We start from the raw sequence: 57,671 nt of genomic DNA, 5'->3' as shown, positions 1-57,671 counted from the left end.
AGAGACGATCTGGAAAGACGATTGTTAAGCCTACAAGACGTCATTGAACGCTCTGAAACGCTTGTGAGTCAGATCACAGTTGTTCTCAACTATCTCAATCAGGACTTACGTCAAGTTGGCGTGTTACTTGAAGATGCTCAAGCAAAACAAGATTTTGGACTTAGAATTATTGAAGCCCAAGAAGAAGAACGCAAAAGGGTATCCCGTGAAATTCACGACGGTCCGGCCCAAATGCTGGCAAACGTAATGATGCGTTCCGAATTAATTGAACGTATTTTCAGAGACCGTGGGACAGAAGAAGGCTTTAAAGAAATTAGAAGTCTCAGACAGAATGTGCGAAATGCTCTGTACGAAGTGAGAAGAATCATTTATGATTTAAGACCAATGGCTTTAGATGATTTGGGTCTCATTCCGACGCTAAGAAAATATTTAAACACAATCGAAGAGTATGATGGAAAAACCAAGATCACGTTCCAATGCCTAGGGGATACAGAAAGCGAAAGAATTGCTTCTCAATTTGAAGTGGCACTGTTTAGACTAGCCCAAGAAGCTGTCACAAATTCACTAAAGCATTCCGAAGCTGAAGAAATCTCTGTAAAAGTAGAAGTCACGAAAGACTTTGTTACGTTAATTATCAAAGACGATGGAAAAGGCTTTGATATGAAAGATGTGAAAACAAACAAAAACAAATCCTTCGGTTTACTTGGCATGAAAGAACGCGTAGACTTACTGGAAGGTAAAATGACCATAGACTCAAAAATAGGTCTAGGGACATTCATCATGATTCGCGTGCCATTAACATTGCAAAATAAAATTGTAAAATAGAGACAAAAGACATATTGACCATAAAGTTCAGGTGTAGAACAATAAACATGGGGAGGCGTAGCTTGTGACTAAAGTAAATATTGTAATTATTGATGATCACCAATTATTCCGTGAAGGTGTCAAACGGATTTTAGATTTTGAACCTACTTTTGAAGTAGTTGCAGAAGGAGACGACGGAGACGAAGCTGCACGTATCGTAGAACACTATCATCCGGATGTTGTCATTATGGACATTAATATGCCGAATGTAAATGGTGTAGAGGCTACAAAGCAGCTAGTTGAGCTTTATCCCGAATCAAAAGTCATTATTCTATCTATTCATGATGATGAAAACTATGTGACACATGCATTGAAAACAGGAGCAAGAGGCTACCTGTTAAAAGAAATGGATGCAGACACGCTCATTGAAGCAGTGAAAGTCGTAGCTGACGGAGGATCTTATTTACATCCGAAAGTTACTCATAACTTAGTAAATGAATTCCGACGCCTAGCGACTAGTGGCGTTTCAGCACATCCACAGCATGAAGTATATCCTGAAATTCGCAGACCACTTCATATCTTAACAAGACGTGAGTGCGAAGTACTTCAAATGTTAGCTGACGGAAAGAGCAATAGAGGAATTGGTGAGTCGCTCTTTATTAGTGAGAAAACAGTCAAAAACCACGTGAGTAACATTTTACAAAAAATGAATGTAAACGACCGTACACAAGCTGTTGTTGTAGCAATTAAGAACGGCTGGGTAGAAATGAGATAATATTCCGGACAAGTACTCCTTTTTCGCCTGTTTTTGATTCTCTCACATGTTAATTTGAGAGAAATGATGGGTAGATAAGGAGTCTTTTTCGGATATAACGGGCTTGCCTATTGATTAGGCAGGCTTTTTTGATTACTATTATAAATCTAATGAATAACAATGATCATTCTTTGAAAATAAAAAAGAGCAACTTAACGGATAAGGAAGGTATTTAAGAATGAAAATAGCCGTTGTAACAGACAGTACTGCTTATATACCACAAGAGCTGCGTGATAAACATCATATTCATATGATCCCTCTGAATGTCATCTTTGGCAATGAATCATACCGTGAAGAAATAGAAATGGATTGGAAGACATATTATGAAGAAGTCAAAAAGCATAAAGACCTTCCAACCACCTCTCAGCCTGCTTTCGGTGAACTAATAGAATTATATGAAAAACTAAGTGAAACATATGATGCCGTGATTAGTATTCACCTTTCTAGCGGAATTAGTGGAACATATAATAGTGCAGCCTCAGCAAATGACCTAGTTGACGGAATTGACATTTACCCGTTTGATACAGAAACTAGCTGTATGGCACAAGGTTTTTATGTGATAGAAGCTGCTGAGAAAATCCAAGCTGGTGCTTCTCCAGAAGAAGTGTTAGCCCATCTCAATTACCTGAAAGAGAATCAGAGAGCTTATTTTATGGTAGACGATTTAACTCATTTACAAAGAGGCGGCAGATTAAATGGTGCTCAGGCTTTTATTGGGAGCCTCTTAAAGGTAAAGCCTATACTGCATTTTGACAACAAGCTAATTGTCCCTTTTGAGAAGATTCGTACACGGAAAAAAGCCATTTCACGTATGTTTGAACTATTTGATGAAGATGCATCGCGTGGTGTCCCGATGAGAGCAACAGTGATACATGGTAATAGAGAAGAAGAAGTAGACGATTTGATTGCGCACTTATCAGAAAAATATCCTCATGTTGAATTTTATAAAAGTTATTTTGGTGCTGTAATCGGCACTCATCTAGGCGAAGGCTCTTTAGCTCTTGGCTGGCTGATTAGATAAATCCTAAAAACCTCTTTTCTCTTAGAAAAGGGGTTTTGTTTTTCTTTTTTAGCTGTTGGACGAAAGGTCATGTCTTTGCGCATAATAGGCAAACATCAGTTGAAAGGTGTTTGTTGAAATTGAACATGGACAAAGCAATGGAACTAAGGAAGCACCTGCAGTCACGCCACCTGCTTACTGCTGAAACAAGATGCTCACAGTCTGATTTGGATTGGCTGGAGGAGAAGGGGTTAGTTATCCGAACACCTGCTATTGAGAGGAAAGCAAATGGTCTTATTTGCTGCAGATGTGGTGTATCAAAAAATCGGTACTTTGCCCACTCTTCGTGTGACAAGTGTCAAAAAGATTGTGTGTATTGTAGATCATGCATCATGATGGGGAAAACAACGGAATGTGGCTTTCTTTATGAATGGACGGGTCCACAAATGGAAGAAGCATGTCACTCGGAATTAACATGGCAGGGAAACCTGTCGAAAGGACAAAAAAGAGCGTCAGAGAAATTGATCGAAGCGATAAAAAACAAATCTGATCTACTCATCTGGGCAGTTTGCGGGGCAGGGAAAACAGAGGTGCTTTTTCACGGAATAGAATATGCCTTACATCAAGGAATGAGTGTCTGCATTGCGACACCTAGAACTGATGTTGTCCTTGAACTAGAGCCGCGGCTTAAAAAAGCTTTTCAAGGAATGAAAATAGCTGTTCTTTATGGAGGAAGTCCTCAAAGGTTCCAAATAGAAAAGTTAGTAATCGCTACAACTCACCAGTTGATGAGATATAAACATGCATTTGATGTGCTCATTATAGATGAAGTCGACGCCTTCCCTTATTCAATCGATGGACGTCTCCAATTTGCTGTTTTAAAGGCAATGAGAAAGAAAGGGGTTAGGGTTTATTTAAGTGCGACGCCGTCTAAGAAAATGATAAGAGATGTATCTCGTGGACAACTAGAAGCCATAAAAATTCCTCTGCGCTTTCACCAACAACCTTTACCGGTCCCATCCTTTCAATGGATTGGACATTGGAAGAAGAAATTAAAAAAGAATCAGCTCCCACCTAAAGTAATGAATTGGATGCAGAAACATATTACAAAAAAGAGAAGGGTTTTACTTTTTGTTCCTTCTATTTCTACTATGAAGAAGGTAACGAAGGTTCTTAGAAAGCACCATTTAAATGTAGAAGGGGTGTCTGCTGATGATCCAGATAGGAAACAAAAGGTCCAGCAATTCAGAGATTACAAATACGATGTACTAGTTACAACCACAATTCTAGAAAGAGGTGTAACCATTTCAAATGTGCAAGTGGGGGTACTAGGTGCAGAATCTACTATCTTTACAGAAAGTGCACTTGTTCAGATTTCTGGTAGAGCAGGTAGACATCCCGATTTTTTTAAAGGAGATGTTTTCTTTTTTCATTTTGGTTTAACGAGAAGTATGAAGCAAGCAAAGAAGCATATTGTAAAAATGAATGATACAGCTGAAAAAGAGTTCTCCGAAAAATAATGTAGGTTCAACTAAATTTCATGGTACAGTTATATTCACAATACACAAATGGCAGGAGAGACAAATATGCTACTCAATGCAAAAGAAACACTACTCAAGGAAATCCTCTATCAATATCTCAACCAATTAAACATGATTTGTCACTGTGAAAAGTGTATAGAAGATGTATTAGCGATTTCACTAAATCAAGTGAAGCCTCAGTATATAACAGATATCAATAAAATATCTTACAGTAAATCTGAGATGGTGGACAAACAGAAGAATACGGCCATGCTGGTCATTCTGACAGAAGCCGCTTCAAAGGTCTCCACATTTCCAAGATGCGAAAATCGTCTGCCAATAAATAAGGATAACAATTGATCTGCCTCATTTGTGAGGGGCATTTTGTCGCTTCTTTTACATGGAAATCATTACTTCTATTAAATGATGATCGTCTATGTATAGCATGTAAGCATCACCTAGAAAAAATTCAACGCCCGATTTGTCCAGCCTGCGGGAGAGCACAGTCGAACGATCAATTATGTCAAGACTGTTCCATGTGGAAAGAACGCCCTGATTCTACTACAGTACTTGTGAAAAATAGGTCTGTCTATGCTTACAACGATTTGATGAAAGATGTCCTTTCCCGCTTTAAATTTCGAGGTGATACAGCTTTAGCTGAGCTTTTTAAACAAGATGTCCGAGCAGTATTTAAGCGCTCTTTTTCAATGAAAGAACCTGTCCTGATCCCGATTCCTTTAAGTAAAGAAAGACTAAAGGAAAGAGGGTTTAATCAGTCCGTCATACTAGCTTCCTTGATTGGTGAGCCGATCCTTCAGCCGCTTGTGAAAATACATCAAAGCAAACAGTCCAAGAAAAAGAAAAATGAACGTTTATATCAAAAAGGAATGTTTCAAATCAAGCAGACAGATGCGATCGTTCAAAGGGATGTTATCTTAATTGACGACATTTATACAACAGGGGCCACCATTTATGATGCGGCGAGAATTTTAAAAGAAGCAGGTGCCAAAAGTGTTTCCTCTTTTACGTTGATCCGTAGTTAAAATTCAGGATAATTAACCGATAATAAGAAGAGAAAATAACGTAAGGGGTTTTGGTTATGAATCAATTGGCAAACTGCCCGCAATGTAATCAGCTGTTTTTAAAAACGACCATCCAAACGGTTTGTAACAAATGCTTTGAAGAAGAAGAACGTTCTTTTGATATCGTTTATAAATTCTTGCGAAAGCAAAGTAATAGACAATCAACCATTGCTGAAATAGTAGATGCAACAGAAGTTGATGAAGAATTAATCTTGAAATTTATCCGTTTGAAAAGACTTCAAATTAGCCAATTTCCGAATATCAACTATCCTTGTGAAAGATGTGGCCAACCGATCAGAAAAAACAAGCTGTGCAGTCAATGTGAACAGGACATTCAGTCGCAAATGAGTCAAATGAACCAAGAAGAAGAGCGTAAAAGGGAGATTGAATCTAGGAAAAAAGACACCTATTATGCCATTAATCCTAAAAACGATTGATTCCCTAAACTAAGTTGCAGTTTGGTCGATAAAATGGATAGAATCAAGACAGACTGTAACGGAAAGCGAGAGGAATCCCGTGAAAATTAATCGATATGGAACACAACCAGTAAATCCTTACAAGAAAACATATGAGAAACAAACGTTGCAATCAAATCAAGCAAAATCAACTGATAAAGTCGAAATTTCTAAAAAGGCAATCGAAATGCAAAAGGTGCCGAATATCATGAAAGAACGCCAAGATAAAATAGACCAAATTAAAAAAAGCATTGAAGCTGGAACATATCAAGTAGATACAAAGGGCATTGCTGATAAAATGCTGAATTTTTATAAACAACAATAACAAAAGGGAGTAGCGTGAATGTCAGTTAAAATAATCATTGAAGAGCTGCATCGTCTCTATGGATTGCATGAACAGCTTTTGAAGCTGTCGAAAGATAAAACAGAAATGCTGAAAAGTAATGAGATTGATGCTCTTTCAGAGGTTCTGAATTTAGAGCAAAAATATATTCAGGCCATTTCTCAATTAGAAGAAAAAAGAATTGAAGCGACAGTTCAATTTTTACAAAATGATGAACCGCCAACCATCACCGCGTGTATCGAAAAGGCTGAGGGTTCGGATCAAGAAGAGCTCATTTCGTTATATGACAAATTAAAAGACATCATGGTGGAACTGAAAGATGTAAATGAACTGAACAAACAGCTCATTCAGCAGTCGCTTCAATTTATTTCACTGACATTCGATCTCGTTAACCCTAATAAAGAAAATATGAATTACGGACAAAATGGTCTTGAGAGTTCAAAGCCTAAACAGCAGAGGGCTTTGTTTGATTCAAAGGCGTAAACAAGGAGGATACCAATGGGTTCTACATTCATGGGACTAGAAACGGCAAAAAGAGGAATCACAGCCCAGCGTGCAGGGCTTTATGTCACATCAAACAACGTCTCCAATGCAAATACAGATGGCTACTCAAGACAAAGAGTTACCTTTAAAGCAGATAATCCTTATCCAGTCATTTCAGTTTATGACGGCAAGACGTATGGCCAAATGGGGACAGGAGTTCAAGTTGGAACCGTTGAAAGAATTCGAGACAGCTTTTTAGATCTGCAATTCAGAGATCATAACAATAACTTGTCCTACTACTCAACAAAATCTGATGCCCTTTCGCAAATGGAGGGAGTCATGAATGATTTGACGGATGAAGGCTTAAACAGAGCTTTTGATAACCTTTGGAAATCATTGCAGGTCCTATCCGAAACCAAAAATGCTGATACAGCGTCTGCGCGTACAGTTGTTAAAACCAGTGCACAGGCTTTAGTAGATCAATTCCGTCTACTTAATTCTTCTTTAACAACGATACAAAAGAATTTAAAAACAGAACTCGATTCAACAGCCAAAAATGTGAACACGATTTTATCTCAAATAGATGAAGTGAACAAACAGATTGCAGCAGTTGAGCCAAACGGATATCTTCCAAATGATCTATATGATACGCGTGATGCGTTGGTAGATCAATTATCTTCACTTGTTGATATTAAAGTGAGCTACAATCCATCTGGCGGAAATGCACTCAAAATTGCAGAAGGAACTGTCAACATCGACATTATCGGTGCAAATGGACAATCTGCTGGAACGATTTTGAATGGCATTACGAACGAAAAATCTGAACTGCAAATCTCGTATGATAATACAACGGGACTTGTTAACTCACTTCAATTCGGAACAACAACCATTGCAGCAGATCAGCTTCAAGTGAATGGTAAAGTAAAAGCACTTGTTGAGGCTTATGGCTACATGTCAAATGGTGCTGAAAAAGGCATGTATCCAGACATGCTTGCAGAGCTTGATGAAGTAGCACAAGTCTTCATGGATACATTTAATGATGTGCATAAGCAGGGTTACACATTAAATGGCACAAGTGGACAAGACTTTTTTGATATCGAGAATAATAATGATCTGAATAAAGGTTTAGCTGCTCGTATCAAAGTGAGTGATGTTATTTTAGCATCAACAGATAATATTGCAGCATCTCTCAATCAAACAAAAGGTGACGGTTCGAATGCTACGAAATTAGCTGGTATTCAAGACTTAAAGGTACCAATCGGCGGCAATACAACGACGATCCAGGATTACTACCAAAATGTCATTGCTGAGATGGGGATTCAAGGGAAAAAGAACATAACGCTAGAAAGCAGTTCAGCCGCTCTTGTCAATTCAGCCAATGAGCGTAGAATGTCAACGAGTGCTGTTTCCATTGATGAAGAAATGACGAATATGATCCAATTTCAGCATGCATATAATGCAGCTGCGAGAGTTGTGACATTACAAGATGAAATATTGGATAAAGTAATAAACGGCATGGGTGTCGTAGGAAGGTAGGTATAACTGATGCGAGTCACACAAGGTATGATTTCTCAAAACTCACTTCGTAATATTAGTAAAAGTTATGAAAAACTTTCTAAAATAAATGAGCAAGCACAAACAGGGAGACGTTTCACAAAAACGTCTGATGATCCCGTTGCAGCAGTAAAAAGCCTTCAATATAGCACAGCAATGTTTCGAAATGATCAATATCAAAAAAACTTAAATGAAGCACAGAACTGGATTGATACATCTGAAACAAGTGTCACTGAAATCATTGATATTATGTCAAATGTACGAGATAAAGTGCTTGATGCGGCTAATGGAACAAAGCAGCCAGAAGATTTAGCAGCTGTCGGCGTGGAAATTGGTCAGATGAAGAAACAAATCATTGACGCGATGAACACTCAGATGTTAGGCAAGTTCGTATTTAATGGAACAAATACAAATGTCAAACCAGTTGTTGAGAACGCAGATGGTACGTTTACGTTTAACTTTGAAAACTATACAGATGCAAATTCTGTTAAGTCGAACATTTCTGATGGTATCACTTTAAATGTGAACTCAAATCCAATTTCAGCGTTTGGTGGACAGTCTGCCAGCGGTCAAAATGTCATTGAAATGCTGACGGATTTAGAAAACTCATTGAAAAATGGAACGTTCGCAAATTCTGATGATGCGTTAGGAAGTATCGATCAGTTTAAAGAAGTGATGAGTGCTGAGCGCTCGGACTTAGGAGCCCGTTCAAATCGTGTTGACTTAGTAGGCAGTCGCTTGACTTCACAATTCGAAGTACTGAAAAATGCCAAATCAGATAATGAAGATGTAGAAAGTGAAAAAGCAATTATTGATCTTCTTCAACAAGAGGTTGTGAATAGAGCTGCTTTAGCAACGACGGCTAAAGTTATTCAGCCATCCCTTGTCGATTTCTTAAGATAATAAAAAGCATCCGTTGGGTGCTTTTTTGCATCATGGAGGTGTACCTTTATGCAAATCCCTAGATTGTTAATGCAACAAACCTATGCAAAGCTGCAAATGTCGACAACTCCTTCTCGGCAAGAAGTAGAGCAGCCAAGAGCAGACCTTGAGATTCAGCAGCCCAGAGCCGTCATGAATATGACAAGGACACCGTCAAAATTAACAATAGATCAAACCGAAGCATTTGCCGATATGGATATCAAGTCAATTTTTAGGCGTTCTGAAGAATGGGCAGCTGAGGGGAAACGTGCTGTTGGAGAGGGAATGGGCCGAAGAGCGGAAGAAGGCAGTGAACTCATCAAGATCGAGAATGGTGGGAATGCAATTGCCGAGTTTGCCAAAATCAATGGCACTCCTCCAGCCAAACAATTCAATATTGGTGTGATCCCTTCATTCTTTAGTGTGAAAATTCACTATCAGCCATCTGAGCTTCAAATTGAAGTGGAGCCTCAAAAAGCTATTATAGAGGCAACGCCTCATAAACCAATCGTTAACTATCAGCCAGGTAAGGTCAATATTGATATGTTACAATACCCAGATTTAAAAATAGAAGTTGACGAAACGGGCCAAAATGGTGATAAGGTATAGTTAAGAAAAATGAAAAAGGTCGTGAATTATGATCATTCAAACAAAATACCATGGTGAAGTGACAATCAAAGAGGAGCAAATCATCAACTTCTCTAATGGAATACCAGGATTTCTGGATCAAAAACAGTTTGTCATTTTACCTTTATCAGAAGAGTCTCCATTTTTAGTTCTTCAATCATTGAAAAATGCAGAGTTAGGCTTTATTGTCAGCAGTCCGTTTTTATTCTTTAATCAATATGAATTCGATCTAGACGAAACGGTCGTAGATATTCTAGAAGTAGAAGATGCCAATGATGTGGAAGTTATGGTGATTTTAACAATGGAATCTTCTATTGAAAAAACGACAGCCAATTTAAGAGCGCCTATTATTGTGAACCGGAAAAACATGAAAGCCAAGCAGGTGATTTTGCATGATTCAGCCTATCATACAAAACATTTGTTAGAGGTGGCATCCTCATGTTAGTTCTCTCGCGTAAATTAAACCAGTCGATTCAAATTGGCGATGATATTGAAGTCAAGATTATTTCGATCGAAGGCGATCAAGTGAAAATCGGGATTGAAGCTCCTAAGCACATTGATATTCACAGGAAAGAAGTGTACCTGTCTATTCAAGAAGAGAACAGTCGTGCTGCGAGTTTATCCGTAGATCTCCTCTCTCAATTATCCTCACAAAAAAAGTGAGGATTTTTTTATCTGATTCAGCTATCCTTCTCCACGTTTCTGTGTGGATGTTCACCATCTATATGAAACTTTAACAAATCGGTCCATCTATATTTAATTTGAAAATTCCAAGCCGATATAAAAGGTAGATTAAAGCACAGGAGCTGAATAACTATGTCTGTTGGTAAGTTGACATCGCTAGAGCCAATTATCGATGCATTTCAAACCCGTGTTTCTAATAACCAGAATGACAATGCAAACTCTGATTTACAAGCAAATGGCAAGGTCGTTTCAAAAGAAGAAATTGAAAAAACGCTTCAAGGCGCAAACAAGCTGATTGAACCCACTCAATTTCATCTGCAATTTGAATTACATGAAAAACTCAATGAATATTATGTCAAAGTCGTAGATAACCAAACAGAAGAAGTCATTAGAGAGATTCCTTCCAAGGAATGGCTTGATTTCTATGCGGCAATGACAGAAATTGTCGGTTTATTTGTAGATAAAAGAATGTAAGTGAAGGGAGAACATAAAAAATGGTCAATCGAATTACTGGATTTTCAAATGTGTTTGATATTGATGAAATCGTATCAAAGCTAATGAAAACTGAGCAAGCACCACTTGATAAAATGACACGCCAGAAACAAACACTTGAATGGCAAAGAGACAGCTATCGCGAGGTCAATTCGAAGATTAAAGAATTAGATGATTTGATCAATAGTTTAAACTTAACGCGTCCAACTACATATGGCGCCAAAAAAGTGACAAGCTCAAATGAATCTGCTGTCACAGCAACTGGATCAACAAATGCTGCCTCTGGCTCAATCAATGTCACCCAACTAGCGACAGCTTCTGTCTTCAAATCGTCTGGTACTTCTGGTTTTACACCTGCAAATGGCACGTTTACATTCGAGGTGACGACACCAGATTCGACAAAACCGAAAACGGTGACGATCAATACTGCTGATACCGATACAATTGATGACATCGTGAAAAAGCTGAACAACTCGCAATTAGGTGTGACAGCTTACAAAGGACAGATCTTTGATGGAACGAACTACGTGGATACAATCGCTCTTACTTCTCGGACAACAGGTGAAGGTGTCAGCATTAAAGCAGCTGATGGTAATTCAGCTTCATTCTTCACTCAATTAGGCTTCCAAGTGGATGGAGATAACAAATTAGTTGCGACCACTCAAGGACAAAAAGCGCAATACGAGATTAATGGCCTAAAAATGGAAAATAACAACAATATATTTGAGCAGGCTGGTATTACGTACGAGCTTAAAGGGACAACCGATAAGCCTGTTAGCTTAAACGTTTCAACAGATGTGGATGCAATCTTTGATAAAATTAAACAATTTGTTGATAAATACAATGAGCTCGTTGAGCAAATTAATGGTAAAGTCAATGAAAAGAAAAACAGAGACTATCAACCATTAACGGCTGAAGAGAAAAAAGGGATGTCTGAAAAAGAAATAGAGCTATGGGAAACGACCGCGAAGTCTGGCTTGCTGAGAAGTGATTCCATTTTACGATCTGGTGCCTCTAAAATAAGAAGTGATTTATATGCTAATATTACGACAAGTGATGCGAATAAAATTCAGCTCACACAAATTGGTATTGAGACATCATCCAAGTATAAAGATGGTGGAAAGCTGGAATTTAGTAAGGATCTTAATGGAGTAGAGAAATTAAGAAAAGCCATTGAAGAAGACCCGGAGAAAGTCAGACAAATGTTCATCTCGGGTAGTTTAAATGTGGATTCAAAAGATAAAGACAAAGCACAACAGCAATATCAAGAACAAGGAATCATTTATCGTGTCAAAAATTCCTTAACTGCCTTCACGAAGAGCATTCAAACAAAGGCGGGAAGCACAACGATGGAATTAAAGGAATACGGACTTGGTAAGGACCTTGATTCTTTAACAAAACGAATGGATACATTCCAAGATCGTTTAAAAATGGTGGAAACCCGCTACTACAAAAAGTTTAGCGCCATGGATAGCGCGATTCAAAAGCTAAACAACCAATCTGGCTATCTTTCTCAACTGCTTGGACAATAATTGGAGGTTTATAACATATGGCAATTCAGAACCCTTATGCCGCCTATCAGAAAAATTCTATTGAGACTGCAACACCTGCCGAGTTGACGCTTATGCTTTATGAAGGCTGCTTAAAATTCATTAGACTCGCGAAGTATGCCATTCAAAAAGAGGATGCAGAAACGAGAAATGTGAACCTGAAAAAGGCTCAAAACATCATTCAAGAATTAAATGTCACCTTAAATCGTTCTTATGACGTATCAAATAGTATGGCAAGTATGTATGATTACATTTATCGCAGACTGATTGAAGCCAATCTTCAAAATGACGAAGAGATGTTGAATGAAGTAGAGCAATACGTAACTGATTTTCGTGATGCGTGGAAGGAAGTTATTCAAACCGATCGAAAAGGGCGTCACCACTCTATCGGGGGATCTCTATGAGTATTGTGGACCAGCTGCATGACCAAACATTAAAAATGGCAGCCGAAATAACGGCAAATCCGCAAAGTGACACCTTGGTTGAAGACTTTGATGCCTTTTTAATTGAGAGAGACGAATTAATGAGAGATATTCAGCATGAGCTGACGGATCAAGAAAAAGAAAAAATCAAAGAAATCATCCAAATAGATCAACAGATGGCGAAGCAATTAACTGTGATCCAAAATGGGATCAAAGCAGATATTCAAGCCATTCAAAAAAAGAAAACGAAACAGCTGAATTATCAAAATCCATACCAGCCTATGACGAGTGACGGCGTATATTACGATAAACGGAAATAATTAGGTGAGACCTGTGGCGTATCGTTCAGATGACTATATTTTATTAACCACATATTATGAACTTCTATTTACGATAGAAGAGAGTCTAAAATATTTAGATGAAATTGAGAAGGATTTTGCTAAAACAGAAGGGGATCGGATCTTTAATGATCTGATCCATGCCTTCTTTCATTTAGAGACAACACATCCCCTTCTGCTTTCAATTATAGAAAATGAGCACTTTGCCAAAACGATTCGTTCGTTTGATCAAATTTTTTTAAGTTTTGATATACTAGCTTTCTATACATTCCCTTCAATACACTTCCAATCATTCCTTAAAGCATATTTTATACCTGAATATAGAAAGTGGATGGATGAAATACATGCCTGTATGAGGCCGTATGTCATTCATTAATTTTTGTTCAATTCAGACTTTCGGAGGAAATTATGAGACTAAAAAATCAATTTTTATTTGGGCTTATTGTCATATGTATATTGTTTGTTAGTATTTTAGGGTTCTCAAGCTTTATCTATTACAAAACAGATCAATCCTATAAGACGCTTCTTAGCAAAGAAGTAAAGCTTTATCAAACCTCACTGGAATTAGAGGCGCTTTTGCAAAAACAGGAAGCACAAATTAAAACATATGTTGTCGTGCAAGATGCTGGAAATTTACAGAAAATTGAGCAAACATATGAAGAGATTAATAAAAAAACAACGGAAGCTACAAAAATGAGCTCTGTCAAACAAGCAAAAAATCTATTAGATCAAATCTCAGAAAAGAATTATCTCTACTACACCTCAACGAACCGACTATTTAATTCATTGAATATGCAAAATCAAAAAGAATTTAACACACGCCTCAATCAAGAATTACAACCTATCGAACAAGAAATACATACCTTTACAAAAGAATTTGCTCAAACCCAGTTGAAGCAACGTGACCAAAAAATCAATCAGCTCAACCAAGACAGTAATCAATTACTATTTACTCTCATTCTAGTTAGTGCGGTCATTATTGTTGGCTTTTTGTTGATTGGGACAAGATTCGTTTATCGTATGACAAAGCCGATTGTGTCTGTCACAAATGCTGCGAGAAGGATGGCAGATGGAGACCTTACACTTGAAGAGATTGAAGTGACCTCTAAAAATGAGATTGGTCAACTCGGTACTGCTTTTAATCAAATGACAAAGCATTTGCGTCAGCTCATTTTACAGGTGCAACATGGATCAAGACAATTAGCTGATTCTGCTGCTCAGTTTGAGGAAACGATTCATCAAACCATATCGGCCAGTGAGCAGACATCTAGCTCGATTGAACAGGTCAGTGAAGCTTCACGTGAACAATCAAACGCGGTCGGAAAAGTAGCTTCTGCCATTCAAGAAGTCTCGACTGGTATGCAAAATGCAGCTGAACACACATCCGATGTTTCGGGTCACTCAATTTCAGTGACTGAAAAGGCTGAAGAGGGTGCAGCGCTTATTCAGCAATTCGTAAAACAAATGAGCTCTATCAAAGCGTCTGTGAACGAGCACCATTCCACAATGGCTCATGTACAAGCCCAGTTTACAGGCATTGAAGATTTGTTAGGTCATATCCATGCCATCGCTGATCAAACGAATTTGCTTGCTTTAAATGCTGCTATTGAAGCGGCAAGAGCAGGAGAGCATGGGAGAGGCTTTGCGGTGGTAGCAGATGAAGTGAGGAAACTGGCGGAAGAATCTAGTCAGCTGACAGATCAAATTAGTCAATTGCTCGCGAACGTGAACAAAGATACTGAAAAATCATCACATTCGATGACAAAGGTTGAGCAGGATGTAGCAGAAGGTGTGAAAGTATCGCAATTGTCAGAACAGAGCTTTCATGAAATCCTGGAATCTATTCGTGATATTTCGATGAAAGCAGAGGAACTTTCAGCTACTGCAGAGGAGATTTCAGCTAGTACAGAGGAAATATCTCAGACGGTTGGGGTCATTGAAGAAGGAGCCAAACGCAATTCAGAAGAGACGGAGTACATGTCTGCGGCTGTAGAAGAATCATTGGCAGCAAATGAAGAAATGAAAGCAGCGGCGGAGGATTTAAAAACCTTATCTCAATCGCTGAAAACATCAATATCATCTTTCACCATTTAAATGTGCGCTGGTCTTTTTCAAGAATGAGCCGAATATATATTCATCACCTATCAATTAACAATTGATGCACCGCAAAATTCGACAAATTTCAATAAAAATTCACATTTTTTTTACGTTTGAGCAGGAGAAAAGGAGGGAAAAGTAGAAATAGGTTTACATATCCTTAATTTTAAAGGAGGCGTTCTTTACATGAATTACAATGTCAGAGGAGAAAACATCGACGTAACACCTGCACTAAGAGATCATGTCGAGAAAAAAATTGGAAAGCTGGAGCGTTATTTTGAGACAGACGTAGATGCTTCAGTCAACGTGAACTTGAAGTTTTACAATGATCAAGAATCTAAAGTTGAGGTTACCATTCCAATGACTGATCTAGCACTTCGAGCTGAGGTGCATAATGAAGATATGTACAATGCAGTAGACCTAGCAGCCAGTAAATTAGAACGTCAAATTCGAAAACACAAAACAAAAGTAAACCGTAAATTCCGCGAGCAAGGTGCCAAAAAGCACTTATTTGCTGGAGGAAATGGGACGGCTGACGTAGCTGTTCAAGATGACGAAGAAATTGATGAAACAGAAATCGTCAGACAAAAACGTTTCAATTTAAAACCGATGGATAGCGAAGAGGCCATCCTTCAAATGAACATGTTAGGTCATAGTTTCTTCGTCTTCACAAATGCTGAGACAAATTTGACCAATGTGGTCTATCGCCGAAATGATGGAAAATATGGACTGATTGAGCCGAACGCTTAATCTGATCTAAAAACAACCTAAAAAAAGTAAACCCGTTCCCTCCATGAGGGGCGGGTTTTTTGTGTGAAATCATTGCAAATTCTTTGGAAATGAAGGAAGGTATGGTATGATAAATGCAGGTAAATATGGACCTGTCAATCTTTTGGACATGCCGAAAAATTGCATGAAATAGAGGAGCGTTATTATATGCTTGGAATCTTAAACAAAGTGTTTGATCCTACGAAACGTACGATCAGCAAATATGAAAAAAAAGCAAATGAAATTGAAGCTCTTGCTCAAGATTTTGAGAAATTATCTGACGAGGCTTTACGAAATAAAACGAACGAATTTAAAGAAAAACTTGAAAAAGGACAATCCGTGGATGACCTGTTGGTTGAAGCATTTGCAACGGTTCGCGAGGCATCACGCCGCGTGACAGGAATGTTCCCATTTAAGGTGCAGCTCATGGGGGGGATCGCGCTTCATGAAGGCAACATCTCTGAGATGAAAACAGGTGAAGGTAAAACGTTGACTTCAACAATGCCTGTTTATCTAAATGCTCTTTCTGGAAAAGGCGTCCACATTGTGACAGTCAACGAATATTTGGCAAGCCGTGATGCAGAGGAAATGGGCAAGATTTTTGAGTTTCTTGGCTTAACGGTTGGCTTAAACTTAAACAGCTTAGACAAAGATGAAAAAAGAGAAGCATATGCTGCTGATATTACGTATTCTACAAACAATGAACTTGGCTTTGACTATTTACGAGATAACATGGTGCTTTACAAAGAGCAAATGGTTCAAAGACCGCTTCATTATGCCGTGATTGATGAGGTTGACTCCATCTTAGTTGATGAAGCGAGAACACCTCTTATTATTTCTGGACAAGCTGCGAAATCTACAAAGCTTTACGTACAAGCCAATGCATTTGTTCGTACATTAAAAATAGAAGATGATTTCACATACGATATTAAAACAAAAAGTGTACAGCTGACAGAAAGTGGAATGACGAAGGCGGAAAAAGCATTCGGCATCGAAAACTTATTTGATGTCAAACATGTCGCACTGAACCATCACATCGCCCAGGCGCTAAAGGCACATGTTGCGATGCAAAAAGATGTGGATTATGTCGTTGAAGAAGGTCAAGTCGTTATTGTTGACTCGTTCACAGGACGTCTAATGAAAGGACGCCGTTATAGTGAAGGTCTGCATCAAGCCATTGAGGCAAAAGAAGGTCTCGAAGTGCAGAACGAAAGTATGACCCTTGCAACGATTACATTCCAGAACTACTTCCGCATGTATGAAAAGCTTTCTGGTATGACGGGTACAGCGAAAACGGAAGAAGAAGAATTCCGTAACATTTACAACATGCAGGTTGTGACAATCCCGACCAATCAACCAGTGGTTCGTGATGACAGACCTGATTTAATTTACCGCACAATGGAAGGTAAATTTAAAGCAGTGGCTGAAGATGTTGCGCAGCGCTATATGACAGGGCAGCCAGTGCTTGTCGGAACAGTAGCGGTTGAGACGTCTGAGCTTATTTCTAAGCTGCTTAAAAATAAAGGGATTCCTCATCAAGTGTTAAATGCGAAAAACCATGAGCGTGAGGCACAAATTATTGAAGAGGCTGGTCAAAAGGGTGCCGTCACCATTGCGACCAACATGGCAGGACGTGGTACGGACATCAAGCTTGGCGAAGGCGTCAAAGAGCTTGGCGGTCTAGCTGTAATTGGGACAGAGCGTCATGAATCACGACGTATTGATAACCAGCTGCGTGGACGTTCTGGTCGTCAAGGAGACCCAGGGATTACCCAATTCTATCTCTCCATGGAAGATGAATTGATGCGCCGATTTGGTGCAGAGCGTACGATGGCCATGCTTGACCGCTTTGGCATGGATGACACTACGCCTATCCAAAGTAAAATGGTGTCTAAAGCCGTTGAATCATCTCAAAAACGCGTTGAGGGGAACAACTTTGATTCCCGTAAACAGCTTCTGCAATATGACGATGTGCTTCGTCAGCAGCGTGAAGTGATTTACAAGCAGCGCTTTGAAGTCATTGATTCTGATAACTTAAAATCGATTGTGATCAATATGATTCAGTCTTCAATTGAGCGCGCTGTTGGTTCTTATACGCCGAAAGAAGAGCTTCCAGAAGAGTGGAAACTAGATGGTCTTGTTGAATTAATCAACACGAACTATTTAGATGAAGGAGCCATTTCGGTCAAGGATATTTACGGTAAAGAAGCAGATGAAATCACCTCCTTCATTATGGATCGTATTAAAGAAAAATACGATGCAAAAGAAGAAACATATGGCGACGAACAAATGCGAGAATTTGAAAAAGTCATCGTTCTTCGTGCGGTGGATTCAAAGTGGATGGATCATATCGATGCAATGGATCAACTGCGTCAAGGGATTCATTTACGTGCGTATGCACAAACAAATCCGCTTCGTGAGTATCAAATGGAAGGATTTGCGATGTTTGAGCACATGGTCGCTTCAATCGAAGATGATGTGGCCAAATATGTTTTGAAATCAGAAATCCAAAACAACTTAGAACGTGAAGAAGTCGTTCAAGGTCAAACAACAGCACATCAGCCTCAAGAGGGTGATGAGGAGAAGACAGTCAAAAAGAAGCCGGTACGTAAAGTCGTAGACATTGGTCGAAACTCACCATGTCACTGCGGAAGCGGCAAGAAATATAAAAATTGTCATGGGAAGACAGAATAAGTAATGGAAAGAGGTGAAAACCTCTTTCTATTCATGTCAGCCCTACATCTATGAGGTGAAGGATATGGAATTAGTAGAAATTAGACAAGAGCTTGAAAATATGGCTAGCAGGCTAGCTGATTTTAGGGGGTCTCTTTGACCTCGAAACAAAAGAAGCCAAAATTGCAGAACTCGAAGCGACCATGTCAGAGGCTGATTTTTGGAATGATCAGCAAAAGGCACAAGGCGTCATCAATGAAGCCAATGCACTAAAGGATAATGTGAATTCATACCATGAGCTCAGTGAATCTCATGAAGAGCTGCAAATGACACATGACCTGTTAAAGGAAGATTATGACGAGGAGCTTCATGTAGAGCTTGAGAAAGAGCTGAAGAACTTAACTAAGCAATTTAACGACTTTGAACTGCAGCTTCTCTTAAGTGAACCATATGATAAAAACAATGCCATCCTTGAGCTTCACCCAGGCGCAGGCGGTACTGAATCACAGGACTGGGGTTCTATGCTTCTGAGAATGTATACTCGCTGGGCAGAGCGCAGAGGCTTTAAGGTTGAAACGTTAGATTACCTTCCTGGTGATGAAGCAGGAATTAAGTCTGTGACATTGCTCATCAAAGGGCATAACGCATATGGATACTTAAAGGCAGAAAAAGGGGTCCATCGTTTGGTTCGTATTTCTCCTTTTGATTCATCTGGCCGTAGACATACTTCTTTCGTTTCCTGTGATGTCATGCCTGAGTTCAATGAAGAAATCGATATTGATATTCGAACAGAAGATATCAAAGTAGATACGTATCGAGCAAGCGGTGCAGGTGGACAGCACGTCAATACGACTGACTCTGCCGTTCGTATCACACACATTCCAACCAATGTCGTGGTGACATGCCAAACAGAAAGATCACAAATCAAAAACAGAGAACGTGCGATGAAAATGCTGAAATCGAAACTTTATCAAAGACGGATCGAAGAACAGCAGGCTGAATTGGATGAAATTAGAGGAGAGCAGAAAGAAATTGGCTGGGGAAGCCAAATTCGCTCTTATGTATTCCATCCGTATTCTCTTGTGAAAGACCATCGAACCAATACGGAGATGGGAAATGTTCAAGCGGTCATGGATGGAGATTTAGATTCATTTATCGATGCTTACTTACGTTCGAAATTATCATAAAAACTCGGCTTCTTGCCGGGTTTTTTTTATTGTGAGAAAATATAATGAATATAAAGGAATACATACGCCATACTGACTCTATATCCTTTGTATGATGAAATTAGCAAATAAAGGGGGAAATATTTTGGGATTAACAACATTACAAGAGACGTGGGATTTAGATGCCTTTTTTAAAGGAGGCAGCGCTTCACCAGAATTTAAAACATACTTGCAACACATTCAGCAGCTATTAGATGAATTACGACAAAAGGTCGATGCCTTTTCAAAAGAAGATACACACATTGAAAGCAAATTAACGTCTGTCCTTGACACGTATGAAACCACATATAAAAAACTGTCTCAAGCAGGTTCATTTGTTTCCTGTCTTCAATCTCAAAATACAAAGGATATGAAGGCTGGCAGTCTTCGAGGTACGATTGCTAAGCTGGAAGCTGATTTAGGTACCATTCTTGCGCTGTTTGATCAGGCGCTTGCTGCCATCTCTCCTGGAAAATGGGAGGATCTCATGAATTCAGAGGCCTTTTCAGATGTTCGTTACATATTAAATGAACGCAGAGAACGCGTGAAGGATCAATTGCCTGTTGAACAAGAAACATTGATTCAAAAGCTAGCCGTAGATGGCTACCATGCATGGGATGAGCTTTATTCTAGCTTAGTGAATAAGATTACGATTCCATTTGAACAACATGGTGAAACGCAGATGATCTCTGTCGGCCAAGCGGAAAATGCGATGGATGATTCAGACCGTGAAGTCAGAAAGGCTGTTTATCATAACCTAGAGCATGCATGGACGCAGGACGAACATCTATTTGCAAGCACGCTCAATCATTTGGCAGGTTTTCGTTTGCAAGTATATGAAGCAAGAGGCTGGGATCATATCTTAAAAGAGCCGCTTGATATTTGCCGGATGAAACAAGAAACCCTTGATGCCATGTGGTCTGTGATTGATGAACATAAGCAGCCATTCATTGATTATTTACATCGAAAGGCTGACATGCTTGGAGTGAATAAGCTAAGCTGGTTTGATGTTGGGGCTCCTATTGGCAGTGAGACCAAGATCTATCCGTATCAGGAAGCAGCTGCTTTTATTGTGAAGCATTTCGCTGGATTTGGAGAAGAGCTTGCTGCTTTTACAGAAAAGGCCTTTAATGAGCGTTGGGTAGAAGCGGAGGATCGCCCGAACAAACGAGTAGGCGGTTTTTGTACAAATTTCCCTGACAGCGGAGAGTCCCGCATTTTTATGACCTTCTCAGGAAGTCCATCCAATGTGGCGACACTTGCGCATGAGCTTGGTCATTCGTTCCATCAAGAAGTGATGCAGGATGTTCGCATTCTTAATCGCAAATATGCGATGAATGTAGCTGAAACGGCGTCGACATTCGCAGAAATGATTGTGGCTGATGCTTCATTGAAAGAAGCGGCAAATGAAGAGGAGCGCCTCAGCTTGTTAGAGGATAAGCTGCAGCGGAGTGTAGCATTTTTCATGAACATTCAATCTCGTTTCTTATTTGAACAGCGTTTTTATGAAGAGCGTAAACAAGGAGAAGTGCCGGCGGATCGGTTGAATGAGCTGATGGTAGAAGCGCAGAAAGAAGCCTTTGGTGACTCACTAGATGAATACCATCCGCATTTCTGGGCGTCTAAGCTACATTTCCATATCACGGGTGTACCGTTTTATAATTTCCCGTACACATTCGGCTACATGTTCTCACTAGGAATTTATGCAAAGGCCTTGCAGGCTGGTACTTCGTTTGAAGAAAAGTACATTGCATTACTAAAGGATACAGCTTCAATGTCAGTAGAAGATTTGGCCTTTAAGCACTTAGGTGTCGATCTTACCCAAAAAGACTTTTGGGAGGAAGCCATTAGCCTCGCTGTAGCAGACGCTGAAGAGTTTTTAGAAGCGACGAAAAAGTGAAAATGAAATGCCCCTATTACGGAAGCTTTAGATTGTTGACAAAGGGTTAAAATGATCTTTATTTTAGCCCTTTGTCTTCTTTATGGAGCTTTTTTGCTGGTTTTAGCCATCCAAGCATCGTCTGAACGATATCCTTTTGCTGTGTGAGGGCTTGAATGTCCGCTGGCTGATCACCTTTTTGTTTACCATACATGCCAAACTGAGCATGGTTCCCGCCTTTTATTTCATGATAAACGGTTTGAGACGGCAAATTTGTTTTCGATTGCTTGATTTTCTCTTGTGTCGCAAGTCCATCCTTTTCACCTGATATAGAGAGGACGTTCAAGGAGGATGATTTCAGCTCATCTGATGCTGGATAAGACGCAAGGAAAAAAAGACCGTCGAGCTGGCGCTGGTTTTTTTCTGCAAACATAGCGGCGGCTGTTCCGCCTAGTGAATGACCGCCAATATACCAGTGTTTGATCCTTTGATGATCTTTTATGATATCTTGTGCTTTATTTGTATTAAAAATCGCAAACGAAAATGGCATGTCAGGGATAAAGACAGAATAGCCTTTTTTCATCAATTCATTCCCAATATAGGCGTACGAAAGTGGTTCTACCTTTGCTCCTGGATAGAGAATGATGCCCGTATCGCTTTTAGTTGATGCAAATGTATATACGTCGTTTTTATGTTCCACTTGCTCGATGTTCACTTGCTTTTTTAAAGCGGCAGATGGTCCGTATGTAAAGCGGCTCCATGTATAGAAAGCACCAAAAGCCAAAATGATCAGTGCAAGTAATGTAATGCCTGTGATCTTCAGTATTTTCTTCATCGCATGTCCCTTCTTTCTCATGTACATATTAAATATACCATCATTTGCTCCTATGCCAAACGGCAAGCACGCTGATCCGTTTGTGTGATAAAGTGTTAATCCATTAGCACTGCATTTGGCTGTTATTTACATTCATAATTGGAGGGCTTAAAATAGGTGTGCATTCAGAAGTAACGGAGGAAGACAGACATGAAGCAGGGACATTCACAATTATGGATTGAAGCAAAGAATTACTTGTTCATTTTAATTGGATCAGCCATTGTGGCGATTGGATTTAATACGTTATTATTACCGAATCAGATTGCCGCAGGTGGTGTGAGCGGGATTAGTACGATTATGCAGTCATTCGGCTTTGAGGCGGCATATGTGCAGTGGGGGCTCAACATTCCGCTGTTTATCGCTGGCTTTTATTTATTAGGCGGTACATTTGGCGTGAAAACGCTCGTTGGCTCTATTTTCTTACCTTTGATGGTGTTTGTCACAAGGCATATTGCACCTGTGACACATGAAGCACTCTTAGCAGCTATTTTTGGCGGAGTGGTGATTGGGATCGGCATAGGGCTCGTGTTCCTTGGAAATGGGTCAACAGGTGGAACGGCGCTCGCTGCCAAAATCATCAATAAATATACAGGCCTCACGCTTGGTACCTGTTTAGCAATGATGGATGGCCTAATCGTTCTGGCTGCGATGACTGTTTTTGGGATTGAAGAGGGACTGTACGCTGTCATTGGTGTGTTTATTTCAAGTAAAACGATTGATGTCGTACAGGCCGGCTTCAGTCATTCGAAAATGGCGATGATCATTACAGGGCATGAGGATGAAGTCAGACAGGCAGTTTTTGATCAAATTGACCGTGGTGTCACAAAAATCTCAGCAGTTGGAGGATATACCGATCATGACCGTCCAATTCTAATGTGTGTCGTTGGACAGTCACAATTCACAAAGTTGAAACAAGTGGTGAAAGCAATCGATGCATCAGCATTTGTCATCGTAATGGATGCAAAAGAGGTGCTTGGTGAGGGTTTTAAAAGGGCGTAAACAAGGATATAATAGCGTTGACCAAATGATTGTAAGGGAGGGAAATTGATGCAAAAGAGCGGATTAATGATGCTGTTTGCAGCGATGATTCTTGTTCTTGCGGCTTGTGGAGGAAATTCAAGCAGCAGTGACAGTGACAAAGAAGGCAGCAAAAGTGCTTCAACTGTGAGCAGTGGTGAGGAAATTTATCAGCAAAACTGTATTGGCTGTCATGGGAAAGACCTATCTGGCGGAGGCGGACCAAGCCTTAAAGAAGTAGGAAAGAAATATAATGAAAGCCAAATTGCAGATATTGCACAGAATGGTAAAGGCTCTATGCCAAGCGGAATGGTAGATGAGAAGCAAGCAAAAGAAGTAGCAAAATGGCTTGCAGAGAAAAAATGAAACCTTTGTCTAATCGACAAGGTTTTTTTGTTTTTATATGTAGAAAAAGACTTTTGGATAGTATGAAAACGTATTATATTAAGTTTTATTTAAAAAATAAGGGTAAAAAGACATGTTTTTCGGTTTTAAATGTTGTTTTTACCTTTTAACGATAAGTTTTGAAATATAAATGTAATACCATTGCGTCGATTCATGACGTATAATTGGAGTTGTTGAAATTTAGACGATTCAATTTTTTCATCTTTTTGGATGAAAAGGACATAAATTGCTTGTACGTATCGAAGGGTATGTGCGTGACCATACATAACGTTTTTTGACGATAAGTGTCAAAACATCATGATAAGCTGTTAGTCAGCAATAAGAAAAGATTAGGTGATTACATGATTGAAATGAAGGAAGTCTACAAGATCTATTCTAACGGTGTAAAGGCGATCAATGGAATCAATGTCTCTATCCACCCAGGAGAGTTTGTGTATGTTGTTGGTCCCAGTGGTGCTGGTAAATCCACTTTCATCAAAATGATGTATCGTGAAGAGAAGCCAACCAAAGGGAAAATCTTAATTAATAGCAAAGATTTAGGCTCGATTAAGGAAAAAGAAATCCCTTACTTAAGAAGAGAAATTGGCGTAGTATTCCAAGATTTCAAACTGCTTCCAACCCTCACAGTGTTTGAGAACGTGGCATTTGCTCTTGAAGTCATTGGGGAACAGCCTCATATCATTAAGAAAAAAGTGCTGGATGTACTTGATTTGGTACAGCTCAAGCACAAAGCACGACAATTTCCTGACCAGCTGTCTGGCGGTGAGCAGCAGCGTGTATCTATCGCTCGTTCGATCGTGAATAGTCCTGAGGTAGTCATTGCAGACGAGCCGACAGGAAACCTTGATCCAGACACATCTTGGGAAATCATGAAGACACTCGAAGAGATTAATAACCGAGGAACAACAGTCGTCATGGCGACACATAACAAAGAGATTGTAAACAGCATGAAGAAACGCGTCATCGCAATCGAAGATGGAATGATTGTGCGTGACGAAGCAAGAGGGGAGTACGGCATTTATGATTAAAACTCTCTCGCGGCATTTACGTGAGAGCTTCCGTTCACTTGGAAGAAACACGTGGATGACATTTGCATCAATTAGTGCGGTCACTGTCACATTGATTTTAGTTGGGGTTTTTCTTGTGATTATGCTCAACTTGAACAACATGGCATCGAACGCTGAAAAAGAAGTAGAAGTAAAAGTGTTAATCGAATTAACGGCGAATCAAAAGCAGCAGGATGAATTAAAAGCAGAAATTGATAAGATTCCTGAAATCAGTGATGTCAAGTACTCATCTAAAGATGACGAACTAAAAGCGCTGATTAAAAGCTTTGGTGAAAATGGACAATCCATGGGACTTGTTGATCAAGAAAACCCATTAAACGATGCGTTTATTGTGAAAACATCAGATCCACACGATACACCAAAAGTAGCGAAGAAATTAGAAAACCTAAAAGGTACGTATAAAGTAACCTACGGAAAAGAAGAAGTCAGCCGACTCTTTAATGTGGTTGGAGTGGCGCGGAATGTAGGGATTGCGCTCATTATTGGGCTTTTATTTACAGCCATGTTCTTGATCTCTAATACGATCAAAATTACGATTTTTGCTAGACGTAAAGAAATCGAGATTATGAAGCTCGTAGGTGCAACGAACTGGTTTATCCGCTGGCCATTCTTCATTGAAGGATTACTGCTTGGTGTATTTGGTTCCATTATACCGATTGCTCTACTGCTTGGCACATATCAATATGCAGTGGGCTGGGTGGCACCGAGAGTACAAGGCTCATTTATTTCCATGCTTCCATATAACCCGTTTGTCTATCAAGTTTCACTGGTCCTTCTTTTGATCGGTGCAATCATTGGTGTATGGGGAAGCTTGACGTCCATCCGTAAATTCTTAAAAGTATAAATCTATTTTTGATGGCAGCACTCGAGAGTTTGATAGAAGGTGTGACCGGTTGAACCGATTCATCCGGTCGACTCTTCATGCAGGCAGTTGTCATAGGAGGGGAATATCGTTTTGAAAAGAAAGCTGATGATGGCTGGAATGGCAGCGTTTATTGGAACAACGTGGCTATATATTCCAGGGAACGAGAATCGTGCATTCGCATACGAAGACCTAGATCAAAAACGTCAACAAATCGAAGAGAAAACATCAAAGACTGAATCAACTTTGAAGAAAAAGAAATCAGAGCTGGCTAAGCTTGAAAAGAAAGAATCCAAGCTCAAAAAAGAAATTGAAAAGATTGACCACAAGGTAAGTGCTGCAACTGAAAAAGTCGCAGAAAAAGAAAAAGAAGTCAAACAAACGAAGCAAGAGATCAAGAAACTAAAAAAAGACATTCAAGTCATCAATGATCGAATTGAAAAAAGAAAAGCTATTTTCAAAGATCGAATTCGTTCGATGCAAAAAAGCGGCGGTACGATCAACTATTTAGATGTGCTGCTGGGTGCTCGCAGCTTTAGTGATTTTGTCGGTCGTGTTGGAGCTGTTACAACCATTGTCGAAGCAGACAAAGACATGATTACAGAACATGAAAATGATTTAAAGCTGGTGGAGCAAAAAGAAGCAGAGCTAAATAATCAGCTAAGTGGACTTGAAACATCTCTGAAAGAGCTAGAAGAGTTGAAAAAGGATTTGTCTAAACAGCAAAAAGAAAAAGAAAAAATCTTAGGGAATGTAACAGATAAAAAGAACCATGCCCATGATGAATTAGGCAAACTTGAAAATGAACAAGAAATTTTAGCGAACCAAAAAGCGGCTGTGAAGTCTGAGGAAGCACGCCGCCAAAAGGAAGAAGCTAAGAAAGCAGAACAAGCAGCTGCTGAAAAAAGTGCACCTACACCTCAAAGTGGCGGTTCAGATCAAATATCTGATACACCAGCAAGCAGCTCAGGCTTTATTAAACCAGCTGCTGGCCGATTCTCATCTGGCTTTGGCGGACGTTCTGGCGGAAACCACTTCGGATTAGATATTGCAGCAAAAGGCACAGTATCTGTCGTCGCAGCTGCATCTGGAACAGTCACGAACTCAAGCTACTCATCGAGCTACGGGAATGTGATATTCATTACGCATAATATCAATGGACAGACCTATCAAACGGTATATGCCCACCTATCTACAAGAAGTGTGTCCACAGGGCAGAGAGTCGAGCAAGGACAATTCCTTGGATATATGGGTAATACAGGCCAGTCACATGGTCAGCATCTCCATTTTGAAATTCATAAAGGATTATGGAATGGCGCAAAATCAAATGCAGTCAATCCAGCGCAATATATTCGCTAATCAAAAAGCCGATAACATCACGTTATCGGCTTTTCTTATTCTAAATAAAATTAAAATAACAGCAGTAAACCGGCAATAATAGGTGTTAACAGTACAGCCGATTTCAATAAAAGCTTCGGTGCAAGGCGTGTAAATTTTGCGCCAATATATGCGCCTAATACTGTTCCGATTAAAATTTGAATGAGCAAGATAAAATCAACATAGCCCTCTGTAATATATCCAATTCCACCACCGATGGAAATTGGAATAATGACAAGCATCGTAGTGCCAACTGCCTGTCGAATGGAAAGTCTCAGTAAAATCAAAAGTCCTACTTGGATAAATGGTGCGGACCCGATACCAAACATACCTGATAGCAATCCGGATACAAGTCCTAAAATAATACCCCTTATGAGCAGCTGACGTGAAGAAAGCGGCTGCTGCTCAGCTTCTTCCTTCAGAACAAATAATTTGATCATCATAAACACAGCGGATAAAAAGAGCATGCCAGCTGTTAAATAGTGCAGATTTCCTTCTGGAATAAAAGGAGCAATCTTAGCTCCTGCAAAGGAAGCCACACAAGCCAAAGCTCCGACAATCAAACCAGATTTCAGCTGAATATTCCCTTCCCTGTAGTGGCTGTATGCACCTGATAACGTCGTAAATGCCATTGCGGCTAAAGATGTCCCAAGTGCGGTATGGATAGGGATATCAAAAATTAACGTAAGCAATGCGATGACAAAACCAGCACCGCCTGCTCCTACAAATCCTAATAAAATTCCTAATAATAGCATCGTCAATATAATATACATAGCGAAGACTCCTTCTCGATCATAACAAAATAAAAATTACACCTAATAAAATAATTAGTCAAGCCTTCGCGGCAGAATGTCATTACATGAAATCCCTTCTTCTGGCATATAATAACTCAGGTCATCAGGAAGAGTTGAAGAAGGAGGCCAAATATGAAAAAACAAATCGCATCTATTATGGCAAGTGTCGTTCTATTAATCAGTGCAGGGGTGATGACGCATAAAGAGGGAACTCATGCGGAGTCACCGCAAGCAGCTGCTGCAATGGCTGGACAAGCTCAATCAAGTGATAAGGCGAAAGAGAATGGGATGGAGAAAATTGAGAAAGCCTATGACCTTATTTCGAATGAATATGTAGAGGAAGTGGATCGCCAAAAGCTGCTTGAAGGCGCCATTCAAGGAATGCTTTCAACTTTAAATGATCCGTATTCAGTATACATGGACAAGCAAACCGCCAAGCAATTTTCTGATTCGCTTGATTCTTCTTTTGAGGGAATTGGGGCAGAGGTGGGGATGGATGAAGGAAAAATCATTATCGTCTCTGCTTTTAAAAAATCCCCTGCAGCAAAAGCAGGTCTAAAGCCGAAAGATGAAATCATCAGCATTGATGGTGAGTCGATGAAAGAAAAAAGCTTAAACGATGCTGTACTGAAAATAAGAGGGAAAAAAGGAACATCCGTCGCTCTGAAAATCAGACGAAATGGGATTGAAAAAGAGTTAACATTCCATATCAAACGAGAAGAAATCCCACTTGAAACCGTGACTTCCTCTGTGAAAGAGGTAAATGGTCATAAAACAGGCTATATCGCGATCTCAAGCTTTTCAGAAGATACTGCGAAGGATTTCACATCAAGCCTGAAACAGCTCGAGAAAAAGGGCATAGAAGGTCTTGTGCTTGATGTGAGAGGAAACCCTGGCGGCTATCTGCAAAGTGTAGAAGACATTTTGAAACATTTTATTACAAAAGATCAGCCTTATATTCAAATTGCAGAACGGAACGGCGACAGGAAACGCTATTTTTCAAAGCGGAAAGAACAGAAGCCTTACCCAGTTAATGTCTTAATTGATAAAGGCAGTGCATCCGCTTCTGAAATACTCGCTGGTGCTATGAAAGAAGCCGGAAAATATGAAGTCGTCGGTGATGTCTCCTTTGGGAAAGGCACTGTGCAGCAGGCGGTTCCAATGGGTGACGGCAGTAACATTAAATTAACGCTGTATAAATGGCTCACGCCAAAAGGAAATTGGATTCACAAAAAAGGTGTCGTACCGACGATTGCGATTCATCAGCCAGATTACTTTACTGTAGGACCGCTTCAGCTGAAAGAACCACTTCAGCTTGATATGAACAATGAAGAAGTGAGACAAGCACAGACGCTATTAAAGGGCTTGTCATTCGACCCCGGCAGAGTAGACGGCTACTTTGATGAAGAAACGAAAAAGGCGGTATTAGCCTTCCAAAGCACATACAATCTCAACAAATCAGGTGTAATTGATCTGAAGACAGCGAAAATGATGAACAAAATGGTGGATGAAGTGAAATCCTATGAAAAAAATGATCTTCAACTGCAGACTGCACTAAAAGCACTATATCTTAAAAAATAAAGAGGCGAATAAATGCCTCTTTTTTTTGGTTCATAAGTGTCACAAACATGTAATAGTTTATTCTTAAAAATAAATTATATCGAGAAATATATTCATTTATTTTACAAAAAACATAACATTCCTTCGATTTTACCCGATAACATATTTATATAAGAGACTTTCTGTTGATTTAAACATGTCATGAAAATGAAACTTTTGAAAGTTGTATGTTACATAAATAATTCTTACAATATAAAGTAGCACTCATTTTAAATATTTTATTTTTTGCGGATATTCAGCTTGAGCATTAAGCTGTACCGAGGTTTGCGCTTTTCTTAAAAGAACTAGTAAATGGGGGTACACAATTGAAAAGGGCAAGTATTGTGAGAGAGAAAAAATATTACGAGTTGGTAGAGGAGCTTAAGAGTCGTACGAAAGATGTGACGTTTTCCGCTACAAAGGCATTAAGTCTGCTCATGCTGTTAAGCAGGTACTTGGTCAATTACACAACGGTAGAATCAGTCGATGAAATCGATGAAGACTGTGCTGAGATATACTTCAATTATTTAATGGATAATCATAAGAGACTTGGTATAAACTTAACCGACATCAAGAGGTCGATGCAGCTGCTCGGCGGGATACTAGATGTAGATGTCAATCACTACTTAAAAGATTTTTCACTGTCGAATGTCACACTTTGGATGAATCAGGAGAAATAAACCTGGTGTCAAGCATCGATTTATTTGATAGAATAAGAGAAAATGCTTGACTTGGGCGGTGAACGATAATGAGCTCGGAGTGGATGGGAGCTGGATTAAAAGCGGTCGGTCTGTTTTTAATCCACCCTCTTTTTTATTTCATGATATTAATCAGCCTGTTACATGGCTACATCCGCGTAAAGCGGGAGAGAAAAGCGTTTCAAACAAGAATAGAAGATGTATACGATGAACTTAAATTTACATATTCAAAGGGATGGATTCTAGGGATTTGCCTATCCGTCATTTCAGTAGGCTTAGGGATTGCCCTCCCGCCTGGATTCATCGTGCTGATTGCAGCGATGACCATTGTTTGCTCTTTATTCTTTAAGGCGAGTGCGCTTTCGTCTGCATACACACTCGGTTTCAGCTTTATTGCGGTACTTGGACTGATGTATTTCCAAGTGAGCCATTCATGGTTGCCGCAGCTCTCAATGATGAATACATCAGCCGTTGTTATTCTGCTAGGACTTTTATTAATGACCGAGGGGATTCTAGCCTATCGAACGGCGCATTTACGAACATCGCCTGCAATGGTGATGAGTGCGAGAGGACTTTTGATTGGCCAGCAGCGGGCAAATCGTCTGTGGCTTTTACCGCTTGTTTTGCTGATGCCGGCAGGTGAATTTACTTCTTCTCTGCCATGGTGGCCGGTGCTTCAAGTACACAATCAAAGCTTTTCATTTATTTTGATTCCATACATCATCGGTTTCGGGCAGCGGATTCAAGGATCGCTGCCAATTGTCAGCATTCAAATTACGGCACGGCGTATTCTCATGCTTGGACTCGCTGTTGCTTTACTAGGTGCTGCAAGTATTTGGTTTACGCCGATTGCATGGGCAGCTGTATTGATAGCGATTGCCGGAAGGGCATTCCTCTCATGGAAACAGAGAGTCAACGACAATGCGGCTCCATTCTACTTCTCTAAGCGTAATCAAGGGCTAATGGTGCTGGGAATCATTCCGAATACACCTGCAGCTGATTTAAAGCTTGAGATCGGAGAAGTCATTACAAAGGTGAATGGAATTGAAGTCAAAACCGTTTCGGAATTTTACGAAGCCCTTCAAACCAATCGTGCTCTGACAAAGCTTGAGATCATTGGCTTGAATGGTCAGACAAGGTTTGAGAAACGCGCTTCTTACGAAGGGGAGCATCATCAGCTTGGCATCCTGTTTGTGAAGGATGATCCACAGCAAGAATCAACGGCGATTTCATCATAAAAAAAAGCTGCTAGAGATGGCAGCTTTTTTCTTTTGGACGCGCTTCTTTTCCATAGGATTCGCCCCATTCACGCATAGCGAAGATGATAGGCTTTAACGTATCTCCTAAAGAAGTGAGTGAATATTCGACACGAGGAGGGACCTCCTCATAGACTTCTCTGTGAACAACGCCGTCTTGTTCTAGCTCGCGCAATTGCAGCGTAAGAACACGCTGAGAAATCCTTGGCAGAAGCCGGCGTAATTCGTTGTATCGTTTTGGACCGCAAGTCAAATGATAAAGGATCACTCCTTTCCATTTTCCTCCTATTACACTCGTTGTGGTGGAAACGGGACAGCCATGATTGACAATACTGACTGGATTGGATGGTGCACTCATCTTTACACTCCTTTCTAAGGCGAAATGGGTGATAAACGAACATGATTGTACCTAACGAACAAAAATGTGCGTACTTGAATCAAAGGAAGTTTTTCTTTTACCATAGAGGTATCACATCACACATTCGGGTTGTTTGTTTTCTTATCATAACAATTTCTATATGGGAATGGAAAGAAATTGGATTGGTGAAACTTCACACCCTAATCGTTCACTAGAAAGGATGAATACCATGCGAGACAAAGAGCAATTAAAAAAAGAAATCATTGAGGCGTATGAATTCCGTCATGCGACAAAAGAGTTTGACCCGGCGAAAAAGATTCCAGAAGATGACTTTGCGTTCATTTTAGAGACAGGAAGACTTTCGCCAAGCTCTGTCGGATTTGAGCCTTGGAAGTTCCTCGTCGTTCAAAATGAAGCATTTAGAGAGAAATTAAAAGAATATACATGGGGTGCGCAAAAGCAGCTTCCAACTGCCAGCCATTTTGTGATCATTTTGGCAAGAACAGACGCCCGGTATGATTCAGCATATGCAGAATACATCAACAAGGAAATCAAAGGAATGACAGACGAAACGTTTGAGATGGTAAAAGAACGCTACAAACAATTCCAAGAGAATGATCTTCATTTGATGGAAACTAACCGCACGCTCTTCGATTGGGCTTCCAAACAAACGTATATTGCCCTTGGAAATATGATGACAGCCGCAGCACAAATCGGCATCGATTCATGCCCTGTTGAGGGATTCAGCTACGATGAAATTCATCGTATGCTTGAGGAAGAAGGATTACTTGAAGATGGTCAGTACGACATCTCTGTCATGGCTGCCTTTGGGTATCGAGTCATTGAGCCAAAGCGCGGCAAAACGCGTCGTCCAATGGATGAAGTAGCCATTTGGATTCGTTAAAAGAAAATGTCTGAAAAAGGCTGTTGACAATTGTGTGGTTAGTCAGTATATTTAAAAAATAAAATCTTTGATAAATAGACAAATTGACTATAAAACGCTTTGACTTGAGAATAGTAAATGAATATCCGTTTTCTAAGAGAGCTGCGGGTTGGTGCAACGCAGTAAAACGAATCATTGAACTCGCTCAAGGAGCGGCAAGACTGAATGAATAGTAAGTCTTTACGTGTGACCTCCGTTATCGGGTTTCAAGTTGGATTCAGCTATGTCTGAGTCAATAAGAGTGGTAACGCGGTTGCAAGGTCAGTCGTCTCTTCAAGGAGATGACTGGCCTTTTTATATGCTTTTATCTTATATTTGTCTGAAGATTCAAATTTAAAGGAGCTATAGAAAATGGAAAAGGAACATGTGCAATTAAAACGAACAATGACGTCAAGGCATATCATGATGCTCGCACTTGGCGGTGCCATCGGTGCTGGTCTGTTTAAAGGAAGCAGTTCTGCCATTGATATCGCGGGTCCTGCTGTCATTTTGGCATATATGATTGGTGGTCTTATTTTATTATTTATTATGCAAGGACTTGCCGAAATGACAGTTGCACGACCTGGCGCTAGAACATTCCGTGATTTAATTGAACCTGTGTTAGGCAAATACCCCGCCTATTTCTTAGACTGGATCTATTGGAAAATGTGGGTGTTGAACATTGCAGCAGAAGCGATCGTGTCTGCAATCTTTATTCAGTACTGGTTCCCACAAGTACCGATTTGGACACTTGTGTTAATCATTTCACTTGTTGTGACATTGATCAATGTTTGTTCAGTCAAAATGTTTGCTGAAACAGAGTACTGGTTAGCTTCTATTAAAATTGCTGTCATTCTTTTATTTATTATCATTGGGTTAACGATGCTGTTTGTCTCATTCGGACAGCATGCAGCACCGGGATTATCCAACTTAACCGAACACGGAGGATTTTTTCCGAATGGAACAGGCGGCTTAATTGCGGCAATGCTGGTGGTCGTGTATTCATATGGCGGAACTGAAATGATTGGGGTTACATTAGCAGAAACGAAAAACCCTGAAAAAGTCATCCCAAAAGCCATTCAAAGTACATTTGTACGAATCATCGGTTTTTATGTACTTCCGTTCTTCATCATCGTCAGCTTAATTCCTTGGAATCAAGTAAACAATGAACAAGTGAGCCCATTCGTCACGGTGTTTGCAACGATTGGTGTGCCATATGCAAGTGATATCATGAACGGGATTATTCTATTAGCAATCTTGTCTTCTATGAACTCTGGTCTGTATGCTTCTTCAAGGGTACTATTTACACAGGCAATGGATGGCCGTATATGGAAGGGCTTTTCGAAGCTGTCGAAACAGCAGGTGCCAGTCAGAGCGATTCTAGTATGTACATCTACTTTGTATGTAGCCGTATTAATCTCTCTTTTTGTAGGAAGTCAAACCTTTAATTATTTAATGGGATCTTTAAGCTACACGGTCTTATTCATCTGGTTTATTATTGCTGTCGGGCATCTAAAGTCTCGAAGCGTAGCAGCACCAGGAGGATATCGCGTCAAGCTGTATCCTTTCACAACATGGTTTTCTGTCATTGCGATCATTGCCATTTTTATCGGTGTTGTATCAACAACTCCGATTGTCCAAACCTTGGTCACAATGGGTATCTATCTCATCATTACGCTTTCTTTCTTCATCAATAGAAAGCGGTTTGAAACAGCTGTTTAATTTAAAAGCGTGCAGGACTCTTGAAGAAGGTCTCGCACGCTTTTTTAATGTAGTTTTATTGTTTGAACGAAAGCAATCGACTATCCTTTTGAAAGGAATTGATGCATAAAAGTAGATGATCAAAAAGATGCCGAAAATAGCTGTTCAAATTTAGGCGACTGATGCGTATATTTGGATTAAACGAATAACCTTACCTAAAAAATCTAATTGGTTATATCGTTGGCAGGTTTTCAACGACTGGAGTATTTGGCAGCTGGATGATGGCTGTCGTACCGCATCCTGGCTCAGATTGAATATCGAACGTGCCATGATGTTTTTTCATGATTTGATAGACAATAGCTAGTCCAAGACCTGAGCCGCCATCTTTTCTCGTACGTGCCTTATTTACTCGATAAAATCGCTCAGAAACATGTGGAAGGTCTTCTTTTGGAATGCCGTTGCCCTCATCTGTCACTCTCAATTCAGCTTTATGTTGGTGAACTAGTAATTCAATCGAGACCGATTTTCCAGAGGGAGTGTAATGAATGGCATTGTCCAGTAAATTACGAACCACTTGTTGCAGCCGATCGCTATCGCCATACACAATACAATCCTCATCAAGTGTCCGTTTCAGATAAATGCCCTTTTGATTAGCGATAAATGCCATTTGATCAAGAACGTCATGAATCAGCTGAGCAAAGACGATTGGCTCCATCGTTAGTGGATAAGAATCTCCTTCTAGCTGCGCAAGGTCTAAAAGATCATGCACAAGTCGGCTTAAACGTGCGGCCTCATCCTGGATGATGTGCATTCCTTTTTTTTGATCAATGATCCCTTCTTCAATACCTTCAGCATATCCTTTCATATAACTTAGCGGAGTCCGAAGTTCGTGGGAGACATTCGCAAGAAATTCCCTGCGGTGCTGCTCAACTTTTTCAAGGGTAGAAGACAGTTTGTTAAAAGAGCGGCTCAGCTGGTTTAATTCATCTCCGTTTTTGGTCACAGCCATCCGTTTTGAAAAATCGCCAGATTCCATTTCCATCGCAATTTCTTTCATTTGATTAATTGTCCGAACGACTTTATTGGAGCTCTTATATCCGATAAAGAAAATCAGGAGCAGAATTAACAAAATGGATATGCCAAGTGTCAATCTGATTTGGACAAAGGGTTCATATACATCCGATAAGGGCATGGATAGAAAAATTGTCCCTGATAGCTCATCTTTGCTTGAGAAAACAGGGATGGCGATGCCAAGAATATCTTGATGAAACTGTGAGTGTTCTCTAATCAACACGACGGTTTCCCCCTGAAGGAGCTTTTGGCGTTCCTTGAACGTAATGAGGTTATCATTTGTGTTCGTATCAAAAGGAAGACCACTTGAAAGCTCCATTGGGTCATCTGTAAAAATAATGTTCGCCTGACTCGAGTCGTTAGCCCATTTTACTCTATCGGTAAAATACGTATCTTTCCCGTGTTGATGATAAATTTGTGCCAGCTTTTTACCTTGTAAACTTAAGGAATCAATCTGCTTTTCAACATACAAGTGCTGGTATAAGTAATAGGTGAGGGCAAGAGCTGAGGCAGCAACGATTCCGGTCACTACAAGGATTAAGAAGAGCACTTTCTTTTTAATCGATAAAGGCTTCATTCTTCCTCCTCAAACTTATAGCCGACACCCCAAACAGTTTTAATATGCCGTTCCGCTCCCTTTAATTTCAGTCTCAGCGTTTTGATATGTGTATCGACTGTTCGTAAAGAGCCGCTTGTAGAATGAGATTCCCACAATTTTTGATAGAGCTGTTCTCGTGAAAACACTTGGCCTTGATTGAGTAAAAGAAACATGAGCAAATCGAATTCTCTTCTAGTTAAATTGATGGGCTCCTGATGGATATAGACTTGTCTACCATCCTGATCAATCTCCATGTCACCAAACTGTATGCGGCTGCGCTTTAGCGAAAGACCTCTAATTCGTCTCAAAGTTGTTTCAATTCTTGCTGCAAGCTCACGTAGACTGAAAGGCTTCATGATGTAGTCATCCGCACCAATTTCTAGGCCTCTAATTCGATCCTCCTCATAACTTCTAGCTGTTAAGAATAAGATGGGGATTTGAGATGTTTGCCTGATACGCTGGCAGACTTCAAATCCATCCATATCAGGCATCATGATATCTAGTACTACAAGGTCAACGGGTTCCTTTTCAAGCTGACGTAAGGCATCCATTCCATTACTAGCTGTGATGATGTGAAAGCCTTGTCTTTTTAAGAAGGATCCGATTAACTCAAGCATATCGAACTCATCGTCTACAATTAAAATATGCATTTGTTCTTTCATTTCTTTTCCTCCAACACGATAGCATAAGGTCCTGATGGGACATTCAGTCGATTTTTCATCATGAATGTATGTTTATCGATAATTGATACTGAATTGTCATCTAAGTTACTCACATATATTGATGTGGTATCAGCGGTGATATAATTCGGATTTTGACCAGTTTCAACAGAAGCAAGCTGCTTATTCGTCTCTGTATCTACTTTGTATAGCGTATGATCTCCATGACAAAGTACATATAAAGTAGAAGAATTTTTCTCTGAAAAGAATGCAACAGGCATAACGCCTAGTTTTATTTCTCGCTGCTTTTTACCTGTTTGAGGGTCGTAAGCAAAAATGCTCTTATTTAAGGTGCCTGGTTTACCGTGACCACCGATCCAAATGGATTGTCCATCAAAATGAATACCAGATGGTCGTTCAAGTACAGAGAACGTACGTATATGTTTTTCCTTCTCAATATCTATAACAGAGACAGTATGACTTTCTGCATTTAAAACAAATAAAGTACCTGACGGAGAAAGTGTCATAGAAGAAGGTAACTTTCCGGTCTTCACAGTTGCTTTTATTTTTTTACGCTGCGTATCAATAAAATAAACGACGTTTTTCTGCGAATCTGCTGCAATTAAGGTGTGAGAAGCTGCATCATATGTAAGGGAAGTCAGCCCTTTATTCACATCCATATAATCTGTTGCTGTACCTTTTTTTAAATTAATTTCGATAAGCGATTCTCCTTCTTTACTAGTTGCGATGATGACGTCTTTGTTGATTTGGATAAGATCAGTGAGCGGATGTTTTAAATCAACGGAAGAGATCATTTTATTCTTTTGTAAATCAACTATTGAAAAGGAGGCTTTTTTTAATTGAGAGATGACCGCGATCGATTGAGAGCTGTCAGGTGGAGTAAATTGCTGGTCTTTTCCACAGCCTGACAGGAATAACAATAGAGCTGATAAATAGATCACAACATATTTTACACGTTCCATTCTTCCGCTCCTTTGCGTCCTCTATTTTCAAAAAGCATACCACAAAAATTGTGAAAAAAAATCGAAGTTATCAATGCTGAAAGAGATGAAAAACAGATTTTAGGTGGATGAATGAGGACAATTCGATTTAAAGTTCCTTTTTTGTCTAGTCATGTGGCATTTTTTCATCTTTAAAAAAGGATTTTCAATATTTGATTCCTGTGCCAGCTATAGCTTACAGTGATAAAAATAATGAAAACTCCCCCGCTCTAAATCGCCATAGAGCGCAGGGAGTGATTAGGCAGAATGCCCAGATGATGGAGAGGTAGATTTCGTTTTGACGCGTTGGGATAAAAGGAAGCCAAGGATTCCTGCGCCCATTAATACAATAAATAAAGATTGGAAACCACTCATGATACCAATCAATGTCGACGAAATGATACTGCCAAAATATCGAAAGGTTGAGAAAATACCAGATGCCGAACCAGTTAAGCTTTGATCAACAGCTGTTAAAGAAGCCATCTGCATACTTGTCATACCAATCCCTGATGAAATTCCACCTGCGACTAGTGTCACGATAAGCAGTGGTAAGGTTGGGTACTGACTCAGTGTAATTAACATGATGCCTGATAAAGTAAGGCAGAGAAATGAAAAGCGAATCATTTTTTTCGCGCCTTTTTTTGGATGGAGTCTTGCGCCTAATAAACCGCTAAGAGACATACAAAGAGAAAATATCGATAGAATCATACCGCTTTTTGTATGAGAAAGCGCAAGTTGTTGTTCCATAAACAGCGGCATAATGAGAAGGATGGCATACATCACAAAATTACTTAGCATGATCGACAGATTCGCATTTGTAAATGAACTGTTTTTAAATAGGGATAAATCGATAATGGGATTCTTTACTTTGCGTACATGTTTAAAGAATAAAGGAATGACAATCAATGCTAGAATGCCATAAATTAAATATTCATTTAGTAGCTGGCTTTTTGAGCATAGAATGATTGTGGCAATTCCGATGGTTAAATACAATGAACCGATCATATCTACCCTTGCATGTATGCGTGTATGCTTTATGTTTGGAATGAGCAAGACGCCGGTGACTAGTGTAAGAAACAGAAATGGAATATTTACTAAGAATATGGAATGCCAATCAAAACTCTGAATGAGAATCGATCCAATAAATGGCCCAAGTGCGGCACCAATACCAGCACCAAATCCAAAGTAACCCATTGTTTTAGATAGCTTTTCGGGTGAGACTGTTGCACGAATCAAAGCAATGCTATTCGGTGTTAAAATAGCCCCGCCAGCTGCTTGAATGGAGCGAAAGATGATGAGAAATGCTAGATTAGGTGCTAAAGCACAGCCAATCGAGCCGATTAAAAAGAGTGTCACTCCGGTTAAATACATGCGGCGGTGTCCATATATATCTCCTAACTTACCAGCGATAGGCTGTGTGACCGCCATGACAATAAGATAAATCGTGACAACCCAAGTAATGTTTGAAATGGATTGATCATAATAAGTTGATATGGATGATAAAGCGACTGCGATCATCGTTGAGTTGACCGGAACTAGTATAGCTCCAAGTAACAAAGAATAGATGATCAAATTCTCTTTTTGCAATTTCAATGTGTATACCACCTTTTGTAAAAAAGAAGAATTCCACCCTTTAAGCGGGAGAAATTCCTCTCATGAAAATGTGTGTGTATGTCTCAATAAAATCATCTTTTTGTGTTAATACGAGCTGGAAGTCTTGCTCAAGCTGCTGAATAAAAAAACCGAAATACGTACTAATGAAAATGTCTGCATAAATGTCTTCTTTTCCTTTTAAGACATGATGCAAAGCACTCATCTTTTTGAAGTATTGTATCAGCATTTCCCTTAGTTCTTGAGGATAAATTTTTTCATGACTGGTCAGATCTTTAAACATAGCCGGTTCTCGCATGCTGATATAAATGAATTCTTTTTTTGAAGTTAAATGTTCAAGGATATAGGAACCGAGAAACTTTAAATCGGTGTATAAATCCCCTTTAAATTCTGCTTCTAAGGTTTTCGTCGGCGTTGATTTCATTTTCATAATGGCAGCAATAACGCCGCGTTTGTTTTTAAAGTTGCGGAAAATTGTTGCTTCACTGACATTCGCTTTTGTGGCTATTTCTTTTGTTGTGGTTTTTTGATAGCCCTTTTCAGTCAATAAATCCATTGTTGCACGAATGATTCGTTGATTTGTAGATTTTAACAAGCATACTCACCTCAGGTTATGAATGTGTTTGCAACAAAGTAAGTATACCGATAAAACCTATGACCGCCAATATGATCCAAAACGATAAAGTTAGACACGTGCATGCTGTTTTAATATCTGAATGCGTCCATTGCTTCCATCTACTGTCACAAGGTCACCTGATTGAAGTGTTTCAGTCGCTATTCGGGTTCCTAGGACAGCTGGCATCATATACTCTCTAGCGATAATAGCTGAATGAGACAAAATGCCTCCAGCATCGGTGATGACTGCTTTTGCATCTCTAAATAAGCTCGTCCATAAAGGTGTGGTTGTTTTGCAAACTAAAATATCATCCTTTTGAAATTGTGAGAATTCCTCAGCACATGTAATGACTTTTACTCTTCCAGAAACAATGCCGCTAGATGCGCCAATTCCATAGATCATATCGCTTGTATTGTTTTCATTTTCTCTTAATGAACCGAGCATTCTTTCTACTTGCTGCAATTCAGCTTCAGTTGGGGTACCCATATAAGCTGGTGGTTGGATGGCTTCATTATCTTTCATGTCAATTTTTCTTTGTGCGATGACCGTATCAAATGATGTAGAGGTTGTGAGCGCTGTGTGTACCTCCTCATCGTAGAGGTACCATAGATCTTCTGGATGAGGGATCGCTCCTTTTTGTACAAGAAGTTCACCAATCTTTAATAGATATACCCTGGCTTTAGCATCTAACATGGCATCAATATAGAAGTGGTGATCGTCACGGATATTAGCGGCCTGTAGGGCGAATTGGTAAAGAGTCTCAAATTTCGTTTTAAACGCTTCATCCTTCACTTGGCTCATAAAATGTTCATATGTCTCTTGTCTTTTGATGACGGCTTGTGCAAATTCTTCATCAAAATCACTTTGGTGTTGAATATTGTTTCTGATGATATCTAGTATAAACTCAGGGTTTTCCACCCATGTCTCTTCCGTAAGGTCATGACTTTTAACAGATCGCCAGCCATAGACTTGAAGAAATTCTTCTAATGTCGAAATGAAGTGTCTGCCTTTTTCCGATTGAGTGAGTGCATCAAGCAGTGCTGGATTCTTTTCATGGTTCATAAATGCTTGATGAAGTTCAGTATCTTGAAGGACACTCTTTGCAAAATCAGATAGCTTCTTGTCTGTTTCAAGAGATTTGTTCATCACGCCTATCATCATCTCATGCAGCAGGATCACTTGTGATTGATCACCAGTATACGTCACAAGCATGTCTTCAATCATAGCCGATAAAATGACTTGAGGTATGACAATATCAAAATGATCATCGTATGCTTGTATATAAAAAGTCTTTAATTCTTCGAAGCCGACGATGGCGTCTTCAATGGTCATCGGTTCCTTCATTTTATGATCGAGTTTTTCGTAAAAGGGAAAGAAATTTTTCTCTAAAATCTCATACATACGTTCACTTAAATGCGGAAATAACTCAAATATGCTCTCATCAAAAACTGGTGCAGCTTCTGCACTTGCTTCAGGCAGTGACGGTGATGAATACAGGTGACCTCTATAAAGCTTGATATCTTTAATATTCAGATCAGGCACTTGATATTTTTCACCATTTTTCTTCATACCGCTTTTTAATGCTGGGATGATCAGGCTTGAAAAGAGAGGACTTGTTGGGCCCGGCAGATGATCGTCCATTGAGATCCAGAAATCCTGCAGCTCGTCTGGCTGCATTTGAAAAGAAGCGCCCGCTGTCTCATCTGCTGCTTTTGAGAGGGCTGCGGTAATCGGCCTGGCTTGAAGTAAATAAAATGTGCCATTTGCTATTCCAAATTCGATATCGACGCTATGACCATAAAGTGCTTCTACTTGTTTGGTGATTTGCGTGATTTCTTCTAATTGCTCATCATTCAGGCAAAACTGACCAGCCATTTCTTCCGTTACTGCTTGTTCAATGACACCTTCTTGATAAGGGATAATTTGCAGCTCTTTCGTTCCAAGTGATTTTTCAATAAAAAGTGTCTCTTTGTCTATAACAAATGTGTCAGGCGTCACAAGCCCGGAGACGATTGCTTCTCCTAGTCCATAGCTTGCTGTGAGCATCATTTCATTTGTTTTTCCTGTTACGGGATTCTCGCTAAAGATGACACCGGAGACGTCAGAATGAATCAATCCTTGAACGACAACAGCCATGAGCGGCATCTCTTCCTCGTTTTCATCCATCTCTTCCTTATATTCTGTCACTCTTGCTCCAAAATAAGAAGACCAGCATTCTTTGACAGCCTGTAAGAATTCTTCATTTGTTTTGATATTTAAATAGGTCTCGTACTGTCCTGCAAATGAGGCGCCTTCGAGATCTTCAGCAACAGAAGAGGATCGAACTGCAACTGAGGGATAAGTCTTCCGCAATGATTGAAAGGACGAAAGGAGTTCTGCTTCCATTTGAGAAGGAAACGATGCTTTTTTGATTTTGTCAGCAAGGTTTTGTTCAGTTGGATGCAGGTTGTGATATGAAAGAAAGCTTGAAAAGCTGTTGGTTTTGATAATAAATCCATCTGGGACTGGCAGGCCGTGATTGTTTAATTTGATTAAATTCAGGCCTTTTGCCCCTGCGAGTGCTGCGGATTCTTCAGCCGCATGAAATAAAACTGAATACATGGGAATGCCCCCTTATCCAAATAGCCAATGGTTTGTCTGTCTCTCTATCGTTTCTAAAATGATAGTGCGCACTATCATTTTAATCATAGGATTTATTGGATGTTACTGTCAAAGACGGAAAGACCTATCTTTACAAAGGGGACATTCTCACTAATTTCCTTCTATATCTATAACAAAAGTCTCCGAACAGAAAGAAAAATAGGTGAAATTGAAAACTGTGAATTGTTCAATATGCCAATCTTTACTATAATCAAGGGAGTAGACCAAGAAGAGGGAGGGTTTTTGTGATTACAAAAGCCATATTTGCACTTGTTTTTCCTTTCCTGCTCGTTATTTTATTTTCAAAGGTTACTTATAATCATTATGTGGGCATTGCATTAACAGCAGCGCTTTTATTTGCCTCGTACATGAAGGGCTATACAGAAACCTACTTTATTGTGGGATTAGATATCATTTCTTTAGTAGCTGGGGCATTATATATGGCTAAAAAAGAAATTGAAAAGAGAGAAAAGGCTGAAAAAAATCATTGATATCATCATCAAGAGCGTGTTAGGCAGAAAGATGACGTTTTATAAGCTGTGCTTACGAATTCTAGTGAGTGCAGCTTTCTTTTGTTCTCTTTTTCTGCTCATCGAATATCTCTCACCAAAATGTTCCATACTGAAAGGAAGGTTTTCGCAAGAGGGTTATTTGGTATTGAAGAGAGGGTATGACTGTATTGGAAATAAAAATCAAGTAAGAGCCGAACTTTAGTTCGTATTTTTGTGTTCTTTTATGATAATATATTCATTAGATAGATTTCGTAACGAAACGGAGGCTTTGATGTGAGTGACCGCTTTGAATTAGTTTCTAACTATCAGCCCCAAGGAGATCAGCCGAAGGCAATTGAAAAGCTTGTTGAGGGGATCCATCAGGGGAAACAGCATCAAACGCTGTTAGGTGCTACAGGTACGGGAAAGACCTTTACTGTATCCAACCTGATCAAAGAAGTGAACAAACCGACACTTGTCATTGCGCATAACAAGACACTTGCCGGTCAGCTATACAGCGAGTTCAAGGAATTTTTTCCGAATAATGCTGTCGAATATTTTGTGAGTTACTATGATTATTACCAACCAGAGGCGTATGTGCCTCAGACTGATACATTTATTGAAAAGGATGCTAGCATCAATGATGAGATTGATAAGCTGAGACACTCCGCTACGTCCTCGTTATTTGAGCGGAGAGATGTCATCATCATTGCCAGTGTCTCCTGTATTTATGGCTTAGGTTCGCCAGAGGAATACCGAGAGCTTGTGCTGTCTTTACGTACTGAAATGGAGATTGAACGCAATCAGCTTCTTCGTAAGCTGGTGGACATTCAGTATTCTCGTAATGATATAGATTTTCAGCGCGGAACCTTCCGAGTACGAGGAGACGTCGTTGAAATTTTTCCTGCTTCACGTGATGAACATTGTATCAGAGTGGAGTTTTTCGGTGATGAAATTGAACGTATTCGTGAAGTGGATGCACTCACTGGAGAAATACTCGGTGATCGTGAGCATGTGGCTATTTTCCCAGCATCTCACTTCGTCACAAGAGAAGAAAAAATGGAAAAAGCGATTATTAATATTGAACAAGAGCTTGAAGAGCAGCTCGAAAAACTTCGAGATAATGGAAAATTGCTAGAAGCGCAGCGCCTTGAGCAGCGGACAAGATATGACCTTGAGATGATGAGAGAAATGGGCTTTTGTTCAGGAATCGAGAACTACTCAAGGCACCTGACCTTGCGTCCTTCTGGTTCAACACCGTACACATTGCTTGATTATTTCCCGGATGATTTTATGATTGTTGTTGATGAGTCACATGTGACGATCCCGCAAATCCGCGCGATGTACAACGGGGACCAAGCAAGAAAGCAAGTGTTGGTTGATCACGGATTCCGTCTGCCTTCAGCACTTGATAACAGACCGCTCACCTTTGATGAGTTTGAAAAGCATATTAATCATATTGTGCATGTATCTGCCACTCCTGGTCCTTATGAGCTTGAGAAAACACCTGAGGTTGTGGAACAAATTATTCGTCCAACAGGTTTACTTGATCCAATCATTGAAGTGCGTCCGATTGAAGGGCAAATTGATGACTTAATTGGAGAAATTCATGCGCGGGTTGAGAAAAATGAACGTGTGCTTGTGACGACGCTGACGAAGAAAATGTCTGAGGATCTTACAGATTACTTAAAAGAGATCGGAATCAAGGTCAATTATCTGCATTCAGAAATTAAGACCCTTGAGCGGATTGAGATTATTCGTGATTTGCGTCTTGGAAAATATGATGTGCTTGTGGGAATCAACCTTCTTCGTGAAGGACTGGATATTCCAGAGGTGTCGCTCGTGACGATTTTAGATGCTGATAAAGAAGGCTTTTTACGCTCTGAAAGATCCCTTATCCAGACGATTGGCCGGGCAGCGAGAAATTCAGAAGGCCGGGTCATTATGTATGCAGATAAAATGACCAAATCAATGGATATTGCGATTCAAGAAACGAAGCGAAGACGAGAGCAGCAAGAGGCGTATAATGAGAAATATGGAATTACTCCGCAAACCATCCATAAGAAAATTAGAGATGCCATTAAAGCAACAAAGATACATGAAGAATCGGAAGAATATGAAACAAATGCAGCACCAAAGCTGTCAAAAATGAGCAAAAAAGAACGAGAAAAAGTGATCGAAAAGGTCGAGATGGAAATGAAAGATGCAGCAAAAGCGCTTGATTTTGAAAAAGCAGCAGAATTAAGAGATCTATTGCTAGAGTTAAAAGCGGAAGGATGATTGCCTGATGGCTATGGAACGAATAGAGGTGAAAGGTGCTAGAGCCCACAACCTTAAAAATATTGATGTGAATATCCCGCGTGATCAGTTAGTGGTCATCACGGGTTTATCTGGTTCAGGAAAATCGTCGCTTGCCTTTGATACCATTTATGCAGAGGGTCAGCGCAGGTACGTTGAATCTCTTTCAGCGTATGCGCGCCAATTTCTCGGTCAAATGGATAAACCGGATGTAGATGCCATTGAAGGTCTTTCTCCGGCAATTAGTATTGATCAGAAGACGACGAGCCGGAACCCTAGATCAACAGTTGGAACCGTTACTGAAATCTATGATTATTTACGACTCTTGTATGCTCGAGTTGGGAAACCTATTTGTCCGATACATGGGATTGAAATTACGTCCCAAACAATTGAGCAGATGACAGATCGTATTTTAGAATATCCAGAAAGAACGAAATTGCAAGTGCTTGCGCCGGTCGTATCTGGGCGCAAGGGAACACATGTTAAAGTACTTGATCAAGTTCGAAAACAAGGCTATGTGCGAGTAAGAGTCGATGGAGAGATGGAAGATCTATCAGAAGAGATCGAGCTTGAAAAGAACAAGAAGCATTCCATTGAAGTCGTGATTGACCGAATCGTGGTGAAGGAAGGCGTTGCGGCTCGGCTGTCTGACTCCCTTGAAACGGCGCTTCGACTAGGTGAAGGCCGTGTGATGATTGACGTGATTGGACAAGAAGAGCTGTTATTCAGTGAACATCATGCCTGTCCGCACTGCGGATTTTCTATTGGTGAGCTTGAGCCGAGAATGTTTTCATTTAATAGTCCTTTTGGTGCCTGTCCGAGCTGTGATGGGCTTGGCTCTAAACTAGAAGTTGACCCTGAGCTTGTCATTCCTAATAAGGATTTGACGTTACGACAGCATGCCATTGCCCCTTGGGAGCCGCAGAGCTCACAATACTATCCTCAGCTTCTTGAGGCAGTATGTACACATTACGGCATCGACATGGACATTCCAGTGAAAGATATACCGTCGCATTTATTCGATAAAATTTTATATGGCAGCGGCTCTGAACGGATTTATTTCAAATATGAAAATGATTTTGGTCAGGTACGTGAAAATGAAATTGAATTTGAAGGTGTTCTTCGTAATATTGAACGACGCTATAAAGAAACCAGCTCTGATTATATTCGTGAGCAAATGGAGAAATATATGGCGAACCAGCCATGTCCGACATGTAAAGGATATCGTCTGAAAAAAGAGACGCTTGCGGTTCTGATCAATGGCAAACATATTGGAGAAATCACTGATTTGTCTGTCTCTGATGCCCTTGATTTATATGGTGAAATCGAGTTGTCTGAGAAAGATTTACAGATTGCTCAGCTCATTTTACGTGAAATCAAAGAGCGCTTGTCCTTCTTAAATAATGTGGGATTAGATTACCTCACATTGAGCCGTTCGGCTGGCACACTATCCGGAGGAGAGGCGCAGCGGATTCGTCTGGCGACTCAAATCGGGTCAAGGCTGACAGGTGTTCTTTATATATTAGATGAACCATCTATTGGTCTGCATCAGCGTGATAATGACCGATTGATCGGGACATTGAAAAACATGCGCGACATCGGGAATACCCTCATTGTCGTAGAGCATGATGAAGATACGATGCTAGCCGCTGATTATTTGATTGATATTGGACCTGGAGCAGGAGTTCATGGAGGAGAAGTGATTTCAGCTGGAACGCCGGAAGAAGTCATGAAGGACAAGAAATCTTTAACAGGACAATATTTATCTGGAGAGAAATTTATCCCGCTGCCGATCGAAAGAAGAAAGCCTGACGGCCGCTATATTGAGATCAAAGGTGCAAAAGAAAACAACCTGAAAAACGTCAATGCGAAGTTCCCTCTAGGCGTCTTTACAGCTGTGACCGGGGTGTCTGGTTCAGGGAAAAGTACGCTTGTGAATGAAATTCTATTAAAATCACTTGCGCAAAAACTGCACAGAGCGAAGACGAAGCCAGGACAGCACAAAGAAATCAAAGGAATGGATCATTTAGATAAGGTGATTGATATTGATCAATCTCCAATCGGCCGTACGCCAAGATCCAACCCTGCCACGTATACAGGTGTATTTGACGATGTGCGGGATGTGTTTGCACAAACCAATGAAGCAAAGGTACGAGGGTATAAAAAAGGGAGATTCAGCTTTAACGTCAAAGGTGGACGCTGTGAGGCATGTCGCGGAGATGGCATCATTAAAATCGAAATGCACTTTTTACCTGATGTGTATGTGCCTTGTGAGGTGTGCCACGGGAAACGTTATAACCGCGAGACACTTGAGGTCACATATAAAGGGAAGAACATTGCTGATGTGCTTGAAATGACCGTGGAGGACGCACTCCAATTTTTCGAGAACATCCCGAAAATTAAGCGGAAGCTTCAAACGATTTTTGATGTTGGACTAGGGTACATTACACTTGGACAGCCTGCGACGACATTGTCCGGGGGAGAGGCCCAGCGTGTGAAATTGGCATCTGAGCTTCACCGCCGTTCAAACGGAAGGTCTCTTTATATTTTAGACGAGCCGACAACAGGTCTGCATGTGGATGATATTGCCCGTTTATTAAAAGTGCTTCAGCGTTTGGTCGAAAACGGAGATACGGTGCTAGTGATTGAGCATAACCTTGATATTATCAAGGCTGCTGATTACCTCGTTGATCTCGGACCAGAGGGCGGTGCTGGCGGCGGAACGATCATTGCCTCTGGGACTCCTGAGCAAATTGCAAAAGAAAAAGCTTCTTACACTGGTCGATACTTAAAGCCTATTTTAGAGCGTGACCGTAAAAGAATGAAACAGTTGGTCAAAGAAACAGAAAGTGTGACTTCATCATAAAAAAACCCCTCGTTAAGAGGGGTTTTCTTTTATTGCGCATCTTCCTTTGGCATTAAATGACTGAGCTGCGTTAAATCCTTTAAAATATGCGTGCTGCTGCTGTCGAGCAGTACTTTTAAATAACGGATATCACCATACTGTGGATGAGACGGATGAATGGTCTCAAGCTCCCTGATCATATCGCTGTTCATGCTTTTTTGTTTCTGTATAAGGTCTAAAAGCGTTTGAGCCGTGTGGTTAGTATTATGATGATCTGTCAAAATAATTACCCCCTATAATGATAATCACCATCTTTTCAACATATTTTAAAGGGTAATCCGTGAAGAATCTACACTTAGGTGCAAAAAGATGTAATTTGTGTCTAAGGTCATATGTAAATTGAATGATTTTGAAACTTTTGATACGCAATAAACGTATGAGTTAGAAAGGAATTTTCATCATGAAGGAGCGAATATATATGAATAGAGATCAGTCGATCATTGCATCAATTTGTTATTTCAGTGTATTTTTTATGCCGTTTATTGTACCGATCGTGGCATATTTTGTAGTCGACCAAAAGGAACCGAAACGGCACGCGTTGCGGGCATTATGGTCACATGTTTTGCCAGTCGCAGCGTGCGTGTTGCTGGTTTTTGGGTCTATCCCATTTTTATTGTCGACACAGGCAAGTGACTCACTTATGCCAGTGATCACAATGCTCATCTTGTCCTTTTTAGTCGCTATTGGCTTTTTGATCTCTGTCATTTGGAATATCATTCAAGGTATTAAAGTACTTCAATCCATCAAATCGTAGGAGGGGCTTTGTATGAATGAAAAAGAACGCATTTTAAAATTAGTAGAAGACGGGACATTATCTGCAAAAGAAGCGATTACGCTGCTTGAAAAACTGGAGGAAAATCCATCTGTTTCATTAGAAAAATCAACGGTTGATCACACCTTTCATGAAGAAAAAGCAGGCACGGAGAGCAAAGGAACTGGTACAGAAAATCTTGGTGCAAAGCTGTTTGGCTGGTTAGATTCTGCGGTGAAAAAGGTGAAAGACGTAGATCTTGATTTGAACTTTGGACAGTCGGTCGACGTTGAGCACATTTTTCAGTTCAAAGACGCCTCGCTATCTCATTTAGATATTCAATTGGCGAACGGCAGTCTCAATGTGATGCCTTGGGACGATGGTGATATTCGAGCAGAATGCCATGCGAAAATCTACCGTGCAGAAGACGGAGAGCAGGCAAGACAGCAATTTCTCAATCAATTGGACTGCGGCCTCGAAGGGGATAAATTTTTTATCCGGACCGAAAAGAAGACGATGAAAGTCAATGTCACTTTATATGTGCCACGTATCCAATACGATAAAATCAAGGTTAAGCTGTTTAATGGTCCGATCCGCGGGGAAAAGCTAAAGACAAAAGAACTTACTGCGAAAACCACCAATGGTGTTGTCTCTTTTGCCTCTTTACAGGCGGAAAAGGTTGGAATTGAAACAGCAAATGGACAAATTAAACTGGCGGATCACGAGTGTGGTATGATTGAAGTAGAAACCATTAATGGGCTTATTGACCTGCGCGGGAAAAGTGAGTCAATTGATGCCCAAAGCTTTAACGGAAACATTGCTGTTCAGCTGTCGGATGAGAAGTGCCGTTCCATTTATGCGAAAACGACAACAGGCAGTGTGGACGTCCAGATCCCGCGTGCTTGTGCAGTGACCGCTGAGCTGAAAAGCAATCTTGGGTCTATTTCTCACGATTTGCTTGATGCAGAGATGATTAAAGAGAAAAATGAGACATTACAAAAAGAGAAAATGATCAAAGCCAACCAACAGGCAGTGAACAGTATATCCATTTTTGCAGAAACAAAAACAGGTTCAATACAAGTAAAGCACCAATCAGACAAGGAGTGATTCTACATGAAGAAGCTTTATCGTTCAGCAACAGATAAAAAAATAGCGGGTGTTGTTGGTGGACTTGCCGAATACTTAAGGGTCGATGCATCTCTGCTTCGCATATTAACGGTCATCATCGGATTTATGACAGCATTTATGCCGATTTTCTTGGTCTACTTCATCTGGTATTTTGTTGTTCCGGAAGAAGGCACTAACTAAATGCTTAGATGGATCGTCAGTATTTTAGTCAATGCATTACTTTTAATCGTCATTGCTGGATATTTTGATTCAGGCATTCTGCCAGGGCTTGGGAGCGTATATATTGAAGGGTTTGGCGCAGCCATTGTGGCAAGTATCATTTTATCCTTGCTCAATATTTTAGTGAAGCCGTTTTTGATCATTTTAACGCTTCCAGTAACCGTTCTTACACTAGGATTGTTCTTATTTGTGATTAATGCCATCACACTTATGATGACATCAAGTTTTATGGGCGATAGTTTTAATATTGATGGGTTTGGAACGGCCATTTGGATGGCTGTCATCTTATCCATTTTCCATCTGTTGATACAAAAAGGAATTGTGGAGCCGTTAGCGAAAAAAAGCTAACGGTTTTTTTTGACCCATTTTGTATCGTTTCTCCGTTTCATCTGACATAAAAACTTCCTTCAGGAGACACAATATCCGAAGGGAGGCGGTGCAAGATGGTGAACGTGAGCAGACAAATCATGCTTTTATGTTTTTTTATCATTCTTTTTTGTTTCAATCAGCCTGCTTCAGCAGGGCCTTTTATTCAAACACAGGTCAATATACCGGACAAGCCTTTTTCTCCTTTTATCTTTGATCCCTTTCATGTGGATGTCCGTCCAGTTCTAGGGGAAAAAAGCCGTGATCTCCAGTTTCGTGCGTCGATTACGGATCCGGAACAAATTTTGTCTGCGAACTTGTATTATAAACAAAGTGATGAGCTAGGGTACCGTTTGATCCCAATGGAACGGCTGCCAGGTATGAAGCCAGAATTTACAGCGAAAATTCCGCCAGATCAATTATGGAATTCAACCGTTCGTTACTATACAGAGTTTCTTACGCAAAAGTCCGTGATCAAAACGGCAGAACAATCTGTCCACTTAAATGGATTTGAAGAGGATCTTTCGCGCATTCCGGACTTAGTCATCACAGAAATTGTTGTCAATTCAAAAAATCGCAAAGGCAAAGATGCATTTGAATTTATTGAGGTATATAACACAACACATGAGCCTATCTCTCTTAAACATTATCAGCTTCGCTACCGCAATCCTGCACAAGGAACCGAAATGGATGATGTGTATTCCTTTCACACAAATCCAGTCACTCTTTCACCTGGAAAACCGTATGTTTTCTGGCTGAGGAAAAAAGGACAGGAGCATTTAACTGTAGCGGACTTCAATGCCATGTACAAAAGTCAATTAAAAGAGGGAGAGCATGTATCTGTCATCGAAAGCAAAGGGCTGTCCAACTCTAAATCTCGTCTTGTTTCCATTACAACGAATATAGGGGAGGAGATTTCTTCAGCAGCATTTCGCTTAAAGCCATCATGGTTTAGTGAGCATAAATCTTTGCTGTTCAAATATCCAATGGATGGTACTTCGCAAATGAAGCTGATCTCGAAAATTGAAGAAGAGCCTACGCCTGGCAAAGTGCTAAAAGCACAAATTCCATCTGAGAAAAAAGAAATTTCTCAAGATATCCATAAACCTGTGATTGAAGATATGACAGTGAGGAAACCAGTGAAACCAACTGAAAGCATAGAGATTAAAGCAGATGTACAGGATGATCAGGTCGTCAAAACCGTCAAGCTTCGCTATCGAACAAATCGAAAAGATGATTTTAAGGAAATACTGCTTCAAAAAGATCATAATGACCGATTATTTCATCATATTATTTACTCACCTGAGTTGATTGGTAAAGAACAATTGGAATATCAGCTTGAAGCGTCAGACGGTGAAAATACAGCAATGACGATGAAAAAAATGATTGATGTGGAGCAAGTTAGCAAAGCTCATGGCCTTCGATTCAATGTAGAAGAAGGAGATACGGTTTCAGGATTATTTCCATTAAAAGCAACGTCTGATCAGAAAAAAAGCATTGAATTATTGATAGATGGAAAGCGGAATCAGCAAGTGTTTTCTGCCCTTGAAGCAGATCCATATATTGCATTTGATGTCAAAGGGACAAATTTATATTTTAAAAATGGTGTGTCCATAGGTAAGCACTTACTTTCAATTTTTGATGATTCGACAAAAGTGTATCGTACCTATACAATGCCAATACCAGAAGCAGAAATGAAAAAAGCAGGTCTCCAATCGATCTCCTTCCATGCAGGAACAAAATCTTCTCCAGTTGATCGGTTGCCTGGTGAGAATCACGATGATTTTGAACTAAAAAACGTCCGGATGATTTTATCGAATGGAACTCAAATTCCTCCAATCAATGCAAAGCCGGAAAAAGAATGGAGAATGGGAGACAGCGGTAACGCCAAAAAGGTCAGAACATTTCAATTTGAAATACCAAAAGAAGCTTATGTTTCAACGTTTATGAAGTGGGATACAAGAAAGTTGAAAGAGGGGCCGCACCTGATTGAGGCCAAAACATCAGACGAGCATGCATCTGTACATGTGATGGTCGATAATACGGGTCCAAAAATTAAAACCAACGTCCAAACAAAGGATCCATATAAAGGAGCCTTTACGTTAAAAGCAAAGGTAACGGATCGTTGGAGTAGCATAGAAGAGATGAAAGCATATGTAGATGGCAAGCCAATTTCCTTGCCATACCAGACGTCCTCTAGCGAATTAAACCCGGGGGAGCACACGTTGACAATTAAAGCAAAGGATGCAGCGGGAAACATGTCAACGTTGAAAAAGGAATTCAAGACGGTACATGAACATCCTGAGCCACCAGAGCGTGTAGCAGATAAGACGAAAATGAAATCGTCAAAGCAAACTGTGCTCACCAAGGATCCAACGAATGATAAGCTGGATTATTCCTTTTACCGTGCGTATCAATATACATCGTTGCATCCATCAATGAACATTTTGAAATATGCAGCGGAGACAGAACCGCCAAAGAGCTTTAACGAAAAAGGAGAAATGATCTTTTCTCATGAAGAAAGGAATCGCATTGCATTTGCTGATGGTAAGTCAGTTGAAACGAAGGATTTACATCGTTTTCCCTATCATCGTTTTCAAATCAAGGTTCATCAAGATGTACGTGAAAAGGATGTCGTCGAAGCGATATGGAAAGGGAGTTCATTGACAGGGAGAAAGGTGACCATGTATGCATGGAATCATCAGCAAGAAAAGTGGGATAAAATTACTCATCATTTTGCTAAGGATCAAAAGGAATTTTACCTGAAAGGACTGCTGTCCGTCAGACAGTACATGAAGAATCATACGTTTGATTTGCTTGTACAGGATGAAATCAGTAAAACGCAAAAGCCATATAAGATGGTTTGGATGTCTGACACACAATATTATGCAAAGAGCTATCCTCATATCTTTAAACAAATGGTCGAGTGGATCAGAGACCAGAGAGAAAAGTTAAACATTCAATATGTGTTCCATACAGGTGACATTGTGGATGATTCAAAAGATAAACAATGGCAACGAGCCGATACGTTTATGCGCGTGTTAGATGAGCATCAGATTCCTTATGGTGTTTTAGCAGGAAATCATGATGTTCGACATAAGGACGGTTTTTATGCGGAATATGGGAAATATTTCGGTGAGAAACGCTTTGCAAATAAACCGTACTATGGTGAATCCTATCAAAACAATCGAGGTCATTATGATCTCATCTCTGCCGGTGGCAATGATTATATGATGGTATACATGGGCTGGGGGATTAAGCAAGATGAAATTGATTGGTTGAACCGTGTGATTTCTGAGCATCCAGACCGTATCGTCATTTTAAATTTCCATGAGTATTTGTTGGTCAGTGGCAACCGCAGTCCGATTGGCGACCTCATCTTCCACCAGGTAGTGAAACGCCATCCCAATATAGTGGCGGTATTTAGCGGTCACTATCACGGAGCGAGCAGGAAAGTAGATGAGCTTGACGATGACAAGGATGGTAAAGTAGACCGGAAAGTATATCAAATACTCGCCGATTATCAGTCAGGGCCTGAAGGTGGACAAGGGTTTATGCGATTGATAACAGCCGATCAAGAAAAAAACCAGCTTCATTTTACGACATACTCACCTTACATGAATCAAGAGCATTTCTACGATCCTAAAACGTATGGAGATCAGGATGAATTTTCAATCGATGTGGATTTGACGCCGAAAATGAAATCTGTCAAAACCAACTATTTTGAACTCAATGTGTACACAAATGTTTTGTTAGGAGAGGCGCGCGGCGTAAAAAGCGGCAAAAAAGCAAGCTTTGAGTGGAAAGGCTTAAAGCCAAACGAAGACTATTATTGGTACACCGTAGCAAAAGATCGTTTTCAAGGAAAAGCGATTTCACCGATATGGAAAATTCATACAAAAAATGATCGTGAAGAAACATTTCTTAGGAAATAAAAACAGTGCTCCTTTTATAAGGGCACTGTTTATCTTTCCATTGTATGAATGAGCTTGTAACGATCTCCTCTATAAACGGAAAGAACATATTCAAACGGAATATCATTCTGAAAATAAGTCGTTCTTGCGATTGAGAGCACGGGATCGCCTGTTGAAATAGACAGCACGTGTGCTTCTTCATTTGAAGCAACATTCGCTTCAAGCTCTTGTTTTGCATGAGCAATTGTAAGGCCTGTTTGAGTCTCTATATATTCATATATAGAGCCAGTTAAATGTTCCCTTGTTAAATCTCCTGCAAATGCTTCAGGGATATAGCTCGTTTCAATCGCCATCGGTTCATCATTTGCGAGGCGTATCCGTTTGAGTTCAAATATAGCATCGCCATTTGACAGTTGTAAGACAGGCAGCAAGTGATCTGGACAGACGGTTTTTGTGAAATCAATCAGCTGGCTTGAAGCTTTAAGACCACGCTGACGCATATCCTCTGTAAAGCTTGTTAAGCCTTGAAGCGGCTGTTCAAATTTTTTTCGGCTCACAAAGGTGCCTTTTCCTTTTTGTCGATACAAATATCCTTCATTCACAAGGTTCGATAAGGCTTGTCTGACAGTCATTCGACTTATACCAAAGCGTTCGGCATATTCTCTTTCAGAAGGAATGAGTGTATCAGGTGCTAATGTTCCATCCTCAATCTGTTTTTTCAAGTTCTCCATAATCTGATGGTACATCGGAATAGGTGACTGCTTATCAATAAACATGTGAAAATCCTCTCGTGTTTAGCTTTAGCGTAGTGACCCAGCTTCTCGATCAATCAAAATCGTCACATCTTCATGAAGTTTCAGAGAAGATGCTGGGAAGTCTGGATGTATCTCAGTCTGTTCTAAATATTGTATCACTTTCGCTTTTGATTTTCCTGATGCAAGAAGGAGAATCTTTTTACTAGAAAGAATGCTCGCAATGCCCATGGTGATGGCATGTGTAGGCACTTCATCAATAGAAGAAAAGTATCTTGCATTGGCCTGCCGGGTATTTTCATCTAGTTGCACGACATGAGTCTTTGAGTTAAACGGGGTACCGGGCTCGTTAAAACCAATATGTCCATTTTGACCGATTCCAAGAAGCTGAAGGTCGATGCCGCCTATGTCTTGAATGAGCTGATCATATCTTAAGCATTCCTTTTCTAAATCAGGTGTAGCGCCATTTGGAAGGAAATACTGATCCTGTGGAAGATCAATATGATCAAATAAATGACGTTTCATATAGGTCATATAACTATTTTCATGATCTGGATCAAGGCCTGCATATTCATCTAAATTGACTGTTTTTGTTTGTTTGAAAGACAATTGTTGTGATTGATGAAGGTGAATTAACTCTTGATACGTATCAAGAGGTGTACCGCCCGTTGCCAGGCCGAGTACGGCATCTGGTTTAGAAGCGATTGTGCGCGCGATCAGGGCTGCTGCTTCTTTTCCTAATTGTTCTTTATCTTCAAATTCAATGATGTTCATTAGTGGTTGGCCTCCTTTTTCTCAAAGACGATTTGTCCATGGCAGATCGTCATCATTAGTTCACCAGACTCATCCCAGATCACAAGGTCTGCTTGTTTTCCAACTTCAATCGAACCAAGCTGCTGATCAAGTCCTAGCTGAATGGCTGCATTAGTTGAGGTCATCTTTGCGATCTCTGTCCATTCGCAATGTGTGATCTGTTTCATCCGTTTGACGCCATCTTTCATTCGCAGAATCGATCCTGCAAGTGTACCATCTGCCAGTAAAGCTTGTTCGCCGCTCACTGTGACTGTTTGACCCCCAAATTCATACGTGCCATTTCCAAGTCCTTTTGCGCGCATCGAGTCTGTGATCATCATTAAACGATCACTTCCTTTTGCCAAATACGCAAGCTTGATGGAAAGTGGGTGGGAGTGTATCCCATCCGTAATCAGCTCAGTATGGAGATCGTCGTTTGTAAGAGCAGCTCCTACAGCGTTTGGTTCACGATGCTGAAACGAACTCAGTGCATTATAAAGATGCGTGACATGGCGTGCACCATGCTTTGCTGCTAATTCAATCATGTCATGATGGGCATTCGTATGTCCAATAGAAGGAATAATGTTTTTTTCTTGCAACAAGGAAAGAAAAGCAAAATCAGGGTCTTCCTCAGGTGCGAACGTGACAATTCGAATAAGCCGTTCAGAAGCATCCAACCATTTTTCAAAAAGAGGGCGATCGGGCTGCTGTATCCATTGAACAGGCTGTGCCCCTGCTTTATCTTTAGAAATAAAAGGACCTTCAAGATGGATACCTAAACATTGTGCCTGAACGCCTGCTTGTTCTTCATTGTATTGTTTCCACTTGGCGACATTTTTAAGTGCTTGCTCTATCTCATGATGGTTTTGAGTGATGGTTGTGGCTAAAAAACTTGTCGTTCCTTCTGACGGTAAGTTGTCAGCGAGTGTATTCATGGCTTCTGATGTCGCATCCATCATATCTGCTCCATATCCGCCATGGATGTGAATATCAATCATTCCGGGAAGTAGATAAAAGTTTTCCCGGGAAATATATACTTTTTCATAATTTCCTGTCGGTGGTGTTGTTGAAATATAGTCAATCTTGCCGTCGCGTAAACCGACAAAACCGTTTGCAATCATTTCAGTCTTTGTCACAATATGAATATTGGAGAGCAATAAAGAGCTGCTCATGATTGTGCCCCCTTTAGTCATTGTCTTTGACTTAGTTTACCCTTTT

Annotated in this window: 55 protein-coding genes and 1 other annotated feature (1 of these 56 only partly in view); of the genes, 42 read left to right on the top strand and 13 right to left on the bottom strand. The window is 40.1% G+C overall.

Translation table 11 applies throughout. From position 1 onward, the window contains the following. The 24 genes from NSS78_RS16910 to NSS78_RS16795 form a co-directional block, all read left to right on the top strand. Positions 1–825, top strand: partial view of a sensor histidine kinase gene (locus tag NSS78_RS16910; protein ID WP_003213166.1) — the 3' portion only. The gene continues 351 nt to the left of window position 1, outside the view; the window shows 825 of its 1,176 coding nt (coding positions 352–1,176); its start codon lies off the left edge, out of view; the stop codon is at positions 823–825. 64 nt (positions 826–889) lie between these two features. After that, positions 890–1,579: a two-component system response regulator DegU gene (gene degU / locus NSS78_RS16905; protein WP_008348273.1), complete on the top strand. Its 690-nt coding sequence runs from the start codon at positions 890–892 to the stop codon at positions 1,577–1,579. A gap of 217 nt (positions 1,580–1,796) precedes the next feature. After that, positions 1,797–2,639, top strand: coding sequence for a DegV family protein (locus NSS78_RS16900; protein WP_003213402.1), 843 nt, complete (start codon positions 1,797–1,799; stop codon positions 2,637–2,639). Between the two features lie 371 nt (positions 2,640–3,010). After that, positions 3,011–4,138, top strand: a complete 1,128-nt coding sequence (locus NSS78_RS16895) for a DEAD/DEAH box helicase (protein WP_335353006.1) — start codon at positions 3,011–3,013, stop codon at positions 4,136–4,138. 66 nt (positions 4,139–4,204) lie between these two features. Next, the gene (locus NSS78_RS16890; protein ID WP_050944343.1) at positions 4,205–4,498 is read left to right on the top strand and encodes a competence protein ComFB; all 294 of its coding nucleotides are present in this window, start codon (positions 4,205–4,207) and stop codon (positions 4,496–4,498) included. Next, on the top strand, positions 4,495–5,181 hold the full coding sequence (locus tag NSS78_RS16885) for a ComF family protein (protein ID WP_212045588.1): 687 nt from the start codon (positions 4,495–4,497) through the stop codon (positions 5,179–5,181). The genes NSS78_RS16890 and NSS78_RS16885 overlap by 4 nt, the downstream gene beginning before the upstream one ends. Before the next feature lie 56 nt (positions 5,182–5,237). Further along, on the top strand, positions 5,238–5,657 hold the full coding sequence (locus NSS78_RS16880) for a TIGR03826 family flagellar region protein (protein ID WP_003212865.1): 420 nt from the start codon (positions 5,238–5,240) through the stop codon (positions 5,655–5,657). Positions 5,658–5,736: 79 nt separating this feature from the next. Then, positions 5,737–6,000 carry a flagellar biosynthesis anti-sigma factor FlgM gene (flgM, locus tag NSS78_RS16875; RefSeq protein ID WP_003213252.1) on the top strand — a complete coding sequence of 88 codons (264 nt, stop codon included), beginning with the start codon at positions 5,737–5,739 and terminating at the stop codon, positions 5,998–6,000. Between the two features lie 18 nt (positions 6,001–6,018). Then, positions 6,019–6,501 (top strand): flagellar protein FlgN, encoded by a 483-nt coding sequence (locus NSS78_RS16870; protein ID WP_050944342.1) that lies wholly within the window; start codon positions 6,019–6,021, stop codon positions 6,499–6,501. Between the two features lie 15 nt (positions 6,502–6,516). Beyond that, positions 6,517–8,037, top strand: a complete 1,521-nt coding sequence (gene flgK, locus NSS78_RS16865; RefSeq protein ID WP_003213544.1) for a flagellar hook-associated protein FlgK — start codon at positions 6,517–6,519, stop codon at positions 8,035–8,037. A gap of 9 nt (positions 8,038–8,046) precedes the next feature. Further along, positions 8,047–8,958: a flagellar hook-associated protein FlgL gene (flgL, locus tag NSS78_RS16860; protein ID WP_137054345.1), complete on the top strand. Its 912-nt coding sequence runs from the start codon at positions 8,047–8,049 to the stop codon at positions 8,956–8,958. A 48-nt stretch (positions 8,959–9,006) separates the two neighbouring features. After that, positions 9,007–9,585 carry a DUF6470 family protein gene (locus NSS78_RS16855; RefSeq protein WP_003213106.1) on the top strand — a complete coding sequence of 193 codons (579 nt, stop codon included), beginning with the start codon at positions 9,007–9,009 and terminating at the stop codon, positions 9,583–9,585. A gap of 28 nt (positions 9,586–9,613) precedes the next feature. Then, positions 9,614–10,048, top strand: a complete 435-nt coding sequence (fliW, locus tag NSS78_RS16850) for a flagellar assembly protein FliW (protein WP_044139341.1) — start codon at positions 9,614–9,616, stop codon at positions 10,046–10,048. Next, on the top strand, positions 10,042–10,266 hold the full coding sequence (gene csrA, locus NSS78_RS16845; protein ID WP_003212955.1) for a carbon storage regulator CsrA: 225 nt from the start codon (positions 10,042–10,044) through the stop codon (positions 10,264–10,266). The genes fliW and csrA overlap by 7 nt, the downstream gene beginning before the upstream one ends. Positions 10,267–10,419: 153 nt before the next feature. Continuing rightward, a complete protein-coding gene (gene flaG / locus NSS78_RS16840) occupies positions 10,420–10,761 on the top strand; it encodes a flagellar protein FlaG (protein ID WP_003213002.1) in 342 nt (113 codons plus the stop codon). A 20-nt stretch (positions 10,762–10,781) separates the two neighbouring features. After that, positions 10,782–12,311 (top strand): flagellar hook-associated protein 2, encoded by a 1,530-nt coding sequence (locus NSS78_RS16835; RefSeq protein ID WP_212045587.1) that lies wholly within the window; start codon positions 10,782–10,784, stop codon positions 12,309–12,311. Positions 12,312–12,328: 17 nt separating this feature from the next. Next, positions 12,329–12,733 (top strand): flagellar export chaperone FliS, encoded by a 405-nt coding sequence (fliS, locus tag NSS78_RS16830; protein WP_003212886.1) that lies wholly within the window; start codon positions 12,329–12,331, stop codon positions 12,731–12,733. After that, positions 12,730–13,071 (top strand): flagella biosynthesis regulatory protein FliT, encoded by a 342-nt coding sequence (gene fliT / locus NSS78_RS16825; protein ID WP_212045586.1) that lies wholly within the window; start codon positions 12,730–12,732, stop codon positions 13,069–13,071. The genes fliS and fliT overlap by 4 nt, the downstream gene beginning before the upstream one ends. A 13-nt stretch (positions 13,072–13,084) precedes the next feature. Then, positions 13,085–13,465 (top strand): hypothetical protein, encoded by a 381-nt coding sequence (locus tag NSS78_RS16820; RefSeq protein WP_003213093.1) that lies wholly within the window; start codon positions 13,085–13,087, stop codon positions 13,463–13,465. 32 nt (positions 13,466–13,497) lie between these two features. Continuing rightward, positions 13,498–15,183, top strand: coding sequence for a methyl-accepting chemotaxis protein (locus tag NSS78_RS16815; RefSeq protein WP_212045585.1), 1,686 nt, complete (start codon positions 13,498–13,500; stop codon positions 15,181–15,183). 189 nt (positions 15,184–15,372) lie between these two features. Further along, a complete protein-coding gene (gene raiA / locus NSS78_RS16810; protein ID WP_003213481.1) occupies positions 15,373–15,936 on the top strand; it encodes a ribosome-associated translation inhibitor RaiA in 564 nt (187 codons plus the stop codon). 186 nt (positions 15,937–16,122) lie between these two features. After that, positions 16,123–18,648: a preprotein translocase subunit SecA gene (gene secA / locus NSS78_RS16805; protein ID WP_106030064.1), complete on the top strand. Its 2,526-nt coding sequence runs from the start codon at positions 16,123–16,125 to the stop codon at positions 18,646–18,648. 64 nt (positions 18,649–18,712) lie between these two features. Continuing rightward, positions 18,713–19,814 (top strand): peptide chain release factor 2 gene (prfB, locus tag NSS78_RS16800; protein ID WP_106030063.1). Its coding sequence is split into 2 segments (ribosomal slippage): positions 18,713–18,784 and positions 18,786–19,814, totalling 1,101 coding nucleotides; the frame shifts between segments, so codons are not numbered across the junction. Between the two features lie 124 nt (positions 19,815–19,938). Next, entirely contained in the window at positions 19,939–21,732 is a 1,794-nt protein-coding gene (locus NSS78_RS16795; RefSeq protein WP_212045584.1) for a M3 family oligoendopeptidase, read from the top strand. 58 nt (positions 21,733–21,790) lie between these two features. Here NSS78_RS16795 and NSS78_RS16790 read toward each other — a convergent pair whose 3' ends face one another. Next, a complete protein-coding gene (locus NSS78_RS16790; RefSeq protein ID WP_212045583.1) occupies positions 21,791–22,546 on the bottom strand; it encodes an alpha/beta family hydrolase in 756 nt (251 codons plus the stop codon). Positions 22,547–22,735: 189 nt separating this feature from the next. On the opposite strand from NSS78_RS16790, the gene NSS78_RS16785 reads away from it, so the two are divergent. The 5 genes from NSS78_RS16785 to NSS78_RS16765 all read left to right on the top strand — a co-directional run bounded on the left by NSS78_RS16785 (position 22,736) and on the right by NSS78_RS16765 (position 27,295). Next, complete coding sequence (locus NSS78_RS16785; protein ID WP_003212797.1) at positions 22,736–23,584, top strand: YitT family protein; 849 nt, start codon at positions 22,736–22,738, stop codon at positions 23,582–23,584. Between the two features lie 48 nt (positions 23,585–23,632). After that, complete coding sequence (cccB, locus tag NSS78_RS16780; RefSeq protein ID WP_003212771.1) at positions 23,633–23,968, top strand: cytochrome c551; 336 nt, start codon at positions 23,633–23,635, stop codon at positions 23,966–23,968. A 380-nt stretch (positions 23,969–24,348) separates the two neighbouring features. After that, positions 24,349–25,035 (top strand): cell division ATP-binding protein FtsE, encoded by a 687-nt coding sequence (ftsE, locus tag NSS78_RS16775; protein WP_003213646.1) that lies wholly within the window; start codon positions 24,349–24,351, stop codon positions 25,033–25,035. Further along, positions 25,028–25,918 (top strand): permease-like cell division protein FtsX, encoded by an 891-nt coding sequence (ftsX, locus tag NSS78_RS16770; RefSeq protein ID WP_034620145.1) that lies wholly within the window; start codon positions 25,028–25,030, stop codon positions 25,916–25,918. The genes ftsE and ftsX overlap by 8 nt, the downstream gene beginning before the upstream one ends. Before the next feature lie 111 nt (positions 25,919–26,029). Continuing rightward, the gene (locus tag NSS78_RS16765; RefSeq protein WP_050944327.1) at positions 26,030–27,295 is read left to right on the top strand and encodes a M23 family metallopeptidase; all 1,266 of its coding nucleotides are present in this window, start codon (positions 26,030–26,032) and stop codon (positions 27,293–27,295) included. Positions 27,296–27,345: 50 nt separating this feature from the next. On the opposite strand, the gene NSS78_RS16760 is transcribed toward NSS78_RS16765, so the two are convergent. Then, the gene (locus NSS78_RS16760; RefSeq protein ID WP_003213751.1) at positions 27,346–28,086 is read right to left on the bottom strand and encodes a sulfite exporter TauE/SafE family protein; all 741 of its coding nucleotides are present in this window, start codon (positions 28,084–28,086) and stop codon (positions 27,346–27,348) included. A gap of 153 nt (positions 28,087–28,239) precedes the next feature. Here NSS78_RS16760 and NSS78_RS16755 point away from each other — a divergent pair, with 153 nt between their 5' ends. From NSS78_RS16755 to NSS78_RS16745, 3 genes are all read left to right on the top strand, one after another. Next, the gene (locus NSS78_RS16755) at positions 28,240–29,688 is read left to right on the top strand and encodes a S41 family peptidase (RefSeq protein ID WP_212045582.1); all 1,449 of its coding nucleotides are present in this window, start codon (positions 28,240–28,242) and stop codon (positions 29,686–29,688) included. Between the two features lie 344 nt (positions 29,689–30,032). Further along, the gene (locus tag NSS78_RS16750; RefSeq protein WP_007500014.1) at positions 30,033–30,386 is read left to right on the top strand and encodes a swarming motility protein SwrAA; all 354 of its coding nucleotides are present in this window, start codon (positions 30,033–30,035) and stop codon (positions 30,384–30,386) included. A 68-nt stretch (positions 30,387–30,454) separates the two neighbouring features. Next, a complete protein-coding gene (locus NSS78_RS16745) occupies positions 30,455–31,642 on the top strand; it encodes a PDZ domain-containing protein (RefSeq protein ID WP_309215994.1) in 1,188 nt (395 codons plus the stop codon). 10 nt (positions 31,643–31,652) lie between these two features. Here the strand turns inward: NSS78_RS16745 and NSS78_RS16740 are convergent, their stop codons facing one another. Then, a complete protein-coding gene (locus NSS78_RS16740) occupies positions 31,653–32,018 on the bottom strand; it encodes a winged helix-turn-helix transcriptional regulator (RefSeq protein WP_050944318.1) in 366 nt (121 codons plus the stop codon). A gap of 229 nt (positions 32,019–32,247) precedes the next feature. Here NSS78_RS16740 and NSS78_RS16735 point away from each other — a divergent pair, with 229 nt between their 5' ends. Both NSS78_RS16735 and NSS78_RS16730 read left to right on the top strand, forming a co-directional pair. After that, positions 32,248–32,922, top strand: a complete 675-nt coding sequence (locus tag NSS78_RS16735) for an NAD(P)H-dependent oxidoreductase (protein ID WP_106032160.1) — start codon at positions 32,248–32,250, stop codon at positions 32,920–32,922. A 90-nt stretch (positions 32,923–33,012) separates the two neighbouring features. Continuing rightward, positions 33,013–33,237: a binding site (T-box leader), on the top strand. Between the two features lie 75 nt (positions 33,238–33,312). Beyond that, positions 33,313–34,662, top strand: a complete 1,350-nt coding sequence (locus tag NSS78_RS16730; protein WP_050944314.1) for an amino acid permease — start codon at positions 33,313–33,315, stop codon at positions 34,660–34,662. Between the two features lie 211 nt (positions 34,663–34,873). Here NSS78_RS16730 and NSS78_RS16725 read toward each other — a convergent pair whose 3' ends face one another. The 6 genes from NSS78_RS16725 to NSS78_RS16700 form a co-directional block, all read right to left on the bottom strand. After that, positions 34,874–36,289, bottom strand: coding sequence for an ATP-binding protein (locus NSS78_RS16725; protein WP_212045581.1), 1,416 nt, complete (start codon positions 36,287–36,289; stop codon positions 34,874–34,876). Beyond that, positions 36,286–36,972, bottom strand: coding sequence for a response regulator transcription factor (locus NSS78_RS16720; protein ID WP_050944310.1), 687 nt, complete (start codon positions 36,970–36,972; stop codon positions 36,286–36,288). The genes NSS78_RS16725 and NSS78_RS16720 overlap by 4 nt, the downstream gene beginning before the upstream one ends. Further along, the gene (locus NSS78_RS16715; protein ID WP_003213342.1) at positions 36,969–37,952 is read right to left on the bottom strand and encodes a YncE family protein; all 984 of its coding nucleotides are present in this window, start codon (positions 37,950–37,952) and stop codon (positions 36,969–36,971) included. The genes NSS78_RS16720 and NSS78_RS16715 overlap by 4 nt, the downstream gene beginning before the upstream one ends. Before the next feature lie 276 nt (positions 37,953–38,228). After that, positions 38,229–39,563 (bottom strand): MFS transporter, encoded by a 1,335-nt coding sequence (locus tag NSS78_RS16710; RefSeq protein WP_137054353.1) that lies wholly within the window; start codon positions 39,561–39,563, stop codon positions 38,229–38,231. A 40-nt stretch (positions 39,564–39,603) separates the two neighbouring features. Continuing rightward, a complete protein-coding gene (locus NSS78_RS16705; protein WP_050944304.1) occupies positions 39,604–40,176 on the bottom strand; it encodes a TetR/AcrR family transcriptional regulator in 573 nt (190 codons plus the stop codon). 90 nt (positions 40,177–40,266) lie between these two features. Continuing rightward, positions 40,267–42,798: a PEP/pyruvate-binding domain-containing protein gene (locus tag NSS78_RS16700; RefSeq protein ID WP_212045579.1), complete on the bottom strand. Its 2,532-nt coding sequence runs from the start codon at positions 42,796–42,798 to the stop codon at positions 40,267–40,269. 284 nt (positions 42,799–43,082) lie between these two features. Between NSS78_RS16700 and NSS78_RS16695 the strand changes: the two genes are divergently transcribed. The 3 genes from NSS78_RS16695 (at position 43,083) to uvrA (ending at position 48,492) form a co-directional block, all read left to right on the top strand. Then, positions 43,083–43,328 (top strand): CsbA family protein, encoded by a 246-nt coding sequence (locus NSS78_RS16695; RefSeq protein ID WP_003212837.1) that lies wholly within the window; start codon positions 43,083–43,085, stop codon positions 43,326–43,328. 294 nt (positions 43,329–43,622) lie between these two features. Then, positions 43,623–45,608: an excinuclease ABC subunit UvrB gene (gene uvrB / locus NSS78_RS16690; protein ID WP_212045578.1), complete on the top strand. Its 1,986-nt coding sequence runs from the start codon at positions 43,623–43,625 to the stop codon at positions 45,606–45,608. Positions 45,609–45,615: 7 nt separating this feature from the next. Next, entirely contained in the window at positions 45,616–48,492 is a 2,877-nt protein-coding gene (gene uvrA / locus NSS78_RS16685; protein WP_212045577.1) for an excinuclease ABC subunit UvrA, read from the top strand. 29 nt (positions 48,493–48,521) lie between these two features. Here uvrA and NSS78_RS16680 read toward each other — a convergent pair whose 3' ends face one another. Beyond that, a complete protein-coding gene (locus NSS78_RS16680; protein WP_003213489.1) occupies positions 48,522–48,752 on the bottom strand; it encodes a hypothetical protein in 231 nt (76 codons plus the stop codon). 197 nt (positions 48,753–48,949) lie between these two features. On the opposite strand from NSS78_RS16680, the gene NSS78_RS16675 reads away from it, so the two are divergent. The 5 genes from NSS78_RS16675 (at position 48,950) to NSS78_RS16655 (ending at position 54,930) form a co-directional block, all read left to right on the top strand. After that, positions 48,950–49,285 carry a hypothetical protein gene (locus NSS78_RS16675; RefSeq protein WP_012011387.1) on the top strand — a complete coding sequence of 112 codons (336 nt, stop codon included), beginning with the start codon at positions 48,950–48,952 and terminating at the stop codon, positions 49,283–49,285. Between the two features lie 12 nt (positions 49,286–49,297). Then, entirely contained in the window at positions 49,298–50,389 is a 1,092-nt protein-coding gene (locus NSS78_RS16670) for a DUF4097 domain-containing protein (RefSeq protein ID WP_050944296.1), read from the top strand. Between the two features lie 6 nt (positions 50,390–50,395). Further along, on the top strand, positions 50,396–50,590 hold the full coding sequence (locus tag NSS78_RS16665; protein ID WP_003213763.1) for a PspC domain-containing protein: 195 nt from the start codon (positions 50,396–50,398) through the stop codon (positions 50,588–50,590). Next, positions 50,591–50,977: a phage holin family protein gene (locus NSS78_RS16660; protein ID WP_003213568.1), complete on the top strand. Its 387-nt coding sequence runs from the start codon at positions 50,591–50,593 to the stop codon at positions 50,975–50,977. It begins immediately after the preceding gene. A gap of 95 nt (positions 50,978–51,072) precedes the next feature. Then, on the top strand, positions 51,073–54,930 hold the full coding sequence (locus NSS78_RS16655; RefSeq protein ID WP_327839624.1) for a metallophosphoesterase: 3,858 nt from the start codon (positions 51,073–51,075) through the stop codon (positions 54,928–54,930). 29 nt (positions 54,931–54,959) lie between these two features. On the opposite strand, the gene NSS78_RS16650 is transcribed toward NSS78_RS16655, so the two are convergent. The 3 genes from NSS78_RS16650 to nagA are packed head-to-tail and all read right to left on the bottom strand — an operon-like array spanning position 54,960 to position 57,625. After that, on the bottom strand, positions 54,960–55,685 hold the full coding sequence (locus NSS78_RS16650) for a GntR family transcriptional regulator (protein ID WP_050944292.1): 726 nt from the start codon (positions 55,683–55,685) through the stop codon (positions 54,960–54,962). Between the two features lie 24 nt (positions 55,686–55,709). Beyond that, entirely contained in the window at positions 55,710–56,435 is a 726-nt protein-coding gene (gene nagB / locus NSS78_RS16645; RefSeq protein WP_212045574.1) for a glucosamine-6-phosphate deaminase, read from the bottom strand. After that, positions 56,435–57,625 (bottom strand): N-acetylglucosamine-6-phosphate deacetylase, encoded by a 1,191-nt coding sequence (gene nagA / locus NSS78_RS16640; protein WP_050944289.1) that lies wholly within the window; start codon positions 57,623–57,625, stop codon positions 56,435–56,437. The genes nagB and nagA overlap by 1 nt, the downstream gene beginning before the upstream one ends. Between the last annotated feature and the right edge of the window lie 46 nt (positions 57,626–57,671).

The organism is Bacillus sp. FSL W8-0920, assembly GCF_038593215.1.
Taxonomy (GTDB): domain Bacteria; phylum Bacillota; class Bacilli; order Bacillales; family Bacillaceae; genus Bacillus; species Bacillus pumilus.
The sequence above is the reverse complement of the archived record's forward strand: the minus strand, read 5'-3'. Positions and strand labels throughout refer to the sequence as shown.

Bases quoted from the DNA above. Each gene is read 5' to 3' on its own strand.
- NSS78_RS16785 (WP_003212797.1), top strand. From the start codon at position 22,736: ATGAAGCAGGGACATTCACAATTATGGATTGAAGCAAAGAATTACTTG.
- NSS78_RS16670 (WP_050944296.1), top strand. From the start codon at position 49,298: ATGAATGAAAAAGAACGCATTTTAAAATTAGTAGAAGACGGGACATTA.
- NSS78_RS16740 (WP_050944318.1), bottom strand. From the start codon at position 32,018: ATGAGTGCACCATCCAATCCAGTCAGTATTGTCAATCATGGCTGTCCC.
- NSS78_RS16675 (WP_012011387.1), top strand. From the start codon at position 48,950: ATGAATAGAGATCAGTCGATCATTGCATCAATTTGTTATTTCAGTGTA.
- NSS78_RS16870 (WP_050944342.1), top strand. From the start codon at position 6,019: ATGTCAGTTAAAATAATCATTGAAGAGCTGCATCGTCTCTATGGATTG.
- flaG (WP_003213002.1), top strand. From the start codon at position 10,420: ATGTCTGTTGGTAAGTTGACATCGCTAGAGCCAATTATCGATGCATTT.
- NSS78_RS16760 (WP_003213751.1), bottom strand. From the start codon at position 28,086: ATGTATATTATATTGACGATGCTATTATTAGGAATTTTATTAGGATTT.
- NSS78_RS16890 (WP_050944343.1), top strand. From the start codon at position 4,205: ATGCTACTCAATGCAAAAGAAACACTACTCAAGGAAATCCTCTATCAA.
- NSS78_RS16660 (WP_003213568.1), top strand. From the start codon at position 50,591: ATGCTTAGATGGATCGTCAGTATTTTAGTCAATGCATTACTTTTAATC.
- nagA (WP_050944289.1), bottom strand. From the start codon at position 57,625: ATGAGCAGCTCTTTATTGCTCTCCAATATTCATATTGTGACAAAGACT.
- NSS78_RS16745 (WP_309215994.1), top strand. From the start codon at position 30,455: ATGAGCTCGGAGTGGATGGGAGCTGGATTAAAAGCGGTCGGTCTGTTT.
- NSS78_RS16725 (WP_212045581.1), bottom strand. From the start codon at position 36,289: ATGAAGCCTTTATCGATTAAAAAGAAAGTGCTCTTCTTAATCCTTGTA.
- NSS78_RS16650 (WP_050944292.1), bottom strand. From the start codon at position 55,685: ATGTTTATTGATAAGCAGTCACCTATTCCGATGTACCATCAGATTATG.
- NSS78_RS16720 (WP_050944310.1), bottom strand. From the start codon at position 36,972: ATGAAAGAACAAATGCATATTTTAATTGTAGACGATGAGTTCGATATG.
- NSS78_RS16755 (WP_212045582.1), top strand. From the start codon at position 28,240: ATGAAAAAACAAATCGCATCTATTATGGCAAGTGTCGTTCTATTAATC.
- NSS78_RS16730 (WP_050944314.1), top strand. From the start codon at position 33,313: ATGGAAAAGGAACATGTGCAATTAAAACGAACAATGACGTCAAGGCAT.
- cccB (WP_003212771.1), top strand. From the start codon at position 23,633: ATGCAAAAGAGCGGATTAATGATGCTGTTTGCAGCGATGATTCTTGTT.
- raiA (WP_003213481.1), top strand. From the start codon at position 15,373: ATGAATTACAATGTCAGAGGAGAAAACATCGACGTAACACCTGCACTA.
- fliT (WP_212045586.1), top strand. From the start codon at position 12,730: ATGAGTATTGTGGACCAGCTGCATGACCAAACATTAAAAATGGCAGCC.
- NSS78_RS16815 (WP_212045585.1), top strand. From the start codon at position 13,498: ATGAGACTAAAAAATCAATTTTTATTTGGGCTTATTGTCATATGTATA.
- flgL (WP_137054345.1), top strand. From the start codon at position 8,047: ATGCGAGTCACACAAGGTATGATTTCTCAAAACTCACTTCGTAATATT.
- ftsX (WP_034620145.1), top strand. From the start codon at position 25,028: ATGATTAAAACTCTCTCGCGGCATTTACGTGAGAGCTTCCGTTCACTT.
- fliS (WP_003212886.1), top strand. From the start codon at position 12,329: ATGGCAATTCAGAACCCTTATGCCGCCTATCAGAAAAATTCTATTGAG.
- NSS78_RS16655 (WP_327839624.1), top strand. From the start codon at position 51,073: ATGGTGAACGTGAGCAGACAAATCATGCTTTTATGTTTTTTTATCATT.
- NSS78_RS16665 (WP_003213763.1), top strand. From the start codon at position 50,396: ATGAAGAAGCTTTATCGTTCAGCAACAGATAAAAAAATAGCGGGTGTT.
- flgK (WP_003213544.1), top strand. From the start codon at position 6,517: ATGGGTTCTACATTCATGGGACTAGAAACGGCAAAAAGAGGAATCACA.
- fliW (WP_044139341.1), top strand. From the start codon at position 9,614: ATGATCATTCAAACAAAATACCATGGTGAAGTGACAATCAAAGAGGAG.
- secA (WP_106030064.1), top strand. From the start codon at position 16,123: ATGCTTGGAATCTTAAACAAAGTGTTTGATCCTACGAAACGTACGATC.
- nagB (WP_212045574.1), bottom strand. From the start codon at position 56,435: ATGAACATCATTGAATTTGAAGATAAAGAACAATTAGGAAAAGAAGCA.
- NSS78_RS16700 (WP_212045579.1), bottom strand. From the start codon at position 42,798: ATGTATTCAGTTTTATTTCATGCGGCTGAAGAATCCGCAGCACTCGCA.
- NSS78_RS16880 (WP_003212865.1), top strand. From the start codon at position 5,238: ATGAATCAATTGGCAAACTGCCCGCAATGTAATCAGCTGTTTTTAAAA.
- NSS78_RS16895 (WP_335353006.1), top strand. From the start codon at position 3,011: ATGATGGGGAAAACAACGGAATGTGGCTTTCTTTATGAATGGACGGGT.
- NSS78_RS16900 (WP_003213402.1), top strand. From the start codon at position 1,797: ATGAAAATAGCCGTTGTAACAGACAGTACTGCTTATATACCACAAGAG.
- csrA (WP_003212955.1), top strand. From the start codon at position 10,042: ATGTTAGTTCTCTCGCGTAAATTAAACCAGTCGATTCAAATTGGCGAT.
- NSS78_RS16835 (WP_212045587.1), top strand. From the start codon at position 10,782: ATGGTCAATCGAATTACTGGATTTTCAAATGTGTTTGATATTGATGAA.
- NSS78_RS16855 (WP_003213106.1), top strand. From the start codon at position 9,007: ATGCAAATCCCTAGATTGTTAATGCAACAAACCTATGCAAAGCTGCAA.
- NSS78_RS16790 (WP_212045583.1), bottom strand. From the start codon at position 22,546: ATGAAGAAAATACTGAAGATCACAGGCATTACATTACTTGCACTGATC.
- uvrA (WP_212045577.1), top strand. From the start codon at position 45,616: ATGGCTATGGAACGAATAGAGGTGAAAGGTGCTAGAGCCCACAACCTT.
- ftsE (WP_003213646.1), top strand. From the start codon at position 24,349: ATGATTGAAATGAAGGAAGTCTACAAGATCTATTCTAACGGTGTAAAG.
- NSS78_RS16735 (WP_106032160.1), top strand. From the start codon at position 32,248: ATGCGAGACAAAGAGCAATTAAAAAAAGAAATCATTGAGGCGTATGAA.
- NSS78_RS16715 (WP_003213342.1), bottom strand. From the start codon at position 37,952: ATGGAACGTGTAAAATATGTTGTGATCTATTTATCAGCTCTATTGTTA.